This window comes from Pseudomonas sp. NPDC089406, from assembly GCF_044900265.1.
Classification (GTDB): Bacteria; Pseudomonadota; Gammaproteobacteria; order Pseudomonadales; family Pseudomonadaceae; genus Aquipseudomonas; species Aquipseudomonas fakonensis.
Window position 1 is genome coordinate 115,344 of sequence record NZ_JBJDNC010000006.1, and the last position, 55,257, is coordinate 170,600.

51 protein-coding genes (2 of these 51 running past the window's edge) are annotated in these 55,257 nt (G+C 66.5%); 26 read left to right on the forward strand and 25 right to left on the reverse strand.

The window, feature by feature from the left end; all coding sequences use genetic code 11:
- The 3 genes from ACI2KK_RS06320 to ACI2KK_RS06330 all read right to left on the reverse strand — a co-directional run.
- Positions 1 to 771: the 5' portion of a LysR family transcriptional regulator gene (locus ACI2KK_RS06320; protein WP_404668283.1), read on the reverse strand. 126 nt of this gene lie to the left of the window's left edge; 771 of the gene's 897 nt are visible here — the first part of the coding sequence; the start codon lies at positions 769 to 771; its stop codon lies beyond the left edge, outside the window.
- 153 nt (positions 772 to 924) lie between these two features.
- Complete coding sequence (locus ACI2KK_RS06325; RefSeq protein WP_217841669.1) at positions 925 to 2,268, reverse strand: MFS transporter; 1,344 nt, start codon at positions 2,266 to 2,268, stop codon at positions 925 to 927.
- 164 nt (positions 2,269 to 2,432) lie between these two features.
- Positions 2,433 to 3,383, reverse strand: coding sequence for a 2-hydroxyacid dehydrogenase (locus ACI2KK_RS06330; protein ID WP_404668284.1), 951 nt, complete (start codon positions 3,381 to 3,383; stop codon positions 2,433 to 2,435).
- Positions 3,384 to 3,483: 100 nt separating this feature from the next.
- Between ACI2KK_RS06330 and ACI2KK_RS06335 the strand changes: the two genes are divergently transcribed.
- Positions 3,484 to 4,371 (forward strand): LysR substrate-binding domain-containing protein, encoded by an 888-nt coding sequence (locus ACI2KK_RS06335; RefSeq protein ID WP_404668285.1) that lies wholly within the window; start codon positions 3,484 to 3,486, stop codon positions 4,369 to 4,371.
- A gap of 152 nt (positions 4,372 to 4,523) precedes the next feature.
- Here ACI2KK_RS06335 and gudD read toward each other — a convergent pair whose 3' ends face one another.
- Together gudD and ACI2KK_RS06345 are read right to left on the reverse strand one after the other, a co-directional pair.
- Positions 4,524 to 5,879, reverse strand: a complete 1,356-nt coding sequence (gene gudD / locus ACI2KK_RS06340) for a glucarate dehydratase (protein ID WP_404668286.1) — start codon at positions 5,877 to 5,879, stop codon at positions 4,524 to 4,526.
- A 19-nt stretch (positions 5,880 to 5,898) separates the two neighbouring features.
- Entirely contained in the window at positions 5,899 to 7,251 is a 1,353-nt protein-coding gene (locus tag ACI2KK_RS06345; protein WP_404668287.1) for an MFS transporter, read from the reverse strand.
- 259 nt (positions 7,252 to 7,510) lie between these two features.
- Here ACI2KK_RS06345 and ACI2KK_RS06350 point away from each other — a divergent pair, with 259 nt between their 5' ends.
- Positions 7,511 to 8,203 carry a FadR/GntR family transcriptional regulator gene (locus ACI2KK_RS06350; protein ID WP_217841664.1) on the forward strand — a complete coding sequence of 231 codons (693 nt, stop codon included), beginning with the start codon at positions 7,511 to 7,513 and terminating at the stop codon, positions 8,201 to 8,203.
- Positions 8,204 to 8,361: 158 nt separating this feature from the next.
- Here the strand turns inward: ACI2KK_RS06350 and ACI2KK_RS06355 are convergent, their stop codons facing one another.
- The 5 genes from ACI2KK_RS06355 to ACI2KK_RS06375 are packed head-to-tail and all read right to left on the reverse strand — an operon-like array spanning position 8,362 to position 14,320.
- On the reverse strand, positions 8,362 to 9,123 hold the full coding sequence (locus tag ACI2KK_RS06355; protein ID WP_404668288.1) for an ABC transporter ATP-binding protein: 762 nt from the start codon (positions 9,121 to 9,123) through the stop codon (positions 8,362 to 8,364).
- Complete coding sequence (locus ACI2KK_RS06360) at positions 9,120 to 10,172, reverse strand: FecCD family ABC transporter permease (protein WP_404668289.1); 1,053 nt, start codon at positions 10,170 to 10,172, stop codon at positions 9,120 to 9,122. Before ACI2KK_RS06360 ends, ACI2KK_RS06355 begins: the two co-directional genes overlap by 4 nt.
- Positions 10,173 to 10,177: 5 nt before the next feature.
- Positions 10,178 to 11,290 carry an ABC transporter substrate-binding protein gene (locus tag ACI2KK_RS06365; protein WP_404668290.1) on the reverse strand — a complete coding sequence of 371 codons (1,113 nt, stop codon included), beginning with the start codon at positions 11,288 to 11,290 and terminating at the stop codon, positions 10,178 to 10,180.
- 16 nt (positions 11,291 to 11,306) lie between these two features.
- On the reverse strand, positions 11,307 to 11,987 hold the full coding sequence (locus ACI2KK_RS06370; RefSeq protein ID WP_404668291.1) for a Fe2+-dependent dioxygenase: 681 nt from the start codon (positions 11,985 to 11,987) through the stop codon (positions 11,307 to 11,309).
- On the reverse strand, positions 11,987 to 14,320 hold the full coding sequence (locus ACI2KK_RS06375; RefSeq protein WP_404668292.1) for a TonB-dependent receptor: 2,334 nt from the start codon (positions 14,318 to 14,320) through the stop codon (positions 11,987 to 11,989). Before ACI2KK_RS06375 ends, ACI2KK_RS06370 begins: the two co-directional genes overlap by 1 nt.
- A 181-nt stretch (positions 14,321 to 14,501) precedes the next feature.
- Between ACI2KK_RS06375 and ACI2KK_RS06380 the strand changes: the two genes are divergently transcribed.
- Both ACI2KK_RS06380 and ACI2KK_RS06385 read left to right on the forward strand, forming a co-directional pair.
- Positions 14,502 to 15,224 (forward strand): response regulator, encoded by a 723-nt coding sequence (locus tag ACI2KK_RS06380; protein WP_404668293.1) that lies wholly within the window; start codon positions 14,502 to 14,504, stop codon positions 15,222 to 15,224.
- Positions 15,221 to 16,591, forward strand: a complete 1,371-nt coding sequence (locus ACI2KK_RS06385; RefSeq protein WP_404668294.1) for a sensor histidine kinase — start codon at positions 15,221 to 15,223, stop codon at positions 16,589 to 16,591. The genes ACI2KK_RS06380 and ACI2KK_RS06385 overlap by 4 nt, the downstream gene beginning before the upstream one ends.
- Before the next feature lie 92 nt (positions 16,592 to 16,683).
- Here ACI2KK_RS06385 and ACI2KK_RS06390 read toward each other — a convergent pair whose 3' ends face one another.
- The 3 genes from ACI2KK_RS06390 to ACI2KK_RS06400 form a co-directional block, all read right to left on the reverse strand.
- On the reverse strand, positions 16,684 to 17,274 hold the full coding sequence (locus ACI2KK_RS06390; protein WP_404668295.1) for an HAD family hydrolase: 591 nt from the start codon (positions 17,272 to 17,274) through the stop codon (positions 16,684 to 16,686).
- Positions 17,271 to 18,140, reverse strand: a complete 870-nt coding sequence (gene tesB / locus ACI2KK_RS06395; protein WP_404668296.1) for an acyl-CoA thioesterase II — start codon at positions 18,138 to 18,140, stop codon at positions 17,271 to 17,273. Before tesB ends, ACI2KK_RS06390 begins: the two co-directional genes overlap by 4 nt.
- Positions 18,141 to 18,227: 87 nt before the next feature.
- Positions 18,228 to 18,797 carry a GNAT family N-acetyltransferase gene (locus tag ACI2KK_RS06400; protein ID WP_404668297.1) on the reverse strand — a complete coding sequence of 190 codons (570 nt, stop codon included), beginning with the start codon at positions 18,795 to 18,797 and terminating at the stop codon, positions 18,228 to 18,230.
- Positions 18,798 to 18,980: 183 nt separating this feature from the next.
- Between ACI2KK_RS06400 and ACI2KK_RS06405 the strand changes: the two genes are divergently transcribed.
- From ACI2KK_RS06405 to ACI2KK_RS06415, 3 genes are all read left to right on the forward strand, one after another.
- Positions 18,981 to 19,664, forward strand: coding sequence for a histidine phosphatase family protein (locus ACI2KK_RS06405; protein WP_404668298.1), 684 nt, complete (start codon positions 18,981 to 18,983; stop codon positions 19,662 to 19,664).
- Positions 19,665 to 19,854: 190 nt separating this feature from the next.
- Positions 19,855 to 20,769, forward strand: a complete 915-nt coding sequence (locus tag ACI2KK_RS06410) for a histone deacetylase (RefSeq protein ID WP_217841656.1) — start codon at positions 19,855 to 19,857, stop codon at positions 20,767 to 20,769.
- Between the two features lie 149 nt (positions 20,770 to 20,918).
- Positions 20,919 to 22,160: a TIGR03862 family flavoprotein gene (locus ACI2KK_RS06415; RefSeq protein ID WP_404668299.1), complete on the forward strand. Its 1,242-nt coding sequence runs from the start codon at positions 20,919 to 20,921 to the stop codon at positions 22,158 to 22,160.
- 125 nt (positions 22,161 to 22,285) lie between these two features.
- Here ACI2KK_RS06415 and ACI2KK_RS06420 read toward each other — a convergent pair whose 3' ends face one another.
- Positions 22,286 to 23,617, reverse strand: coding sequence for a DEAD/DEAH box helicase (locus ACI2KK_RS06420; protein WP_404668300.1), 1,332 nt, complete (start codon positions 23,615 to 23,617; stop codon positions 22,286 to 22,288).
- A 336-nt stretch (positions 23,618 to 23,953) separates the two neighbouring features.
- Positions 23,954 to 24,847, reverse strand: a complete 894-nt coding sequence (gene yedA / locus ACI2KK_RS06425) for a drug/metabolite exporter YedA (RefSeq protein ID WP_404668301.1) — start codon at positions 24,845 to 24,847, stop codon at positions 23,954 to 23,956.
- Positions 24,848 to 25,002: 155 nt separating this feature from the next.
- Between yedA and ACI2KK_RS06430 the strand changes: the two genes are divergently transcribed.
- A complete protein-coding gene (locus ACI2KK_RS06430) occupies positions 25,003 to 25,464 on the forward strand; it encodes an Lrp/AsnC family transcriptional regulator (RefSeq protein WP_404668302.1) in 462 nt (153 codons plus the stop codon).
- A 172-nt stretch (positions 25,465 to 25,636) separates the two neighbouring features.
- Here the strand turns inward: ACI2KK_RS06430 and ACI2KK_RS06435 are convergent, their stop codons facing one another.
- Together ACI2KK_RS06435 and ACI2KK_RS06440 are read right to left on the reverse strand one after the other, a co-directional pair.
- Positions 25,637 to 26,116 carry an NYN domain-containing protein gene (locus tag ACI2KK_RS06435; RefSeq protein WP_217841651.1) on the reverse strand — a complete coding sequence of 160 codons (480 nt, stop codon included), beginning with the start codon at positions 26,114 to 26,116 and terminating at the stop codon, positions 25,637 to 25,639.
- 213 nt (positions 26,117 to 26,329) lie between these two features.
- Positions 26,330 to 27,073, reverse strand: coding sequence for a DUF2076 domain-containing protein (locus ACI2KK_RS06440; RefSeq protein WP_404668303.1), 744 nt, complete (start codon positions 27,071 to 27,073; stop codon positions 26,330 to 26,332).
- A 155-nt stretch (positions 27,074 to 27,228) separates the two neighbouring features.
- Between ACI2KK_RS06440 and ACI2KK_RS06445 the strand changes: the two genes are divergently transcribed.
- From ACI2KK_RS06445 to ACI2KK_RS06455, 3 genes are all read left to right on the forward strand, one after another.
- The gene (locus ACI2KK_RS06445; RefSeq protein WP_404668304.1) at positions 27,229 to 27,885 is read left to right on the forward strand and encodes a YciC family protein; all 657 of its coding nucleotides are present in this window, start codon (positions 27,229 to 27,231) and stop codon (positions 27,883 to 27,885) included.
- 174 nt (positions 27,886 to 28,059) lie between these two features.
- Positions 28,060 to 28,545, forward strand: a complete 486-nt coding sequence (locus tag ACI2KK_RS06450) for a hypothetical protein (protein ID WP_404668305.1) — start codon at positions 28,060 to 28,062, stop codon at positions 28,543 to 28,545.
- Positions 28,546 to 28,636: 91 nt separating this feature from the next.
- A complete protein-coding gene (locus ACI2KK_RS06455) occupies positions 28,637 to 29,731 on the forward strand; it encodes an endonuclease/exonuclease/phosphatase family protein (protein ID WP_404668306.1) in 1,095 nt (364 codons plus the stop codon).
- A 249-nt stretch (positions 29,732 to 29,980) separates the two neighbouring features.
- Here ACI2KK_RS06455 and hrpB read toward each other — a convergent pair whose 3' ends face one another.
- Positions 29,981 to 32,509 (reverse strand): ATP-dependent helicase HrpB, encoded by a 2,529-nt coding sequence (gene hrpB / locus ACI2KK_RS06460; protein WP_404668307.1) that lies wholly within the window; start codon positions 32,507 to 32,509, stop codon positions 29,981 to 29,983.
- Between the two features lie 117 nt (positions 32,510 to 32,626).
- Here hrpB and ACI2KK_RS06465 point away from each other — a divergent pair, with 117 nt between their 5' ends.
- Together ACI2KK_RS06465 and ACI2KK_RS06470 are read left to right on the forward strand one after the other, a co-directional pair.
- Positions 32,627 to 33,046 (forward strand): polyribonucleotide nucleotidyltransferase, encoded by a 420-nt coding sequence (locus ACI2KK_RS06465; protein WP_404668308.1) that lies wholly within the window; start codon positions 32,627 to 32,629, stop codon positions 33,044 to 33,046.
- A 25-nt stretch (positions 33,047 to 33,071) separates the two neighbouring features.
- Complete coding sequence (locus ACI2KK_RS06470; protein ID WP_404668309.1) at positions 33,072 to 33,941, forward strand: cation diffusion facilitator family transporter; 870 nt, start codon at positions 33,072 to 33,074, stop codon at positions 33,939 to 33,941.
- Between the two features lie 60 nt (positions 33,942 to 34,001).
- Here ACI2KK_RS06470 and ACI2KK_RS06475 read toward each other — a convergent pair whose 3' ends face one another.
- Positions 34,002 to 34,832, reverse strand: coding sequence for a DUF6515 family protein (locus tag ACI2KK_RS06475; RefSeq protein WP_404668310.1), 831 nt, complete (start codon positions 34,830 to 34,832; stop codon positions 34,002 to 34,004).
- Between the two features lie 379 nt (positions 34,833 to 35,211).
- Here ACI2KK_RS06475 and ACI2KK_RS06480 point away from each other — a divergent pair, with 379 nt between their 5' ends.
- Together ACI2KK_RS06480 and ACI2KK_RS06485 are read left to right on the forward strand one after the other, a co-directional pair.
- Entirely contained in the window at positions 35,212 to 35,688 is a 477-nt protein-coding gene (locus ACI2KK_RS06480; RefSeq protein WP_003249795.1) for an Lrp/AsnC family transcriptional regulator, read from the forward strand.
- Positions 35,689 to 35,741: 53 nt separating this feature from the next.
- Positions 35,742 to 35,945 carry a DUF2788 domain-containing protein gene (locus tag ACI2KK_RS06485; protein ID WP_013974331.1) on the forward strand — a complete coding sequence of 68 codons (204 nt, stop codon included), beginning with the start codon at positions 35,742 to 35,744 and terminating at the stop codon, positions 35,943 to 35,945.
- A 73-nt stretch (positions 35,946 to 36,018) separates the two neighbouring features.
- On the opposite strand, the gene ACI2KK_RS06490 is transcribed toward ACI2KK_RS06485, so the two are convergent.
- From ACI2KK_RS06490 to ACI2KK_RS06505, 4 genes are all read right to left on the reverse strand, one after another.
- Positions 36,019 to 36,648 (reverse strand): pseudouridine synthase, encoded by a 630-nt coding sequence (locus tag ACI2KK_RS06490; protein WP_404668311.1) that lies wholly within the window; start codon positions 36,646 to 36,648, stop codon positions 36,019 to 36,021.
- 6 nt (positions 36,649 to 36,654) lie between these two features.
- A complete protein-coding gene (gene amn / locus ACI2KK_RS06495; protein ID WP_404668312.1) occupies positions 36,655 to 38,142 on the reverse strand; it encodes an AMP nucleosidase in 1,488 nt (495 codons plus the stop codon).
- Between the two features lie 102 nt (positions 38,143 to 38,244).
- The gene (locus ACI2KK_RS06500) at positions 38,245 to 39,897 is read right to left on the reverse strand and encodes an acyl-CoA dehydrogenase family protein (RefSeq protein WP_404668313.1); all 1,653 of its coding nucleotides are present in this window, start codon (positions 39,895 to 39,897) and stop codon (positions 38,245 to 38,247) included.
- A gap of 217 nt (positions 39,898 to 40,114) precedes the next feature.
- Positions 40,115 to 42,106: a 7TM diverse intracellular signaling domain-containing protein gene (locus ACI2KK_RS06505; protein ID WP_404668314.1), complete on the reverse strand. Its 1,992-nt coding sequence runs from the start codon at positions 42,104 to 42,106 to the stop codon at positions 40,115 to 40,117.
- Between the two features lie 264 nt (positions 42,107 to 42,370).
- Between ACI2KK_RS06505 and ACI2KK_RS06510 the strand changes: the two genes are divergently transcribed.
- The 8 genes from ACI2KK_RS06510 to lnt all read left to right on the forward strand — a co-directional run bounded on the left by ACI2KK_RS06510 (position 42,371) and on the right by lnt (position 49,985).
- The gene (locus tag ACI2KK_RS06510; RefSeq protein WP_404668315.1) at positions 42,371 to 43,168 is read left to right on the forward strand and encodes a hydroxymethylpyrimidine/phosphomethylpyrimidine kinase; all 798 of its coding nucleotides are present in this window, start codon (positions 42,371 to 42,373) and stop codon (positions 43,166 to 43,168) included.
- Positions 43,169 to 43,182: 14 nt separating this feature from the next.
- The gene (gene thiE / locus ACI2KK_RS06515) at positions 43,183 to 43,806 is read left to right on the forward strand and encodes a thiamine phosphate synthase (protein WP_404668316.1); all 624 of its coding nucleotides are present in this window, start codon (positions 43,183 to 43,185) and stop codon (positions 43,804 to 43,806) included.
- A gap of 19 nt (positions 43,807 to 43,825) precedes the next feature.
- A complete protein-coding gene (hemL, locus tag ACI2KK_RS06520) occupies positions 43,826 to 45,109 on the forward strand; it encodes a glutamate-1-semialdehyde 2,1-aminomutase (protein ID WP_404668317.1) in 1,284 nt (427 codons plus the stop codon).
- A gap of 235 nt (positions 45,110 to 45,344) precedes the next feature.
- Complete coding sequence (locus ACI2KK_RS06525) at positions 45,345 to 45,890, forward strand: tetratricopeptide repeat protein (RefSeq protein WP_217887594.1); 546 nt, start codon at positions 45,345 to 45,347, stop codon at positions 45,888 to 45,890.
- Between the two features lie 238 nt (positions 45,891 to 46,128).
- On the forward strand, positions 46,129 to 47,127 hold the full coding sequence (locus ACI2KK_RS06530; RefSeq protein ID WP_404668318.1) for a PhoH family protein: 999 nt from the start codon (positions 46,129 to 46,131) through the stop codon (positions 47,125 to 47,127).
- Positions 47,120 to 47,593, forward strand: coding sequence for an rRNA maturation RNase YbeY (gene ybeY, locus ACI2KK_RS06535; protein WP_404668319.1), 474 nt, complete (start codon positions 47,120 to 47,122; stop codon positions 47,591 to 47,593). Before ACI2KK_RS06530 ends, ybeY begins: the two co-directional genes overlap by 8 nt.
- 26 nt (positions 47,594 to 47,619) lie before the next feature.
- The gene (locus ACI2KK_RS06540) at positions 47,620 to 48,459 is read left to right on the forward strand and encodes an HlyC/CorC family transporter (RefSeq protein ID WP_054892824.1); all 840 of its coding nucleotides are present in this window, start codon (positions 47,620 to 47,622) and stop codon (positions 48,457 to 48,459) included.
- Positions 48,460 to 48,467: 8 nt separating this feature from the next.
- Positions 48,468 to 49,985: an apolipoprotein N-acyltransferase gene (gene lnt, locus ACI2KK_RS06545; RefSeq protein ID WP_404668320.1), complete on the forward strand. Its 1,518-nt coding sequence runs from the start codon at positions 48,468 to 48,470 to the stop codon at positions 49,983 to 49,985.
- Positions 49,986 to 50,058: 73 nt separating this feature from the next.
- On the opposite strand, the gene ACI2KK_RS06550 is transcribed toward lnt, so the two are convergent.
- Positions 50,059 to 50,820, reverse strand: coding sequence for a YdcF family protein (locus tag ACI2KK_RS06550; protein WP_404668321.1), 762 nt, complete (start codon positions 50,818 to 50,820; stop codon positions 50,059 to 50,061).
- A 125-nt stretch (positions 50,821 to 50,945) separates the two neighbouring features.
- A complete protein-coding gene (locus ACI2KK_RS06555) occupies positions 50,946 to 51,260 on the reverse strand; it encodes a hypothetical protein (RefSeq protein WP_217841630.1) in 315 nt (104 codons plus the stop codon).
- Positions 51,261 to 51,500: 240 nt separating this feature from the next.
- Between ACI2KK_RS06555 and leuS the strand changes: the two genes are divergently transcribed.
- The 3 genes in view from leuS to holA are tightly spaced (at most 58 nt apart) and all read left to right on the forward strand, a layout consistent with a single transcriptional unit that may run on beyond the window.
- The gene (leuS, locus tag ACI2KK_RS06560; RefSeq protein WP_404668322.1) at positions 51,501 to 54,107 is read left to right on the forward strand and encodes a leucine--tRNA ligase; all 2,607 of its coding nucleotides are present in this window, start codon (positions 51,501 to 51,503) and stop codon (positions 54,105 to 54,107) included.
- A gap of 58 nt (positions 54,108 to 54,165) precedes the next feature.
- Positions 54,166 to 54,771 (forward strand): LPS assembly lipoprotein LptE, encoded by a 606-nt coding sequence (gene lptE / locus ACI2KK_RS06565; protein ID WP_404668323.1) that lies wholly within the window; start codon positions 54,166 to 54,168, stop codon positions 54,769 to 54,771.
- A gap of 37 nt (positions 54,772 to 54,808) precedes the next feature.
- Positions 54,809 to 55,257 carry the beginning of a DNA polymerase III subunit delta gene (holA, locus tag ACI2KK_RS06570; RefSeq protein ID WP_404668324.1) on the forward strand. It continues 589 nt past the right edge of the window, so the window shows 449 of its 1,038 coding nt (coding positions 1–449); the start codon lies at positions 54,809 to 54,811; its stop codon lies off the right edge, out of view.

Consider the following 55,257-nt stretch of genomic DNA (forward strand, 5'->3'; position numbering starts at 1 on the left):
CGGCACCAGCAGCCGCGCCGCCAATGGCCCGTCCACCTGGCACAACACGCTGTGCGGCAAGATGCTGTACAACCCAGCATGGCGCACATGGGCGCACAGCGCCGTCAGCGAATCAGTCTCCACCCGCGGCTGCACCGCCAGCCCCAGGCGCTGGAACATCGCATCGATGCCCTGGCGGCACTGCATCTTCTTCGCCAGCAGGCATAGCGGCAGTTGCGCCGCCTCTTCCCAGCCGATCGGCCCGGTCTGCTCACCCTCGCTACCGCTCACCAGCACATAACGCTCGCGAAACACCGTGCGCACCGAACAGGCCGCCAACGGCTGGTCATCGAGGTAGCTCAGGCCCACATCCAGCTCGAAGGCATCCAGGCGCTGGAGAATTTCCTGGGCCGACAAGGTCTGGATTTCATGGCGCATGCGCGGGTAGCGCTCAAGGCAACGCTGGGTCAGCAGCGGCACCAGCGGCAAGGCCGCCGGGATCACGCCGATGCGCAAGGTGCCCACCGGGTCGCCTTCATCGGCGCGGGCATCCTGGCGCAACCCTTCGCAGTCGGCCAGCACCCGCCGGGCCCAGGCCAGTACCCGCTCGCCGTCCTGGGTAAAACCCTCGAAACGCCGGCCGCGCTGGACGATGACGATGCCCAGTTCTTCTTCGATGCTGCGAATCGCGCCAGACAAAGCCGGCTGCGAAACATGGCAGGCCTGAGCGGCGCGGCCGAAGTGTTTTTCCCGGGCCAGGGCGACCAGGTAATTGAGCTGGCGAATGAACATGGCAGCAAGCACTCCTGCCAGGCACTCCGGCGCATCCGTGGGCCTGGTCGTGTTGTTGTGGCGCGGCGCACAAGGGCACCGCGCTGGCAGTATCACGTGTGCAGCGCCCATAAAAAAGCCCCGGTTTCCCGGGGCCCTGTTGCCGGCGTCTGCCTACGCCTGCCCGGTACGCTCGAAGCGACGGGCCAGCAACAGGTAAGCGAAGATCCCCAGCACGCCATGGGCGGCCACGAACCAGAGTGCGTTGTGGAACGAGCCGGTGCTGGCCACCACGTAGCCGATCACCAGCGGGGTAACGATGCCGGCGATGTTGCCGATGCCGTTGAACACGCCGCCGCACAGGCCGACCATCTTCTTCGGCGCCACATCCGACAGCACCGCCCAGCCCACCGCCGCCAGGCCCTTGCCGAAAAAGGCCAGGGTCATCAGCGCGATCACCGCGGCGTTGCCGTCCACATAGTTGGCCAGCACCAGGCTGGTAGACAACGCCATGCCGATCACGAACGGGGTCTTGCGCGCCTTGGACGGGTGCACGCCGCGGCGGATCAGGCAGTCGGAGACGAAGCCGCCGAGAATGCCGCCGGTAAACCCGCAAATCGCCGGCAGCGCCGCCACCCAGCCGGCCTCCATGATGGTCATGCCGCGGCCCTTGATCAGGTAGATCGGGAACCAGGTAATGAAGAAGTAAGTCAGCGCGGTGATGCAGTACTGCCCCAGGTACACCGCCCACAGGTTGCGGCTGGTAAACAGCTGGGCAAGCTCGGCGCGGGTGGGTTTGCTTTTGGTGGTCTTGCGTTCTTTCTCAAGGTCCACCAGCGCGCCGCCTTCGCGCATGTAGTCGAGCTCTTCGCGGCTCAGGCCGGGGGCGCTGTGCGGCTCGTGGTACAACCTGAACCACACCACCGCCAGCACCAGGCCGAGCACACCCATCCAGATGAACACCTGCTCCCAGCTCAGGCTGTGGGTCATCCACGCCATCAGCGGGGCGAACACCACCACGGCCATGTACTGCGCCGAGTTGAACAGCGCCGAGGCGGTGCCGCGCTCACGGGTGGGGAACCAGCAACTGACGATGCGCGAGTTGGCCGGGAACGCCGGCGACTCCACCAGACCCAGCATGAAGCGCAGTGAGAACAGCGCCACCGCCGCCGACACCCCGGCCAGGCCCATCCAGCCCACGGTGCCCTGCAGCAGGGTGAACAGCGACCAGAGGATCAGGCTGATGCCATACACCCGGCGCGCGCCGAAGCGGTCGAGCAGCCAGCCGCCGGGCACCTGGCCCAGGGCGTAGGCCCAGGCAAAGGCCGAGAAGATCATGCCCAGCATCACCGGGTCCAGGCCCAGGTCGCTGAGCACCTGGGTGCCGGTGATCGACAGGGTGGCGCGGTCGGCGTAGTTGATCACGGTGATGACGAAGATCAGTGCCAGAACCAGAAAACGATGGCGGCCGATAGCGGCCACGGTCGACGCGGGGGCGACGGCGGATTTGCTGTGCATGTGGACCCTCTTGCTTCTCGACGGAAGCGATTGTTCTTGTGGAAAGAAGGTGTGGCCCTTGGGCCTTGTGTTGCCTGTTCTGGCCCTATCGCCGGCAAGCCGGCTCCTACAGTGGTCGGTGCGCATGCAGTACCTGTGGGAGCGGGTTTACCCGCGAAGAGGCCCTAAAGGTCGATCACCCCGTTCGGCGGCACCTCACCGGCAAAACAGGCCTTGAGGTTGTTCAATACCATCGCGCCCATCTCCAGCCGGGTCTGCAGGGTGGCGCTGCCGCGGTGCGGCTGCAGGCTGACCTGGTTCAGGTCACGCAGCGCCGGCGGCACATACGGCTCGTCAACGAACACATCCAGGCCGGCACCGGCAATGCGCCCATCGCGCAAGGCTTCGACCAAGGCGTCTTCATCCACCAGCTTGCCGCGCGCCACGTTGACCAGATAACCGTCCGGCCCCAGCGCTTCGAGCACCTCGCGGGTCACCAGCACCTGCCCGCCATCGGCGGAGGCGGCCAGCACCAGCACGTCCACCGAGCGCGCCAGCGCCACCAGGTCGGCCTCATAGCGGTAACCGCTGCCTGGCTGCTCACGCCGCCCGTTGTAGGCAATGCGCATGTCGAATGCCGCAGCACGTTTGGCAATCGCCTTGCCCACCGCACCCAGCCCGACAATGCCCAGCTCGATACCACTGACCTTGCGCGCCAGCCCCAGGTTGACCGTGCCCCACAGCCCGTCGCGCACCAGCCGCTCACCCTCGCCCAGGCGGCGCAGGGTGCTGATGATCAGGCCCATGGCCAGGTCCGCCACATCGGCGGTGAGCACGCCCGGCGTGGTGGTCACCTGGATGCCGCGGCTGGCGGCGTGGCGCAGGTCTACCGCGTCGGTGCCGATGCCGCTGATGGCGATGATCTCGAGCGCCGGCAACTGGTCCATCAAGGCGTTGGAAAGGCCCTTGGCGCCACCGGTGACCACGCCGCGAATGCGCGGGCCCACCTCGTCCAGCAACTGTTGCGGGTGGTCGTGCTGGTACAGCCGATGCACCTGATAAGCCGCCACCAGCTCGGCATCGATGGCCTCGGGCACAGGCTGGGTCAGCAGTAGGTCGATGGTGTTCTGGTTCATCTCAAGTACCCGGCAGTTCGAAGTTCATGCATCGATCCTAGGCCGGCATTCGATACAGGTCTAATATAGATACAGCATCGAATAATCCAGGAATTGAATCATGGAGCTGCACCAGTTGCGCTGTTTCGTGGCCGTGGCCGAAGAGCTGCATTTCGGCCGCGCCGCCACCCGCCTGCACATGACCCAACCGCCGTTGAGCCGGCAAATCCAGCTGCTGGAGCATTCCCTCGGGGTACTGCTGCTGGAGCGCAACAACCGCCAGGCACGCCTGACCCTGGCCGGGCAGAGCTTTCTGGAAGATGCCCGGCGCATCCTGCAGATCAGCGAGTCGGCCAGCCATTCGGCGCGGCGCATCGCCCACGGCGAGGCCGGCCGGCTGACCCTGGGTTTTACTGCGGTGGGCGCCTACAGCATGATCCCGCGCCTGCTGGTGCACGCCGGGCAAACCTTGCCAGATATCGAGTTGGTGCTCAGCGAGCGCATCTCTGCCACCCAGGTGCACGACCTGGAAGCCGGGCTGATCGACGTCGGCCTGGTGCGCCAGGTGCTGCCCAGCGCGCGGGTGGAGTACCTGCCGATCCACCGCGAGCCGTTCGTCGCCGCCCTGCCCGCTGGCCACCCGCTGGCCACCCGTGAACGGGTGCGCCCGGGCGACTTCGACGGCCAGCCGTTCGTGATGTACAGCGCCAACGAGGGGCGTTACTTCCACGACCGCATCGCCAACCTGTTCGCCCGTCATCAGGTGCAGCCGCGCTACCAACATCAATTGGGGCAGACCCATTCGATTCTCGGGTTGGTCAATGTCGGCTTGGGTTGCGCGGTAGTGCCGGCCTCGGCCCAGGCGTTGCGCCTGGAGCAGGTGGTGTTCAGGCCGATGCAGGGCATGGAGCAGCAGGCGGAGATCTTCCTGGCCTACTGCCGCGACAACCCCAACCCGGTGCTGGGCGCATTCGTGGCCATGGCCCGGGCGTTTTTCGAAGCCGGGTGAGGCACGCACCTGTAGGAGCGGCCTTGTGTCGCGAAAGGGCCGCATAGCGGCCCCGACGATTTTGCATGATTCGCAAATCCTGGGCCGCTGCGCGGCCCTTTCGCGGCACAAGGCCGCTCCTACAGGGATCGCATAACCTTCAGGCCTTTATCTCACCGCACCAGGCAAGGCTTCTTGTTATCGAACGTCCACCCCGGAATCAGGAACTGCATCGCCACGCTGTCATCCCGCGCCCCCAGCCCCATGTTGCGGTAGCACTCATGGGCCTTGGCCAACTGGTCTTCATCCAGCTCCACCCCCAGCCCCGGGCGCTGCGGCACGCGCACATGGCCGTCGACGATGCGCAGCGGGTCGCGGGTCAGGCGCTGGCCGTCCTGCCAGATCCAGTGGGTATCGATGGCGGTGATCTCACCCGGCGCGGCGGCTGCCACCTGGGTGAACATCGCCAGTGAAATATCGAAGTGGTTGTTGGAGTGCGAACCCCAGGTCAGGCCCCAGTCGTTGCACATCTGCGCCACCCGCACCGAGCCCTGCAAGGTCCAGAAGTGCGGGTCGGCCAGCGGAATGTCCACCGACTGCAACTGGATCGCATGGCCCATCTGCCGCCAGTCGGTGGCAATCATGTTGGTGGCGGTGGGCAGCCCGGTGGCACGCCGAAACTCAGCCATCACCTCGCGGCCCGAGTAGCCGTTCTCGGCGCCGCACGGGTCTTCGGCGTAGGCCAGCACATCGTGTTTGTCGCGGCACAGGGCGATGGCTTCTTTCAGCGACCAGGCGCCATTCGGGTCGAGCGTGATACGCGCCTCGGGGAAGCGCTCGGCCAGGGCCGTCACCGCTTCCATTTCCTCTTCGCCGCGCAGCACGCCGCCCTTGAGCTTGAAGTCGCTGAAGCCGTAACGCTGCTTGGCCGCCTCGGCCAGGCGCACCACGGCGTCGGCGGTCAGGGCCTTTTCGTGGCGCAGGCGGAACCAGTCGTCATCGGCGTCGGCTTCGTTGCGGTAGGCAAGGTCAGTCTGCCGACGGTCACCAATGTAGAACAGATAGCCGAGCATCTTCACCGCCTCGCGCTGCTGGCCCTCGCCCAGCAATGCGGCCATCGGCACGTTGAGGTGCTGGCCGAGCAAGTCGAGCAGCGCCGCTTCGATGGCGGTCACGGCATGCACGGTGATGCGCAGGTCGAAGGTTTGCAGGCCGCGCCCGGCGCTGTCGCGGTTGGCGAAGGTCTGGCGCATGGCGTTGAGCACGCGCTGGTAGTGGCCGATGGGCTGGCCGACCACCAGGCTGCGGGCGTCTTCCAGGGTTTGGCGAATCTTCTCGCCGCCGGGCACCTCGCCCAGCCCGGTGTTGCCGGCGCTGTCGCGCAGCACCACCACGTTGCGGGTGAAGTACGGGCCATGGGCGCCACTGAGGTTGAGCAGCATGCTGTCGTGGCCGGCCACGGGGATTACCCGCAGGTCGGTGACCACCGGGGTGCTGGCGTGAACGGCTGGGGTCGTCTGCATAGTCATGATTGTTTTCTCGCAGTGGTCAGTGGGTCTGGCCCAGGGCCGAGGGGGCCTTGGGTGCATCAGTAGTGGCGCCCTTGGGGCGGGTGCGCACGAAGAAGATGGCGATGGCCGCCAGCACCGAGGTCACGGCCAGGCCGTACAGGCCGCCCTGGATCGACCCGGTCTGCTGCTCCAGCAGGCCGAAGGTGGTGGGCGCAACAAAACCGCCGAGGTTGCCCACCGAGTTGATCAGCGCAATAACCGCCGCAGCGATGCGTGCATCCAGGTAGCCCTGGGGGATCGGCCAGAACAGCGATGAGGCCGACTTGAAGCCGATGGCCGCAAAGCAGATGGCGACGAAGGCGAACACCGGCCCGCCGGTGGTGGACATGAACATGCCGATGGCGGCGATCACCAGCGCACCGGCCACCCAGGCCTGCTGGAACTTGAAGCGCGCCGAGCCTGCTGCGAAGGCGTACATGGCGATGATCGAGATCAGCCAGGGGATGGAGTTGAAGAAGCCCACCTGGATTTCGCTCAAATCGCCCATGCGCTTGATGATGCTCGGCAGCCAGAAGGTCGCCGCGTAGATGGTCAGCTGGATGCAGAAGTAGATCAGGCAGAACAATACGATCTGGCGGTCCTTGAGCAGGCTCCAGGCCGAGGGTTTCACCGCGCCCGAGGCCTCGCGCTCACGCTGCTCGCGGTCGATGGTCTGCACCAGCGCGTCCTGCTCGGCCTGGCTCAGCCACTTGGCATCCTGGGGCTTGGAGTCGAGCCAGAAGAACACGAAGAAGCACAGGGTCACCGAGGCCATGCCTTCGATGAACAGCATCCACTGCCAGCCGTGCATGCCCAGGCCCTGGATCTGCATCAGCGCCCCGGCCAGCGGGCCGGAAATCAACGACGCCAGCGCCGAGCCGCTGAGGAAGATGGCAATCGCCTTGCCGCGCTCGGCCGCCGGCAGCCAGCGGGTGAAGTAGTAGATCACCCCGGGGAAGAACCCGGCTTCGGCCACGCCCAGCAGAAAGCGCAGCACGTAGAACTGGGTTTCGTTCTGCACGAAGGCCATGGCGGTGGCCACCAGGCCCCAGGTGAACATGATGCGGGTCAGCCACAGCCGTGCGCCGACCCGTTGCAGCAGCATGTTGGAGGGCACTTCGAACAGCGCGTAGCCGATGAAGAACAGGCCGGCGCCAAAGCCGTAGGCCGCCGCGCTGATGCCCAGGTCGCTTTCCAGGTGCGGGCGCACGAAGCCGATGTTGACGCGGTCGAGGTAGTTGACGATGAACATGATGACGAACAGCGGCAGCACATGGCGCTTGACCTTGGCCACGGCACTGGCCAGTGCGTCGCCAGCGCTTGCGGCGGACGGATCGAGGGTGCGGTTCACAGGTGAATCTCCCACTAATTGTTTTTGTGCGGGTCGGTTGTCTGACAGGGCAGTGGGACGGAGCATAGGCCTGGCGAAGTTGTACGACAAGAGTGCAACTGGCCGTTAAAAAGCAAAATACAAGCAGATAAAACGCACAAAAACCGCGATCACTCCATTAATGTGCGAATGATGAATATCCGCCGCAGAGAAATCACGGGCAAAAAAAAGTTTTATCGATTAACTTGTCATACAAGTTGACGCAGCCGGGTGCCGCCCCATGACCGAACGCAAACGCAGCCACAGCCGTGCCCACGACCTGGTCTCCAGCCTGACCCAGCAGATCCTGCTGGGCACCTTCAAGACCGGGGACCGGTTGCCGTCGGAGAACACCCTGGTGCGCGAGCACGGGGTCAGCCGCACCGTGGTGCGCGAGGCGTTGTCGAAGTTGCAGGCCTCGGGGCTGGTGGAGCCGCGCCACGGCATCGGCACCTTCGTCATCGAGCGCCAGGCCCAGGCCGGCCTGCGGGTGGGGGCCGAGAACGCCGCCAGCGTGCGCGACCTGCTGGAGCTGCGCATCGGCCTTGAAGGCCAGGCCGCCGCCCTGGCCGCGCTGCGCCGCAGCGACGAGCACCTGGCGCGCATGCGCCAGGCGCTGGACGACTACCAGGACCTGGCCGCCGCCGGTGACAGCTGCATCGAAGCGGACCGGCGCTTTCACCTGTTGATCGCCGAGGCCACCGGCAACCTGTATTTCAGCGAAATGATGGGCCAGTTGGGCAACGGCCTGATCCCACGCAACCGCCTGGCCCTGGCCGAGCGCGAAGGCGCAAGGCTCGCGCGTCAGGCGTACCTGGCCAACCTGGAGCACGAGGCGATCCTCAACGCCATCCGCCGCCAGGACCCGGACGCCGCCCGCGCCGCGATCTGCCTGCACCTGTCCAACAGCCGCGACCGGCTGGTGCCGGACTGAACCCCCACCGAAAAACGCCCCCTCTGTAGGAGCGGCCTTGTGTCGCGAAAGGGCCGCATAGCGGCCCCGACGATTTTGCATGATGCGCACATCCCGGGGCCGCTGCGCAGCCCTTTCGCGACACAAGGCCGCTCCTACAGAGGGGGCGTGACTGGGCTTCAGGCCAGCGCGCTATCCACCAACACCTGCAACCTCCCCCGCGAACAGCGCTCCACCCGCGCCGCCACGCCATACACCTTGGCCAGCAACTCGGGCTCCAGCACCTGCTCCGGCGCGCCACTGGCCACCACCCTGCCCTCGCTCAGCACCACCAGCCAGTCGGCATGGCTGGCGGCCAGGTTGATGTCGTGCAGCACCGCCACCGCCAGCAAGCGGTGGGCCAGCACCCGCTCGCGCACCGCATCCATCACCCGCAGCTGGTAATGCAAGTCCAGCGCACTGGTGGGCTCGTCCAGCAGCAGCACCCGCGGGTTGCGCGCAAGCAGCTGGGCCAAGGCCACCAACTGCCGCTGGCCACCCGACAGGCTGCCCAGCGGGTACTCGGCCAGGTGCTCGATGCCCAACCGGCGCAACGCCTCGAACGCCACCTCCAGGGGTTTCTCGACTCCGGCCACACGCAGCCCGGCGAGGATGCTCTCCAGCACCCCAAGGGCAATGCCAGGCGGCAGTTGCTGGGGCATGTAGGCCAGGCGCCGGGAACGCTCGGCGAAGCCCAGCCGGGTGACGTCCTCGCCGTCCAGGCTCAGCGAGCCTTTCATGCGCTCCAGCCCGGCCAGCGCCCGCAGCAGGGTCGACTTGCCGGCGCCATTGGGCCCCACCAGCGCCACCAGGCTGCCGGCCGGCAACGCCGGCAAACTCACCCCGTGCAGGATCTGCCGGCTGCCATAGGCCACCGACAGTTGATCGATCAGCAAACTCACAGGTTTCTCCCCCGGCGGAACACCAACGCCACGAACACCGGCACCCCCACCAACGCGGTGACGATGCCCACCGGCACGATCACCCCGGGCAAAATCAGCTTGCTGGCAATCGACGACAGCGACAGCAGCAACGCACCGACCAAGGCACTGGCCGGCAGCAGAAAGCGCTGGTCTTCACCCACCAGCAAGCGGGCGATATGCGGCCCCACCAGGCCGACGAAACCGATGGTGCCGACAAAGGCCACCGCCGTGGCCGACAGCAGGCTGATGCGCAGCAACGAGGCTAGGCGCAGGCGCCGGGTATCCACGCCAAAGCTGCGCGCGCGCTCCTCGCCCATGCGCAGCAGGGTCATGGCCGGCGCTGCGCGCAGCGAGAACGGCAGCACCACCGCCAGCACCCCGGCGAGCAGGGTCAGCTTGTTCCAGTCGGCCCGGGCCAGGCTGCCCAGGGTCCAGAACACCAGTTGCTGCAACACATCCTCGGTGGCCAGCAATTGCAGCAGCGACACCACCGCATTACAGCTGAACACCAGGGCGATGCCGAACAGCACCAGGCTTTCTACCCCGGCCCCGCGCAAGCGCGCCATGGCCTGCAGCAGCACCACCGACAGGCAGGCGAAGACGAACGCCATCAGCGTCACCTGCACGCTGGGCGCCAGCCACGCCACGCTCACCGGGTAGGCGATGGCCAGCGAGGCGCCCAGCGCTGCCGACGACGACACCCCCAGGGTGAAGGGGCTGGCCAGCGGGTTGTCGAGGATCGCCTGCATCTCGGCACCGGCCAGCGCCAGCGCCGCGCCCACCAGCACCGCCATCAGCGCATAGGGCAGGCGCACGTTCCAGATGATCACCCGCTCGGTGGCGCTGAGCGCGGCAGGGTCGAACACCCCGTGCAGCAACTGACCCAGGCCCATGCCCGAGGCGCCGCTGGCCAGGTCGCCGAGCACCGACAGCAGCAACAGCGCCGCCAGCACCGCCACCAGCAGCGCCCGCCGCCAGAGCAGCCGGCGGTAGCGCCAGGCCGCCAGGGCTACGCCTTCCCGGGCCATTGCGGTCACTTGGCGGTAACCCAGTACTGGCCGTCCAGGCCGACTTTCAGCAGTTGGTTGATTTCGGCCATGGTCGCGCCGGGGTCAAGGTCCTTGAAGCGCTCGGGGTGCACCCAGCGGGCCATGGCCTCGATGGCCAGGATGTTGAACGGCGAGTTGTAGAAGTCATGCCACAGGCCGTGGGCCTGGCCGGCCTGGATCGGCCGCAGCGGCGCGAACTCGGGGCGCGCGGTGATCTTCGCCAGGCTCTGCCGGGCGGTGTCCTCGGACACACCCGCACCCAGCAGCACGCCCGGGGCGCGGTTGCCAGTGGCGATGTACACGTCCGGGTCGGCCTGCAGCACGTACTCCACACTCACATCACCCAGCGCCCCCGGCACCACGTCGGCGCCGATGTTGTGCCCGCCCACGGCCTGGACCACGCTGCCCAGGCCGCTCTTGCCGGTGGTATGCCCCGGGGCCTGCCACACGCCGGCCAGCAGCTCGAGGAAGACCTTCGGCCGCTGGCTGTCGGGCAGCCCGGCCACCTGGTCGGTGACGCGTTTGAGGTGCTGGTCGTACAGGCTCAGGTACTGCTGCGCCTGTTGCTCGCGGCCCAGCAGCTTGCCCAGCGCCTGCATGCTCACCCGGGTGTTGTCGATCGGGTGCACGCGAAAATCGATGAACAGCACCGGTACCCCGGCCTTGGCCAAAAGGTCTGCCACCGGGCTGTGCTGGGTCGGGCCTTCGCCGGCGATGCTGAAGATCGCCAGGTCCGGTTTCAACGCCAGAATCTGCTCGGCGCTGACGCTCTGCTCGGAGGCCTGGCCGATCAGCGGCAGCTTGGCCACCTGCGGGTACAGCTTGGCGTAGACGTCATAGGTGTGCGGGTCGAGCAGGCGCATGTCGTTCTGCCAGCCGACCACCCGCTGGAACGGGTTGTCGCGGTCAAGCAGGGCCAGGGCGAAGAACAAGCGGCCTTCGCCAAGCACGATGCGCTGCGGCACGTGGTCGATCTGCACCTTGCGCCCGAGCACATCGGTGGCCTCGACGGCGCTGGCCGCTTGGGCCAGGCAGAAGCTGCCGGCCAGCGCCAGCAGTACAGGCAGCAGGCGCCGCCAGGAACGGGTGAGGGTCATGCGTGAACTCCCATGGTCAGGTGTCGCCCCAGCGACGGAGCAGGTTGTGGTAAACGCCGGTCAGTTCCAGCAGCGAGCCGGCATCGGCCTGTTGCGCGGTGAGGCGCTGAATGGCCACGTCCATGTCCAGCAGCAGGCTGCGCTGGCTGTCTTCGCGCACCAGGCTTTCGATCCAGAAGAACGCCGCCAGGCGCTCGCCGCGGGTCACCGGCTGCACCCGGTGCAGGCTGCTGCCCGGGTACAACACCAGGTGCCCGGCCGGCAGCTTCACCTCACGCTCACCGAAGGTGTCGCGGATTACCAGTTCGCCGCCGTCGTAGCTGCCCGGCTCGGCCAGGAACAGGGTCGCCGACAGGTCAGTGCGCACCCGCTCGCGCACGCCCTGGATGCCGCGTATGGCGTTGTCGATGTGAAAGCCGAAGCCTTCGCCTTCGGCGTAGCGGTTGAACAGCGGCGGGTAGATGCGCTTGGGCAGTGCGGCAGACATGAACAGCGGGTTGTCCGACAGGCGCTGCAAGATCACCCCGCCCAGCTGGCGGGCGACCGGGTCATCCTCGCTCAGCTGGCGGTTGTGCTTGGCCTGGGCCGACTGCACACCGGCAGTGGCCTTGCCGTCGACCCAGGGTTGCGCCAGCAGTTGCTGGCGCATCGCATCCAGTTCGTCGGCACTGAACAGCCGGTCGATTTGCACCAGCATCAGAAGGTGTAATCCACGCTGGCGGTCAGGGTGCGCCCGGCGCCCGGGATGCCATACAGCTGGAAGCCATCGAGCGAGGCGCCGATGCGGCTGTAGTAGAACTTGTTGAACAGGTTGGACACGTTCAGGTTGACCGTGGTCTGGCTGTCGACCTTGTAGCGCGCGGCCAGGCTGTGCAGCCAGTACGACGGCGCCTTCTCGTGGTCGCGGGTGTAGATGGTGTACACCCCGGACGGGCCGTCGGCGTAGCTGCTGTTGTTGTTCAGCCCGCCGACGTACTTGTTGTCGCTGTAGCGGCGCCGGCCCACGTAGTCGGCACCGTAGCTGACGCTGAGCTGGTCGGTGAGGTCGTAGGTGGTCCACAGGTTGGCGGTCAGGTCGGGGACGTTCTTGGCCTCCTCGCCCTTGTTCTCGCCCTTGGTCTGGCGGCTCTTCATCGCGGCGAAACCGGCATACGCCGACCAGCGCTCGGTGAGCTGCCCTTGCAGGCCCAGCTCGATGCCGTCCACCCGCTTGGCCGGCAATGCACGCACCGGCGAGGTTTCGCCTTCGCTGTATTCCCAGCTGTCTTCAAGCTCGGTGCGGAACAGCGCAGCGGTCAGGTTGACGCGCTCGTCGAACAGCTCCCACTTGGTGCCCAGCTCGTAGGTTTTCGACACCGCCGGCTTGTAGTCCTCGGTGCTCGACGCGCCGTAGATCTGGTTGTTGGTACTGGCGCCCACTGCCGAGGGCTGCGCCGCCTGGCTGTAGGACACATAGATGCTGCCGTTGGGCAGCGGCTTGTAGACCAGCCCCAGGCGCCCGCCAAAGGCGTCGTCGCGGCTGCTGCTGTCACCGGTGGAGCGCTCGCTGTCGACCTGCCAGTGGTCGTAGCGCAGGGCGGTCAGCAACTGCCATTGCGGGCTCAGGGTCATGGTGTCGGACACATACAGCGCCGCATCCTTGACCACGCTGCGCGGGTCGCCGTAGCCCTTGTCGGTGTAGGTCGAGGCGAAGTGGTGCGACGGGTTGCTCAGGTCGAAGAACATCGAGCCGTCGGGCACTTCCATGCTTTTGTGCAAGCCGCCGTAGGTTTCGCGGTACAGCTCGATGCCGGTCACCGCCTCGTGGTGGATGGGGCCGGTGTCGAGGTTGAAGCGCAGGTCGGTCTGGTTGTCGACGATCTGGTAGCGCTTGGACAGGCCGAAATCACTGCCGCGCAGGTAGCCGTAGCCGCTGCTGCTGTTGGCGTAGTCAGTGTAGGCGTTGACGCCGTTGATCGAGCTCAGCGGGCCGACGCCGACGTAGCCCAGGCTTGCGCAGCGGGTGCCGGTGCAGGTGCGGTTGCCATTGGCATCGGCCGCAACGAAGCGCGCCGGCGACAGCACCGCCCAGTTGTCGGTCTGCTGCCATTTGAGCTGGTTGCGCAGGGTCAGGTCGTCGTTGAAGTCGTGCTCGAACAGGCCGGTCAGCGAGCGGGTTTCGCTCTGCTGGGTGTACAGGCTGGAATCACCGTACCAGGCATCGCGGGATACGCCCGGCATGCGCTTGCCGTTGGTGCCGCGCTGAATCGGCACGCCGCCGTCGGGGGTGTTCTTGTCTTTCTGGTAAAAGGCATCCAGCCACAGCCGGGTGTCGGTGCCCAGGCCAAAGCCGAACGAGGTGGCGAAGCCCCAGCGGTCGTAATCCACCTCGTCGCGCTCGGCCACGCCGTTGTAGTGCTTCATCAGGTTGATACGCACCGCCGTGGTGTCGTTGAGCTGGCGGTTGATGTCGGCGCTCAGGCGCTTGTAGTTGTCGGTGCCGATCCCGGCCGACAGCTTGCCGGCATCGCCCAGGTGGGCGCGCTTGCTCACCAGGTTGACGCTGCCGCCCACGGCAGACACCCCCGATTCCACGGAACCGGTGCCCTTGTACACCTCGGCCTGCTCCAGGTTGAAGGTGTCGTTGCGGCTGGCCATGCCGGCGTCGCGCACGCCGTCCACGGTCATGCTCTGCTCGGCGGCGAAACCGCGAATCGAGAACAGGTCGCCCCAGCCCAGGTTGCCCTCGCCAGACATGAAGGTGATGCCCGGCACGTTGCGCAGCACGTCCTGCAGGCTCTGCGCGTTCTGCTCCTCGAGCACCGCGCGCGGCACCACGCTGATGCTCTGCGGCGCATCCAGCAGCGGCGTGGTGATCTTGCTCGAGGTCACCGTGTCGACCTTGTAGCGGTCCTGCTTGCCGGTCACCTGGGTGGCGGGCAGGTCGAGCGCCTGGGTGTCGGCCTGGGCCGGCAGCATGCAGGCGCCGAGCATCAGGCCGAACGCCGGGGCCAGAGTGGCCGGCAGGCGCGAGGAGCAGACGTGGGGCATGTGAAATCCTTAAAGAAAATCAGTCGCATTCGTGTGGCGGCGATTTTACTGACGGCCCCACGCCGCCTTGTGTGCGCAAATGTACGGCCGCGCAGGCCGATCGTCAGGCAACACATTCCGTTACATTCGCCGCTCCGGGCGGGGTGTAAGGTGCCCCCGGTTCCCCCCACAGGCTGCCGCCATGTCCAAGCCCGACCACATCCTGATCGTCGATGACGACCCTGAAATCCGCCAGTTGCTGTCCACCTACCTGGAAGAAGCCGGCCTGCGCACCTCGGTGGCCGCCCATGGCCGCGACATGCGCCGCTGCCTGGAGGAGCGCCTGGTCGACCTGGTGGTGCTGGACCTGATGCTGCCCGGCGAGGACGGCCTGACCCTGTGCCGCGAGCTGCGCGTGCGCAGCAACATCCCGGTGATCATGCTGACCGCCCGCGGCACCCTGGTGGACCGCATCGTCGGCCTTGAGATGGGCGCCGACGACTACCTGGCCAAGCCGTTCGACCCGCGCGAACTGCTGGCGCGCATCAAGGTGGTGCTGCGCCGCACCCAGAGCTTCCCCGAACGCGCCCGGGTAGATGACGCCACGCGCCTGGCCTTCGCCGGCTGGTGCCTGGACACCGCCAGCCGCCAGCTGCGCTCGCCGGCCGGGCTGGTGATCAGCCTGGGCAACTCCGACTACCGCCTGCTGCGCCTGTTGTTGCAACACCCCAACCGCGCCCTGAGCCGCGACTTCTTGCTCAACCACGTGTTCGACCGCGAGCGCGAGCCTTTCGACCGCAGCATCGATGTGTGCGTCAGCCGCCTGCGCCAGCACCTGGGCGACGACCCGCGCAACCCGGCGCTGATCCGCACCGTGCGCAACGAGGGTTACATGCTCACCGTCGATGAGGTGGGCCAGCCATGAAGCGCTGGTGGCCGCGCTCGCTGCACGGCCGGCTGGTGCTGATTCTGGTGGGCGGCATGCTGGCCTCGCAGTTGATGACCAGCAGCATCTGGTATGACGTGCGCCAGACCCAGGTGCAGGAAATCCCCCTGCGCCTGCTGGCCGGGCGCCTGGCCGATGTGTTGCAGGTAGCCAAGGATCGGCCGGCGCAATTGCCGGCCCTGCTCGACGGCATGGAATCGCCCCATTGGCACCGGCTGCCAGCGCCGCCCGCCGAAGCCCCCTCGCCCGACCACGAAACCCTGCTGCGCCAACTGGTGAGCGAACGCACCGGCCAACCCGCGCCGCTACGCCTGCTGCAGCTGCAACTGCTGGCCCCGGATGGCCAGCCCGGCGGTGCGGCCATGTTGCTGCGCGGCGCGCCTGCCAGTGTGCGCAGCGTGGTCGAGCTGACCCTGCCCGACGGCCAGGCGTTGTACCTGCAAGCCACCGAGGACCAGGGCTGGCGCAGTGGCTCGATCGGGTCGCTGGTGTTCGACTTCATCTTCCGCATCTACCTGCTGCGCAGCGTGGTGGTGGTATTGCTGGCCCTGCTGGCAGTGCGCCTGGCGCTGCGCCCGCTGAAACAAATGGCCGCCGCCGCCCAGGCCCTGGGCCAGGATATCCACCGCCCGCCGCTGAGCCTGGACGGCCCGCAGGAGGTGCGCCAGGCGGCCCAGGCGTTCAATGCCATGCAGCAGCGCCTGATCGCCAGCATTGCCGAGCGCACACGCTTTTTTGCCGCGGTGTCCCACGACCTGCGCACGCCCATCACCCGCCTGCGCCTGCGTGCCGAGCTGCTGCCCGAAGAAAGCCAGCGCCAGCGTTTTCGCGATGACCTGCAGCATATGGAAGACATGGTTGCCGCCAGCCTGGACTTCTTGCGCAGCGGCGAGCTGGACGAAGCCCGGGAGCCGGTGGACATCGACGCCCTGCTGCTGGCGCTGCAAGCCGACTTCGAAGACCTCGGCGGCAAACTGCACGTACATGGCCACGCCCTGCCGCTGCACGCCCACGCCAGCGGCCTGCGCCGCTGCTTGCAGAACCTGCTGGACAACGCCCGCAAGCATGCGCCGGGGCCGGTGGAGATCGAGGTGTACGACACCCCGGACCGCTTGCGCATTCAGCTCGGTGATCGTGGCCCGGGTATCGACAATGAGCACCTGGCCCAGGTGCTGGAGCCGTTCTACCAGGCCGACCCGTCGCGCAGTGGCGGCGGGCATGGGCTGGGGCTGAGCATTGCCGCCGGCATAGCCAAGGCCCATGGCGGCAGCCTGGTGCTGGGGGCGAGGATGGGCGGCGGGTTGCTGGTGACCCTGGATTTGCCCAGGCCCTACGGCAAGGTTTGAGCGGTTGCTGATGGCCTCATCGCGGGGCAAGCCCGCTCCCACGCTGGGTCAAATTCCTGGCGTGGGAGCGGGCTTGCCCCGCGATGAGGCCATCAGCCCAACATCAGCTTCAGCGCCCGGCAGTCCGCCGCATGCCAGTCAGCCAGCGCCGGCCAGGGGTTGTCCGGCAGGTTCACCAGCACCGTGCGGGTGCCGGCGGCGCGGCCGCAGTCGAGGTCGAAGCGGTAGTCGCCGACCATTACCATCTCGGCCGGTGCAACACCCCAGGCCTGGGCGATCTGTAGCAGGCCATCCGGGTCAGGCTTGGGCGCCGCTTCGTCGCGACCGAGAACCTGCTCGACCGGGAAGCAATCAGCCAAACCGATGGCCTCGAGGGTGACATGCGCCAGCTCCCGGGCATTGCGGGTGAGGATCGCCAGGCGGCACCCCCGCGCAGCCAGCTCGCGCACCAGCTCCACCGCCCCTTCGGCCGCCTTGGAGGCAACTGCCAGGTCACGCTCGTGCTCCAGCAGCCAGGCATGCTTGGCCGCAGCCTCCTGTGCCGGCAATGCGGCCAGGTGGGTGAGGATATCGTGTTCGGCCGGGATCTCGAGGGCTTCGCGAATGGCGGCAAAATCGTGCACCGCCACGGTCAGGGTGCCGTCCATGTCGAACACCCAATGGCGAATCGCCGCCAGGTTCATGCCCAGTCCTTGCGGTGGCGAATCAGCCCTTCCTGACTCGACGAGGCCACCAGCTGGCCGGCGCGGTTGTAGATGTTGCCACGGCAGAAACCACGGGCATTGCCGGCCCACGGGCTGTCGGTGGCGTACAGCAGCCACTCGTCGGCACGCAGGTTCTGGTGGAACCACAGCGAATGGTCGAGGCTGGCGATCTGCATATCCTTTTGCCACACCGACTTGCCATGGGGCAGCAGCGAGGTGGTCAACAGGCCAAAGTCCGAGGCGTAGGCCAGCAGGTACTTGTGCAGCGCGGGGATGTCCGGAAGGCTGCCGTCGGCGCGGAACCAGGCGTACTTGACCGGGTCGCCCGGCTTGGGGTCGAACGGGTCGCGCTCAGTCACCGGGCGGATCTCGATGGGCTTGGCGCACAGCACCTTGTCGCGAATGCGCTCGGGCAGGCGGTCGGCCATGTTGCGCGCCAGCTCCACCTCGCTGGGCAGGTTTTCCGGGCCGACCACGTCGGGCATCTGCGCCTGGTGCTCGAAGCCCTCTTCGTCGTACTGGAACGACGCGCTGCAGGTGAAGATCGGCTGGCCCTTCTGGATCGCCGTCACCCGCCGGGTGCTGAAGCTGCCGCCATCACGCACGCGGTCCACCGAGTACACCACCGGCATGCTGGCATCGCCTGGGCGCAGGAAGTAGCCGTGCAGCGAATGCACGTGGCGCGCGTCCTCGACCGTCTGGCTGGCCGCCGACAACGACTGGCCAAGCACCTGGCCGCCGTACAGCTGGCGGAAACCCAGGTCCTGGCTGCGGCCGCGGAACAGGTTCTCTTCGATGGATTCGAGGCTCAACAGGTCGACGAGGTCGTCCAGCACGTGACTCATTAAAGTTCTCCTGGCAAGGCAATACGGCGCGGTAATGGCTGCAAATGATACAGGTTTTGTCAGCAATTCCGTCGAGGGGCAAACCGGTCAGCCTCGCAGGGTACTTTCCCAGCGTGCACGGTCGATGCGGTACAGCACATGGGGGCGCAGCGGGTCACCCGCGGGCAGGCGCGGGTGCTCGAAGCTGCCGTCGAGGTCCTGGACCATGCCGATGGCCTGCATCACCTTCTGCGACGGCAGGTTGCCCTCGGTGGTGAACGACACCACCTCCTCCAGGCGCAGCTGGGCGAAGGCGCAGCGCAGGCAGGTCCAGGCCGCTTCGCTGGCAAAGCCCAGCCCCCAGTGGCGCCGGGCCAGGCGCCAGCCGATCTCCACCGCCGGGCCGAACGGCGCCTCGAAGTTGACGTTGAGCAGGCCGGTCATGCCGATGAACGCGCCGCTGTCCTTGCGCTCCAGCGCCCACAGGCCATAGCCGTATTCGTTGAAATGGCCACGGATGCGGCCCATCAGCGCGGCGGTTTCCAGGCGCGTCATGGGCGCGGGGAAGTAGCGCATCACCTGGGGGTCGGCGCACATCGCGGCGAACTCGCGCAGGTCGTCGTCGTGCCATTGGCGCAGCACCAGGCGGGCGCTCTCCAGCATGAGGATGGGGGTCATCGGGCGGCTCCGGAATGGCGGCTTGCCAGTGTACAGCGTAGGCCGATGAACGAAGTTTCACCGCTGTGCCGGCTGCCGATGTTTTTTTCACATCGGCTTCACCGGGTGCGCACAGGCCACTGCCGAGAATGCCGGCAAATACAGCGGCCACACGTCGACGCCGCAATGCCATCGGAGTGACAGATGCTTTCCAATACCCTGGACAACCCGGCCAGCCAGGCCCGCCCGCGCCGCCCGCTTGCGCGCCTGGCGCTGGGCAGCGCCATCGGCGTGCTCGTGGTGCTGACCGCGTTGGCCGCCTGGCTAGCGACGAGGACTCACATCGTGGACCTTGGCAACGAGCAACACCTGAGCAACAGCGGCCTGTTGCAGGCCTGGCAGGACGGTGCGGTGCTGGTGATGATCCGCCACGCCGAACGCTGCGACAGCGCCCCCGGGCCCTGCCTGAACGACAGCACCGGCATCACCGTGGCCGGCAGCGAGGCGGCCACCCGGGTGGGCCAAGGCCTGCAGCGCCTGGGCCTGGCCGAGGCGGACCTGCTGGTAAGCCCGAAACTGCGCACCCGCCAGACCGCGCACTACCTGCTCGGCCAGGAAGTGGCCACGGCAGACTGGCTGGAAACCTGCGACAAGCAGTTTGCCGGCGAAGCCCTTGCGCGCAAGCGCCCCGGGCACAACCTGGTGCTGGTAACCCACAACGGCTGCATCGACCATTTCCAGCGCCAGCAGCATGTGCCGGGGGGTGAACGCGAGAGCGGTTATGCCAGTGCGTTGTTCGTGTCGGTGGACGGCAACGGCAAGGCGCGCATCCTTGGGCGCATGAACGAGCCGGAGTGGCAAAGAGTGCTGGCATCGACCGGCAGGTAACAGATTGCTAGCGGACCACTGTGGGAGCGGGCTTGCCCGCGAACACCGGCAAAGCCGGTGCCATCCACCGCGTCGCCTGCTTCGCGGCTAAAGCCGCTCCCACAGGTTGGGCACTTGCGCCCCAGGTAATCCGCAGAACATGCACAAAAACTGGCAAGATCAGCCCAGGCCCCCACCACGACACCGCCCCATGCCCCTGCCGCTGATCTACCACGACGACTACAGCCCCGAGTTCCCCGCCGACCACCGCTTCCCGATGGACAAGTTCCGCCTGCTGCGCGACCACCTGGTGCAAAGCGGCCTGACCACCGACGCCGCCTTGCTGCGCCCGGAAATCTGCCCCAACGACATCCTCGCCCTGGCCCACGAGCGCAGCTACATCGAGCGCTACATGAACGGCGACCTGTCCCGCGAGGACCAGCGCCGCCTCGGCCTGCCGTGGAGCGAGGCCCTGGCCCGGCGTACCGTGCGCGCGGTGGGCGGCTCGCTGCTCTGCGCCGAAATGGCCCTGCAGCACGGCATCGCCTGCCACCTGGCCGGCGGCACCCACCACGCCCACTACGACCACCCGGCGGGCTTTTGCATCTTCAACGACCTGGCGGTGATCAGCCGCTACCTGCTGGAGGCCGGCCGGGTGCACCGGGTGCTGATCTTCGACTGCGACGTGCACCAGGGCGACGGCACCGCGCGCATCCTCCACGACACCCCCGAGGCCATCACCGTATCCTTGCACTGCGAGCAGAACTTCCCCGCGCGCAAGGCCCAGAGCGACTGGGACATCCCCCTGCCGCGCGGCATGAACGACAGCGCCTACCTGAAGGTGGTGGACGATGCCCTCAACTACCTGCTGCCGCTGTACCAGCCAGACCTGGTGCTGTATGACGCCGGCGTGGATGTGCACAAGGACGACGCCCTGGGCTACCTGAACCTGACCGACCAGGGCCTGGCAGAGCGCGATGAACGGGTGATGCGCCAGTGCCTGGGCCGGGACATCCCGGTGGTGGGGGTGATCGGCGGCGGCTACAGCAAGGACCGGCAAGCCCTGGCCCGGCGCCACGGGATCCTCCACCACAGCGCGGCGCGTGTCATCGGTTGTTCACAATGACTGTGGAACCGCCTGTGGATAACCTGCGGGAAAGCGGCGCCAGCCCTTTGCCTGCGTGGGCTGCAGAAACATGATCATTTTTTGACCAGTGGTTGTGCACAGCCCCCTGGGGTAGAATGCGCGACCTTTTCCACAGCCCGTCGCCCGCCATGTCCGAATCCCGCAACACCGCCCGCCCCCTCGTCGCCGTCATCGGTGGTGGCCCTGCCGGCCTGATGGCCGCCGAGGCCCTGGCCCGGCGCGGCGTGGCCGTGCAGGTGTTCGACGCCATGCCGTCGGTGGGCCGCAAGTTCCTGCTGGCCGGGGTCGGCGGCATGAACATCACCCATTCCGAACCCTACCCGGCGTTCGTCGGCCGCTATGGCGCACGCCAGGGCGAGGTCGAAGCGCTGTTGCAGGGCTTTGACGCCGACGCCCTGCGCCAGTGGATTCACGGCCTGGGCATCGAAACCTTCGTCGGCACCTCGGGCCGGGTATTCCCCCGCGACATGAAGGCCGCGCCACTGCTGCGCGCCTGGCTCAAGCGCCTGCGCGACAGCGGCGTAGTTATCCACACCCGCCACCGCTGGTTGGGCTGGAATGCCGATGGCAGCTTGCAGATCAGTTATCCACAAGGCGAACTGAGCGTGCAGGCCGATGCCGTGGTGCTGGCCCTGGGCGGCGGCAGTTGGGCACGCCTGGGCTCGGACGGCGCCTGGGTGCCTTTGTTGAACCAGCGGGGTGTGGATATCTCGCCCTTGCAGGCGAGCAACTGCGGTTTCGAAGTGCAGGGCTGGAGCGCGGTGCTCACCGACAAGTTCGCCGGCGCGCCGCTGAAGAACATCGCCCTGGCCATGCCCGGCGCGGCCATGCGCAAAGGCGAGTTCATCCTCACCGCGCAAGGGGTCGAGGGTAGTCTGGTTTACGCCTGGTCGGCGGCGCTGCGTGAAGCGATCAACCGCGATGGCCGCGCCACCTTGCTGCTCGACCTGTTGCCCGACAAGCCTGTGGACAAGATTGCCCAGGCCCTGGCCAAGCCACGCGGTTCACGGTCGATGGCCAAGCACCTGCACAGCCAGCTGGGCCTCGACGGAGTCAAGGCGGCGCTGCTGCGCGAGCTGACCGACCAAGCCACCTTCGCCGAACCTGCGCGCCTGGCGGCGGCGATCAAGGCCTTGCCGATCGAGCTGGTACGCACCCGGCCGCTGGACGAAGCGATCAGCAGCGCCGGTGGCGTGCGCTTCGAGGGGCTGGACGAGGGGCTGATGGTGCGCGGGCTGCCGGGGGTGTTCTGTGCCGGCGAGATGCTCGACTGGGAGGCGCCGACCGGGGGGTATCTGCTGACGGCGTGTTTTGCCAGCGGGTTGAAGGCAGGGCTGGCGGCGGCGGATTGGTTGGCGAGTAAAGCCTGAAGGATTGCCGGGGCTGCTACGCAGCCCATCGCGACACAAGGCCGCTTCCCACAGGGAGCGCACGCGGTTCTTCTGTAGGAGCGGCCTTGTGTCGCGAAAGGGCCGCAAAGCGGCCCCCTACAATCTCAAGGCTTGCGCCTGGCCGGCTTGCCACCAAAGCTCGGCACCTTGCGCACGGCCTTGATCGCTGGCGTTGCCGGGCCCGAGTCGGCGCTGTCCATCCACCGGCCCAGGCCGCGCTTGGCGCTGTTCTCCTTAGGTTTTTTCGGCTTCTTCGGCTTTTTCACCACCTGCCCGCTGGCATCGATCTGCGGCACCCGGTGGTCGGGGATGAAGTCCGGCTCTTCGTGGCGCGGCAGTTGCTGGCGAATCAGCGTCTCGATTGATGCCAGCAGGTTCACCTCATCGGCGCACACCAGCGAAATCGCCTCGCCCTTGTTACCGGCCCGGCCAGTGCGGCCGATGCGGTGCACGTAGTCTTCGGCGACGATCGGCAGGTCGAGGTTGACCACCAGCGGCAGATCGTCGATGTCCAGGCCGCGGGCGGCCACATCGGTGGCCACCAGCACCTGGATTTCACGCGCCTTGAAGGTGTCCAGCGCGCGCTGGCGGGTGGCCTGCGGGCGGTCGCCGTGGATGCCGTCGGCGTTGATGCCCTCGCTGAGCAGGCGCTCGACCAGCTCGTCCACGCCCTTGCGGGTCTTGGCGAACACCAGCACCTGCTGCCAGCGCTGCTTGCGCAGCAGGTGGCAGAACAGGTCGGCCTTGCGCTTCTTGTCCACCGGCACCAGCCACTGCTTGACGGTGCTGGCGGTGGCGTTGCGCGGGCTGACCTCGATGCTCAGCGGGTCGTTCAGGGCCAGGCCTGCAAGCATGCGGATCTGCTCGGAGAAGGTGGCCGAGAACAGCAGCGTCTGGCGCTTGCGCGGCAGCGCGGCGTATACCGACTGCAGCTCTTCGGCAAAGCCCAGGTCGAGCATGCGGTCGGCTTCATCGAGCACCAGGGTCTGTACCTGGCCGAACTTGATGGCGTTCTGGCGGAACAGGTCGAGCAACCGGCCCGGGGTGGCCACCAGCAGGTCGACGCCACGGCGCAGGCGCATCATCTGCGGGTTGATGCTGACCCCGCCGTACACCGCGTAGGTGGACAGCGGCAGGTCTTCGGCATATTCGCGCACGTTGGCGTGCACCTGCTCGGCCAGCTCCCGGGTGGGTACCAGCACCAGGGCGCGCACCGAGTTGGCGGCCACCTTTTCGCCCTCCAGGGCCAGGCGCTGCAACACCGGCAGGGCAAAGCCTGCGGTCTTGCCGGTGCCGGTCTGGGCGGCGGCCATCAGGTCACGGCCGGCGAGCACGGCGGGGATGGCCTTGGCCTGGACCGGAGTTGGGGTGCTGTAGTCGAGCTTCTGCAAGGTGCGCAGCAGCGGTTCGATCAGGCCGAGTTTGGCGAAATTCATGGTGGTACCGTCAGGGGGTTCAGCGAAGGCGGCAAGTTTAACGCAATGGGTTGCAGGGCGAGCGGGGTTTTGTAGGAGATCACACAGCCCTTTGGGCTGCGCTGTCGCGCAAAGAACAGAATTCGCAAGCGCGCCACGTACCCTGTGGGAGCGGGTTTACCCGCGAAGCAAGCGACGCGGAGTCTGGCACCGGCTTCGCCGGTGTTCGCGGGTAAACCCGCTCCCACAGGACCCCGCTAAATCAATAAGTTAGGTGTTGTTCTATGAGAGCCGGCTTGCCGGCGATGAGGCCATCACCGGCAACACAATAAAATCGCCCCCACGCCTGTTGCGCCATCAGGTCGCCGCAGGCGCCTTGCGCCACTGCGGCAAACCGATCAGCACCACCGCGCCGATGATCACCGCCATGGCCATGCACTCCTCGGCGCCAATGCTCTCGCCGGCGAACACGATACCCAGCAGCACCGCCACCGCCGGGTTGACGTAGGCGTAGCTGGTGGCCGCCGCCGGGCGCACGTGCTTGAGCAGGTACAGGTACGAGCTGAACGCCAGGATCGAGCCGAAGAACACCAGGTAGGCCAGCGCCCCCCAGCCTGCCGCCGTGGGCATCTGGGTCATGCGCTCACCGCTGACGGCGCTGCCGATCAACAGCGCGGCGCCACCGGCGAGCATCTCGGCGGCGCTGGCCATGGCGCCCTGGGGCAACGGCAGGGTCTTGCTCCACACCGAACCGAACGACCAGGCGGCGGCCGCGAACAAAATCAATGCCGCGCCCATGGGGCTGGCCTGCAGGTTGGAGCCGAGGTTGAGCAGGCCGATGCCGGCCAGGCCCAGAAAGATGCCTGCCCATTCCAGGCGCGAGTTGCGGTGGCCGAACAGCAGCCCGAACACCAGGGTGAACAACGGCACGGTGGCCACCGCCAGCGCCGCTACGCCCGAGGCGACGCCTGCGTGCTCGGCCAGGGTCACCCCGCCGTTACCGCAGCTGAGCAGCAAAAAGCCGATCGCCGCCGCCGAGCGCCATTGCGGCCAGGTCGGTGCCGGCGCCCCGCGCCAGCGCAAAAAGCCATACAACAGGCTGCCGGCAATCATGAAGCGCACCCCGGCCATCAGCATCGGCGGCCAGGATTCCACGCCGATGCGGATGAACAGGTAGGTAGACCCCCACACCAGGTACAGGGCAAGAAAGGCGCCGATAAGCAGCAACGGGAAGCGACGGGAGGCAGGCATGGCAGAAGGGCTCGAAATCCGTTTACGGGTGGCTTAGTTTAGAAAGGCCATTGCGCAAACTTAAGTTACAAAGCGACTTTAAATCACCGAAACACTTTGCAAAAAATGGTTATTCAGCGAGTTTGCCATGCTTTGCAAAGTCACCAGGAATCGCCATGGACAAGTACGACCGCATGCTCCTTGCCGCCCTGCTGGAAAACGGCCGGGCCACCTACGCGCAACTGGCGCGCCAGGTCAACCTTTCGGCCCCGGCGGTGGCCGAGCGGGTGGCCAAGCTTGAGGCCAGCGGGGTGATTACAGGGTATACCGCCAAGGTCGACCTGGAGAAAATCGGCCTGCCGGTGCAGTGCATCATCGAACTGCGCCTGGCCAGCCATGGCAGCCATGACACCCACCATGCCTACACCCAACTGGCAGCCATCCCGCAAATCACCGAATGCCACCGGGTGACCGGCGACCCCTGCGTGATCATCCATGGGGCCGTGGTATCGATGGTTGAACTGGAGGCACTGATCAACCGCATCGCGCAGTTGGGCTTCACCAAGACCTCGATCGTGCTGTCCAGCGCGGTGGAGCGGCGGGTGCCATTGGGGCATCTGGAGGGCAGGAAGGGGTGAGGCTGACTGTACCGGCCCTATCGCCGGCAAGCCGGCTCTCATAGAACTGCACACAACTCATTGATTTAGCAGGCACCTGTGGGCTCGTGCCCAGTTCTCTGCGCGACAGCGCAGCCCTAGAGGGCTGTGTGATCTCCTACAGGGATCAGCGCAGCAGCCGGCAATAGGGCCCTCAGTGCTTCAGCAGCAACTTGCCCTCGATCGGCACATAGCGGCTGGCGGCGCGGATCACTGACAACGCAGTCAACCCCGGCACGCCATACACCACGGTCTCCACGCCATGGCGCTGCATCGCCCGCTCCAGCAGCAGGTCGAAGTCGCCATCGCCGGAGGCCAGTACCACCTGGTCGACCCGCGCTGCGGCCTCGATCACATCCAGGGTGATGCCCACGTCCCAGTCGCCCTTGGCCGAGCCGTCGGCGCGCTGGATGTAGGGTTTCAGGCGCACCTCGAAACCGAGGTTGCGCAGGATCTGCTGGAACTGTTGCTGCTTGCTGTCGCCGCGGTCGATTGCATAGGCAAGCGCCTCGACGATCTGCCCTTCACGGCTGACATCGGCCCACAGCGCGGCATAGTTGAAATGGCAGCCGTGGCCCTGGCGAACCGTGTAGTAGAGGTTCTGCACGTCGGCGAACAGTGCGATTTTCTTCACCTGGGGCACCTGTAAGGTCTGGGCAAATGATCGCGGGGCAAGCCCGCTCCCACGAGATTGCGCGAGGCCGGAATCAAGCGCTGTACCTGTAGGAGCCGGCTTGCCGGCGATGAGGCCGGTTCAGGCAGCACAAGACAGTTGCTCCCACGTGATTACCGTGGGAGCGGGCTTGCCCCGCGATGGGCGTGTCAGGCAGCGAGTATGCCAGAGCCCTCAGACGTAGTCGTCGTCGGAGAAGAAGCCGCCGTCATCACCGCTGTAGTCGGTATCGGCAAAGCCACCCTGATCATTGCCCCAGCCACCGTTGTCGGCTACCTGCTGCTGGCCGCCCTGGTCGTTCCAGCCACCTGGGTCGCTGGCCGGTGATGGCTCTTCCTTGATCACCTCGACCACCTCTTCAGGCTGCGAATGGTGGTTGAACAGGCTGCTGATGCCCTGGGCCAGCAGCACGCCACCGGCCACGCCCGCAGCAGTTTGCATGGCGCCGCCAAGGAAGCTGCTGGCGCCGCTGCGCGCGGGCGCGGCGCCAAAGCCTTGTTGCTGCTGCGGCTGTGGCGCTGCATAAGCCTGGGGCGCCGAATCACGCCAGCCACCGCCATTCGAAGGCGGGGGCGCCACCGAGCGTTGCGGCTCGGGTGCCGGGCTGCGGGCACCGCCACCGAACAGGCCGGAGAGAAAACCACCGCCGCTGTTGCCGGCAGCCGGGCGGGCGGCATCTTGCTGGGCGCGGGCCTGCTTGAGCTGCTCTTCAAGCTGCTTGTTCTGCTCGTCCAGGCGCTTGAGCGCCGCTTCCTGCACCAGGATCGCCTGGGCCATGTAGTAAGGCGCCGCCGGCTGCTGGCGCAGGTGCTCCTCGATACGCGCCTGGGCCTGGGCATCACGCGGCTGGGCCGGGTCCTCGGCTTGCTTGATACGGCCGAACAGGCCGTCGATCAGGGTTTGTTCTTCAGTGTTCATCGGGGCAACCTCGTGCGCTGAACAGGGCATCGGACAGCGTCAAAGATGGGGGGCCGGCAGTGCTGATTCAACATTCTGGCCATGAAACATTTTTCAGCATGTGTGTGCTCTGGGCTAAAGTGATGCCCTGCTTTTTTGCCATGCGATGTTGACCGATGAATCCGCTGAGCGTTCTGCGCGACTCCCTGTACTTCTTCCGCCGCCACCTGGCGAACATCCTGCAGCTGTGCCTGCCACTGGTGGTGCTCGAGGCCCTGGCCAGCCAGTTGCTGTACAACCAGCTCGGCGAGCAGGCCTCGCCGGCCTACGGCATGCTGGTCAGCCTGCTGTTCTATCCGCTGTACAGCGCAGCGTTGATCCTTTACCTCGACACCCGCAGCAACGGCGAGCCGGTGGCCAAGCGCAACCTGTTCGCCCGTGCCGTGCAGCTGTGGCCGGCGCTGGCCCTTTTGATACTCATCAGTTCGCTGCTGATCATGGCGGGCCTGGCGCTGTTCATCTTCCCGGGGGTGTGGATCATGGTGAACCTGGTGTTCGCCGAATACCTGCTGGTGCTGCGCGGGCTGCCGGTGGTCGAGGCCATGCGCAGCAGCGCGCGCATGACCACCGGGCATTTTCTGCGGATCATGGTGTGCATGCTTTCGGTGCTGGCGCCGCTGTGGCTGATCGACGGGCTGCTGCTGAGCGCCTTCCCCGACCCGCAGCCGGGCGTGCAACTGGCACTGGACAGCCTCAACGGCTTTTTGCAGCTGTTCAGCACGGTGGTGCTGTACCGGCTGTTCATGCTGCTGGAGAGCGAAGCAGGCGCTTGAGCTGCGCTTTGTGCTCAAGCAGGCCTAGCAAGGCTGATACCCGCTACTGGTTGCGACGGCAATGTTGCATGCGCAGGAAGCGTATCGGCCTGAAACCCGACAGGCGAAACCGGCAAAGTGACTCGGCACGGCCAACGCGCAGTTGCCAAGGCCACCGATCACGAGGAAGCATTCATGATGACGCCAACCCAAGCGCCGAGCTGGGCCACGCAAGCATTCTCAGCCACGCTGTTCTTGCTCAACGGCAGCAGCAAAGTCCCGGTCACCCACCTTGACACGCTCTATGCCCCCTCCTCGCCCAGTGGGGGCAGCGAGCAAAGCACGCTGGACGACGGCTGGTTGCGGGTGAAGGGCACGGCAGATGCCATCAAGCTGCACTTTCACTACCTTTCGAGCACCGCCGACCGGCTGCATTACGAATTGGCGCTGGGCAACGACCGTGACCGAAAACTGGGGGCCAGCCGCAATGGCTACCTGGGGCTGTACAAGCATGCGAGCGTCGAGGGTTTCTGGAAGGTCGAGCCCCTGGCCTGCCAGGGCAACGAACTGCGCTGCCGGATACGCGACCACCTGGGGCAACTGGTCAAGGTAGAAACCGGCAGTGGTTACCTGACAGTGGGTAACGGTGCAGAGCAGCAGTGGCTGATCGTAAGGGCCTGAAGCGTTGGCGACCTGGCTGTGCGCCAGCCGACTGGCACGCCGACGAACGGCTCGGTTATGCTGCCCCGACCTGCCTGCACAAGCCGAACCGATGATCCGCTTACTGCGCAATACCCTGTTGTTCCTGCTTCTGTTGCTGATTGCACTGTGGCTGCTGGCCGAGCACCTCGGCTGGCAACCCGCGCCGCGCGAGGCTGCCACAGTGGTCTGCCAAGGCAGCCCCGCGCCGCTGGCGCCCGGGCAGTCACTCAAGGTAATGACCTGGAACGTGCAGTACCTGGCCGGCAAGCGCTACGTGTTCTGGTACGACCAGGGCCACGGTAGCGACACCCGCCCCAGCACCGAAGACCTGGCCTTCAACCTCGATGAGGTGGCCCGGGTGATCCGCGCCGAACAGCCAGATATCGTCCTGCTGCAGGAGCTGGACCGCGATGCCAAGGCCAGCGGCTACCAGGACCAGCTGGCGCTGCTGCGCGAGCGCCTGGCCGACCTCTACCCGTGCAGCGTGCAGGCCTATGACTGGAAGGCCGGCTTCGTGCCGGACCGGCACATACTCGGCAGCGTCGGCCGCACCCTGGCCACCCTCAGCCGCTACCCCATCGACAAAGCCGAGCGCCTGCAATTGCCCAACCAGGCCAGCAATGCCCTGGCCCGGCTGCGCGAGCGCCAGCCGGCGGTGCTGGTTAGTTACCTGCCGGTGAGCGACGGCAGCCGCCTGGCAGTGCTCAATACGCAAATTTCGCCCTACCATGCCGGCAGCGACCTGCAACTGCGCCAGGTACGGCATGTGGCCAAGGTGCTCGACCGCCTGGAAACCCAGGGCACGCCGTGGCTGATCGGCGGCGACTTCAACCTGCTGCCGCTAGGCCAGTACCGCCGCCTGCCACCGGCGCAGCGCGGCAGCTACCCGGCCGACAGCGACCTGCACCTGCTATGGGACAAGTACCCGATGATCCCCAGCAATGCCGAGGCCGGTGGTGCCGAACGCAGTGCCTGGCTGACCCACTTCCCCAACGACCCGGCCGTCACCGGGCCCGACCGCACTCTCGACTACCTGCTGCACAGCCCGCGCCTGTTGCGTGAGCAGGGGCAGGTGCTGCAGGACGACACGCTGCAGATTTCCGATCATCTGCCGGTGATGGCGACGTTGCGGATGCCGCAGCCGGGTGTGTCGCGACGGCCGTGAGGTGATGCCGCTCCAGTTTTTTGCTGGTGGCACCGGCTCTGCCGGTGATCGCCGGCAAGCCGGCTCCTACAGGGACCTCGCTGGGGTTGGGCTTGACCGCGAAGCAGGCAGCGCGGTGGATGGCAACGGCTCTGCCGGTAATCGCGGGGCAAGCCCGCTCCTACAGGGATCGCGTAGCCTTCGAACCTGCGCCGTACCTGTAGGAGCCGGCTTGCCGGCGATGAGGCCGGCACAGATTGAATGGGCCTCCTAGGTCCCCCTTGGCTTCGCCCGCGCGGTCGCCTCGGCCACCAGCGGATCGTCCGGCCAGTAGTGCTTGGGGTAGCGGCCCTTGAGGTCTTTCTTCACCTCGGCATAAGTGGTGCGCCAGAAGTTGGCCAGGTCTTGAGTCACCTGCACCGGCCGGCGCGCCGGCGACAGCAGGTGCAGCTTGACCTGCTGACGGCCGCCGGCGATGCGCGGGGTGTCGGCCAGGCCGAACAGCTCCTGCAGGCGCACGGCGAGGATCGGCGGCTGCTCGCTGTAGTCCAGGCGGATGTTCGAGCCCGAAGGTACGTTCAGGTGCGATGGCGCCAGCTCGTCCAGACGCTGGGGCAGTGGCCAGGGCAACAGGTTGCGCAGCATCGATGGCAGGTCCAAGGCCGAGAAGTGGCTCAGCCGCGAGACCTTGCCCAGGTACGGCTGCAGCCAGTCTTCGAGGCTGCCCAGCAGGGCTGCGTCGGCAAGGTCGGGCCACTCGCTGTGGCCGTCCCTGGCCAGGTCGAGCTGGCGCAACAGCGCCACCCGCGCCTGCCACTGGCGCAGCTCCGGGGTCCAGTTCAACAGGTTCAGGCCCTTGCGCCGCACCAGGCCGAGCAGTGCCTGGGCGCGGGCGTCATCATCCAGGCCGGGCAAGGGCTCGCGACTTAGCACCAGCTCGCCGACCTTGCGCTGGCGCTCGGCGCGCAGCACCTGTTCGCGCTCATCCCAGTCCAGCAGGTCGAGGGTTTCGACCTGCTCGGCCAGCACTCCCTCGAACAGCACCGGGTCGAACTCGGCAGCCAGGTAGATGCGCTCTTCGCGCTGGCCCTGGCGGCTGCCCAGGTCGGCGATCACCAGCCAGGGTTGCTTCATCAGTGCGTCGGCTTCGCTGAACAGCGCCGCCCGGCCATTGGCCAGGCGATACTCGGCGCCACCTTCACGGCGCTGCTGCGCCACCCGGTCGGGGTAGGCCAGCGCCAGCAGGGCGCCGAGCCAGCGTGGGTGGTCAGGGTCGGCCACCGCTGCGCCAGGCTTGCCGCGCAGTTGCCCGCGGTACTGCCGGGCCAGCTGGCGGGCGCGCTGCACACCGCCCTGGCCGCCGCGGGCGGCCTTGCTTTCGCCACTGAGCAGCGCCAGGCGCGAATGCAGGTCGGCGCCACCACCGCGCAGGATATCGCGTTCGCCCAGCAGCGCGGCGACATCGCAGGCCATGTGGCCCAGGCCCAGGTCCTGGCCACGCAGCAACAGGTGAGCGATGCGCGGGTGGGCGGGTAGTTCGGCCATGGCCTGGCCATGGGCGCTGAGGTTGTCGCGGCTGCCGGGCTTGAAGGCGCCAAGCCGGGCCAGCAGGTCCTGGGCCTGACCGTAGGCCGCTGCCGGCGGCTGGTCGAGCCAGCTCAACTGCTCTGGCGGCACACCCCAGCGCGCCAGTTGCAGGGCCAGGCCGGCCAGGTCCGCCTGGAGGATTTCGGCGCTGCCGTGGGCCGCCAACTGGTCGTGCTGGGCCTCGGACCACAGCCGGTAGCACACCCCCGGCTCCAGGCGCCCGGCGCGGCCGGCACGCTGGGTGGCGCTGGCGCGGGAGATGCGCTGGGTGTCGAGGCGGGTCATGCCGCTGCCGGGGTCAAAACGCGGCACCCGCGCAAGGCCTGCGTCGATCACCACGCGCACGCCATCGATGGTCAGGCTGGTCTCGGCAATGTTGGTGGCCAGTACCACCTTGCGCTGGCCCTTGGGCGCAGGCTCGATGGCGGCGCGCTGGGCACTGAGCTCAAGCTCGCCGTGCAGCGGGCACAAGAGCACGCCCGGGCGCTCGCCGATGGCCTCCTGCAACGCCTGGTGCACGCGGCGGATCTCGGCCTGGCCGGGGAGAAACACCAGCAGGCTGCCGGTTTCGTCGGCCAGGGCTTGCAGCACGCAATCCACGACACGAGGCTCAATGAACTCACCGGGCTGGAACGGCCGGCCCCAGCGGATATCCACCGGGTGCATGCGGCCCTGGCTGCTGACCACCGGCGCGTCATCCAGCAGCCGGGACAGGCGCTCGCCCTCGAGCGTTGCCGACATCAGCAGGATTTTAAGCGCCGGCGTATCACGCAGCAGCGCCCGGCCGTTGAGGCTCAGGGCCAGGGCCAGGTCGGCGTCGAGGCTGCGTTCGTGGAATTCGTCGAAAATCAGCAGGCCCACGCCGTCGAGCGCCGGGTCACTCTGCAGGCGGCGGGCGAGGATGCCTTCGGTGACCACTTCGATGCGGGTGTTCGGGCCGACCTTGCTGTCCAGGCGGATGCGGTAGCCCACGGTTTCACCAACCTTTTCACCCAGCTCCGAGGCCAGCCGCTCGGCTGCCGCGCGGGCAGCCAGGCGGCGCGGTTCGAGCATCAGGATGGTCTGCCCGGCCAGCCAGGGCTCATCGAGCAGCGCCAGCGGCACGCGGGTGGTCTTGCCGGCGCCGGGGGGCGCCTCGAGCACGGCTTCGTGGCGCTCGCTCAAGGCGTGGCGCAGTTGGGCCAATACGGCATCGATCGGTAATGAAATCATGGTGGTCCTCGAACAATCGTCCGAGTATAACGGCGAACCGAGGCAGCCCAATCATGGTCTGAGCTTCAGGCGAGACGAATTGCCTTGCCCTTGTAGTGCTACTTTCCGGAGAGACACATGCGTATCCCTTCCCGCGTCATCGGCGGTGCCTTGATCGCCACCCTGCTGACCCAAATGACGGCCTGCGGCACGATTTTCTACCCTGACCGCCGCGGTCAGATCGAAGGTAAGATCGACCCCGTCGTTGTGGCAATGGACGCCATCGGTATTCTGTTTTATGTGATCCCCGGCCTGATCGCCTTCGGCATCGACTTCGCCACCGGCGCCATCTACTACCCCGGCGGCGAGTCCGCGCAAATCGACCCGGCCAAGCTCAAGCCGGCGATCAATGCCGACGGCCAGGTCGACAAGGCCAAGCTGCAGGCTATCCTCGAAAGCGAACTGGGCCAGCGCCTGCCGCTGGACGACCCACGGCTGATCCAGCACCGCGGCAGCGTCGAGCAACTGGCCGCCTTCGGCCTGGTACCGGCTGCCTGACTCCCCCTTCTGCCAGGCCTGCAGCATGACCGTGAGCGCCGAACACCAACGCCTGCTGCGCCTGGCCACCCGCGCCTCGCTGTGCGTGGCCAGCATCCTGGTGCTGAGCAAGGCCGTGGCCTGGTGGCTGAGCGGCTCGGTGAGCCTGCTGGCCGGGCTCACCGACTCGGCGCTGGATGCGGTGGCCTCCTTCCTCAACCTGCTGGCGGTGCACTACGCGCTGCGCCCGGCCGACGACGACCACCGCTTTGGCCATGGCAAGGCCGAGGCCCTGGCCGGCATGGCCCAGGCGCTGTTCATCGGGGTCAGTGCGGTGCTGATCGCGGTGCAGGCGGTGCAACGGCTGCAGGCGCCGCAACCCCTTGTGGATACTGCGGCCGGCATCGTTGTGATGGTGTTGTCGCTGGTGCTGACCCTGGGTTTGCTGGCGTTCCAGCGCAAGGTCGTGCGGCTCACAGGCTCCACCGCCGTGCGCGCCGATTCGCTGCACTATCGCTCCGACCTGCTGCTCAACGGCAGTATTTTGCTGGCCTTGCTTCTCGCGCGGTTCGGCTGGCCGCAGCTGGATGCGCTGTTCGGCCTGGGCATTGCCTTGTACATCCTGTGGAGCGCGGTGCAGATCGCCCGTGAGAGCACGGCGATCTTGATGGACCAGGAACTGCCTGCCGACATCGGCGAGCGCATGCTCGAGGTGGTGCTGGCGATTCCCGGAGTGAAAGGCGCGCATGATTTGCGCACACGGGTGTCGGGCAGCCAGTGGTTCGTGCAGGTGCACCTGGAATTACCGGGGGCGTTGCCGCTGGATCAGGCCCATGCGTTGTGCGTGCAGGCATCGGCGGCGATACGTGAACGTTACCCGCGGGCCGATGTGATGGTGCACGCCGACCCGGTTTAGGGTTGCCTGTCAGGGCCTCATCGCCGGCAAGCCGGCTCCTACAGGCGATTGGGGCAAACCTCAGTTGGTGCTGTAACCCCGCCCGCTCAGGCAGGCCCCCAGCGCCCGGCGGTAGCTGTCGGCCACCTGCAGCGGCGGTGCGGCAGTGGCGGTGGCCGGGTCGAAGCCGGATTGGCTCACGGCCCAGCGATGGCACTGGTAACGGTCCTGTTCCTGCTGTTCGGGCCCCTGGCCGTACAGCGGGTAGGCGACCACGTCGTAGGCCGTGCCCTGCTGCTGCACCGGCATCGGCGCGGGCGCTGCCACCGGCGGGTTGACCACCACGTACTGCTGGCTGTCGCCCATGTACTGGTAGTAAGTGTCGGCCACCAGGAAATACAGCGCGCCGCCCGCCCACACCTCACGGGCATAGGATGGCAGGTAGCCGACACTCACCCCGTAGGGCGGCGTCACCACCACGTAGCTGCCGCCATGGGGGCGGTACCAGTAGCCACCGGAATAGAAGTAGTCCTGCCCACGGTATGGCACCTTCCAGGAGCGGTCCGGGAAGCGGTCGATGCTGTGCCCCGGGCGATACTGCGGCCCCGGCCCCCAGCCATTGCCATGCCCGTCCGGGCGCCCGGCCCAGTCGCCACCCGGGCGCTGCCCTGGGCCGCCGGCCTGCCAGTGGCGGTTGTCGCCCTGGCGGCGCGGGATATCCTGGTAGTAACCCTGGCGCGGCTGCTGGGTTTGGCGCACCTCATCGCGGGAATTGAGCGGCGAACCGCGCCCGCCATTGCCGTTGCCATTGGGGTCCTGCGGGCCATCCCCCGGCCCCTGGGCCAGTGCCCCCAGGCTGATGACCATGCCCAGCAAACCAACACCTGCCAACTGCCAGATGCGCGACCTCATGTTATGCCTCTCGATCAGGGAAACTGCATGGCACCAGTCTACCGCGCGGCTCGAATCGCAAGCATTAAAAAAGGGAGGCCTTGCGGCCTCCCTTCGGGAATTGTTGTCCGTGCTCGGCGCTTGTGACACCGGCTCACCTCGCGCCGTCTTCTGGACAGTGCGTAGCCCGGGGGCTGACGAACCCTGTTGGTTCGCTGGCCGCGACCGCCCGCCTGGGGCGCATCGCCGTGGACTGATGTCCGGGCAGTGATTCTGGTGTTAAAGATAGGCCAGGGCGCGGGGCACAGGATTGCGAAGATTGCTCTGATAAATAGCACTTGCGCAATTTTTCACTCAGGTTCGATAATTCACCGCAATCCGGATAGAAAAGGCCCCTTTCATGAGCAAGCTCGACCGCTACGACCTGAGCATTCTTGCCGAATTGCAGCGCGATGCACGCATCTCCAACCAGGAACTGGCCGAACGTATCGGCTTGTCGCCCTCCCCTTGCTCGCGGCGGGTCAAGCAGCTTGAAGACGACGGCTATATCTCGCGTCAGGTGGCACTGCTGGACCGCAAGAAGCTCGGCCTGAGCCTGACTGCCTACGTGCTGATCGGCATGGACCGCCACACCCCCGAGCGCTTCGAAACCTTCGAGGCAGCCATCCGCAACCTGCCGCAGGTGCTCGAGTGCAGCCTGGTCACCGGCATGGACGCCGACTATCAGCTGAAGGTGGTGGTACCGGACATGGACCACTACCAGAAACTGCTGCTCGGCAGCCTGACCCGTATCGAAGGGGTAACCAGCGTGCGTTCGAGCTTCGTGCTCAACCAGGTGCTGGCCAGTACCGAGCTGCCGTTGACCCACCTCCGTTGAATCGCAGCCAACCCGGCGTATGATCGGGTTTTCAACCTGCCCGGAGTGAGCTGATGGATCCCGCCGTATTCGAAGAGTGGATGATGATCATCCTGGTGACCGTGCTGATCGGTTTCATGGGCTTCATCGTCTGGGACCTGGCGAAAAAGTCCAAGGCCGGGCGCTTTGGTACGCTGATCCTGTTCTTCGTGCTGGGCCTGGGCGTGCTGGCGTTCATCATCAAGAGCGTGGTGGTGGGGTTTCTGGAAGGGGTGTAACAGTTTGCGGCCCGTCGCGGGGCAAGCCCGCTCCTACGGTTACCGTGGGAGCGGGCTTGCCCCGCGATGGCGATTACAGCTTCGCCGCCACTTCGCGCCAGCAACCCTGCTCCAGCCCTTCGATCGACCAGTCGCCAATCTTCACCCGCACCAGGCGCAGGGTCGGCAACCCCACCGCTGCAGTCATGCGCCGTACCTGGCGGTTGCGCCCTTCGCGAATCACCAGCTCCAGCCACGCCGTCGGCACGCTCTTGCGAAAACGTACCGGCGGGTTGCGCGGCCATAGCTCGGGCTCTTCCAGCAAACGCGCCTCGGCCGGCAGCGTCGGGCCATCGTTGAGCTCGACCCCCTCGCGCAAACGCCGCAACTGCTCTTCGCCCGGCTCACCTTCCACCTGCACCCAGTAGGTCTTGGCCAGCTTGTGCTTCGGGTCGGCGATACGCGCCTGCAGGCGCCCGTCGTTGGTCAGAAGCAGCAGGCCTTCGCTGTCGCGGTCCAGGCGCCCGGCCGGGTAAATGCCCGGGATATCGATGAAATCCTTGAGCGTAGCGCGGCCCTCACCGTCGCTGAATTGGGTGAGCACGTCGAACGGCTTATTGAACAGGATCAGGCGCGGCTCGGCCGGCGGCGCCTTGGCCTGGCGCCTGGGGCCGGCAGGGCGCGCCGCCGGGCGGCGCGGGTTGTTGCGGGGTGGCGGGGGCATGGATCCTCAGCGGAACGGCGGCTCATCGAAGCTGCGCAGTTTACGCGAGTGCAGCGAGTTGAGCTCGGTGCGCAGCAGGTCGAGGGCGGCGATGCCGATTTTAAGGTGCTGGCTGACCGCACGGTTGTAGAAGGCGTTGGCCGAGCCGGGCAGCTTGATTTCACTGTGCAGCGGTTTGTCCGACACGCACAGCAAGGTGCCGTAAGGCACTCGCAGGCGATAACCTTGCGCAGCGATGGTGCCGCTCTCCATGTCCACCGCCACGGCGCGGGACAGGTTGATCAGCGGCCGTTCCTGGGCCCAGCGCAGCTCCCAGTTGCGGTCGTCGTAGGTGAGCACGGTGCCGGTGCGCAGGCGCTTCTTCAATTGCTCGCCACGCTCGCCGGTAACCTGCGCTGCCGCCTCCTGCAAGGCCAGTTGCACCTCGGCCAGCGCCGGGATGGGGATGTTCGGCGGCACCACGCGGTCGAGGATGCCGTCGCGGCGCATATAGGCGTGGGCCAGCACGTAGTCGCCGATGGTCTGCGACTGACGCAGGCCGCCGCAGTGGCCGATCATCAGCCAGCAGTGCGGGCGCAATACCGCCAGGTGGTCGGTGATGTTCTTGGCGTTGGACGGGCCGACGCCGATGTTGACCAGAGTGACGCCGTCGCCGTCGGCGGCAATCAGGTGGTAGGCCGGCATCTGGTAACGGTGCCAGACCACCCCGGCCACCAGGGCCTGGGCTTCGCCGTTGTCCATGGCCTTTTCGATGACCACGTTGCCGGGCAGCACCATGCGCACGAAGCGCGGGTCTTCACGCAGCTGTTCAAGGCCGTGAGCAATGAACTGGTCGACGTAGCGGTGGTAGTTGGTCAGCAGGATCCACGGCTGCACGTGGCGCCAGTCGCTGCCGGTGTAGTGCACCAGCCGGCGCAGCGAGAAGTCCACGCGGGCGGCGTCGAACAGCGCCAGCGGCAGCGTTTCGGCGCTTTCCCAGTCGTACAGGCCGTCGGCAATGTTGTCGGTGGCCGCCGACAGGTCGGTGCTGGGGAACACCCGCGCCAGCTGCGCGGCGGTGATGCCGCTGCCGGCCAGCTCGTCGCCCTGGTCGACCACGTAGGGGTACGGGATGCTCTGCTCGCTGACACCCACCTCGACGGTGACGGTGTAGTCGTGCATCAAGGGGCGCAACTGCTCCAGCAGGTAACCGCGAAACGCCGAGGGCTGGGTGACGGTGACGCTGTAGGTGCCGGCCACCTGTACCTTGGCGTAGGCGCGGGTGGTGGCGGCGACTTCGCCCTGGCTGAAGTAGGTCAGGCGCAGCGCCGGGTAGCGGAACAGCCCGCGCTCCTCGTCGCTGGGTTCGGTGCGGTCTTTGAGGTAACGCTTGAGGGCCTGGCTGAGGGCGCCGGTAGCCTGTTCATGCAGGGCCGCCAGACGGTCGACGGCCTGTTCGGGGGTAGCAACGACTTCAAACGCTTGGCTCACGCTGGGGTTCCTGTCTTCAGACATGCATGACGACCATCTTGCCTAGGTTGCCGGGTAAATACATCCCCGGGATGCCGGGTAGCCTGTTCGGGCCCTATCGCCGGCAAGCCGGCTCCTACAGGAGGCTCATGGCATCCAGACGGGTGTGGCCCGGGCCACCAGCGCCTCGGCATCCACCCCGCGCGGCAGCGCGCCGTAGGCCCGTCCGCCGCCGGCCAGGCGGCTGCCGATGAAGGCATCGCTGACCGTCGCATTGCCCGCCTCCAGCAGCAGCTTGGCCTGCAGTGCCAGGGCGATGTCCTCGGTCAGCTGGCGGGCGCGGTACTGGATGTCGCCGGTGTCGGCGAAGGCGCCCTTGAGGTTGCCGATGAACGCCGCCAGGCGCGGGTCGCCATGGCCATCGCCAAGCTCGGCGAACAGCGCATCGAGCACCCCGGGCTCTTTCGACAGCGCGCGCAATACATCCAGGCACTGCACGTTGCCCGAGCCCTCCCAGGTGGAGTTGACCGGCGCCTCACGGTATAGCCGCGGCAGGATGCTGTCTTCGACGTAGCCGGCGCCGCCCAGGCACTCGGCGGCCTCGTTGATCATCCCGGGGGCGCGCTTGCAGATCCAGTACTTGCCCACCGCCGTCACCAGGCGGGCGAAGTGCGCCTGCTGCGGGTCGTCCAGCTGGTCCAGCGCCTGGCCCATGCGCAGGCTCAAGGCCAGGGCCGCCTCGCTTTCCAGGGCCAGGTCGGCGAGCACGTTCTGCATCAACGGCTGCTCGGCCAGCAACCGGCCACCGACCTTGCGGTGGGCACAGTGGTGGGCCGCCTGGGTCAGGGCCTGGCGCATCAGGGCGCTGGAGCCGACCATGCAATCGAAGCGGGTCATGGCCACCATTTCGATGATGGTCGGCACGCCACGGCCCTCCTCGCCCACCATCCAGGCCAGGGCGCCGCGAAACTCCACTTCGCTGGAGGCGTTGGAGCAGTTGCCCAGCTTGTTCTTCAGGCGCTGGATATAGAACTGGTTGCGCCCGTCGTCCGGCCGGTGGCGCGGCAGCAGGAAGCAACTCAGGCCCTTGTCGGTCTGCGCCAGGGTCAGGAAGGCGTCGCACATCGGCGCCGAGCAGAACCACTTGTGCCCCACCAGTTCATAGGGCTGGCCGGGGCCCGGCGCGCCCACCGGGTAGGCGCGGGTGGTGTTGGCCCGCACATCGGTGCCGCCCTGCTTCTCAGTCATGGCCATGCCGATGGTCACCCCGGCCTTGTGCCGGTCACCGATGTTGCGTGGGTCGTATTCGCGGCTGAGCACCTTGGGCAGCCAGTAGCCGGCCAGTTCCGGCTGCAGGCGCAGGGCCGGCACGGCGGCGAAGGTCATGGTCAGCGGGCAGCCACTGCCGGCTTCGGCCTGGCTGTGCAGGTAGGTCATGGCGGCGCGGGCGACGTGGGCGCCGGCGCGCGGCTCGGCCCAGGGCAGCGACGGCAGGCCGTGTTCGACGGCGGTACGCATCAGTTCGTGATAGGCGGGGTGAAAGCTCACCAGGTCGATGCGGTGGCCGTAGCGGTCGTGGCTGGCGAACTCGGGCTTGTGGGCGTTGGCCAGAAACCCTGCAGCCATCAGCGGGCCGCCGGCCAGGGCACCGTAGGCGTCGATCCGCGACTCGGCCCAGCCGGCCCCGCAGCGCCGTGACCATTCTTGCAGGGGCTGGTCGAGGCGATACAGGTTGGCGCCATCGAGGGGCGGCGGCTGGTTGGTGACCTCGTGGGTCTCGGCGAACTGGTGCAGGTTCATCGGGGGCCTCCTGGAACCGCGCTGGGTGAGAGACCCAGTGAAGCACCCTGGGGCGGGGAGTCAAAGTGACAAATCGGACTACCTGGGGGGCGATGTGGGGGCATCTGTCTTGTGCTGCCTGTACCGGCCTCATCGCCGGCAAGCCGGCTCCTACAGGGATCGCGTAGCCTTCAAGCCTGCGCTGTACCTGTAGGAGCCGGCTTGCCGGCGATGAGGCCTACAACCGCGCCGGCCCCTGCACCACCCGGCTCGGCGGCACCTGCACCTGGGTCACGTCCAGCGCCAGGCTCAGCTCGAAGCGGCTGCCAAGGCCTGGCGTCGACTCATGGGCAAGCTTGGCGCCGATCAGCTCACCCAGCTGGCGGCAGATCGACAGGCCGATGCCCAGGCCGCCGTAACGACGGGTCATCGAGCCATCGACCTGGAAGAAGCGCTGGTACAGCACGGCCTGGTCGAGGTCCTCGAAACCGATGCCGCTATCGCTCACGGTGATGCTCAGGGCCAAGGAGTCCGGTGCCACCAGGCGCCCGCGGGCCTGCACGGTAACGCCGCCCTGGTGGGTGAACTTCAGGCCGTTGTCCACCAGGCAGGCCAGGCAGCGGGCGAGCTTTTGCGGGTCGCCGATCAGGCTGTCGGGCAGGTCGGCGGGGATGTCCAGGCTCAGGTACAGGCCCTTGGCCAGGGCTTGCCCGGCGTAGCCTGCGCGCAGCTCCTGCAGCAGCCGGCGCAGGCTGAACGGCACGCCATGCCGGCGCAGGCGCCCAGCTTGCAGTTCGGTGAGGATGAGGATGTCGTCGACCATCGCCATCATGTCCTGGGCCGAGCCCGTGGCAGTGCGGTGATACTGCGCCTGTTCGGCGCTCATGGGCAGGGTGTGCAGCAGCTCCAGCGAACCGATCACGCCGTTCATCGGGGTGCGCAGTTCATGGGTGACAGTGGCCAGGAATTCGTCCTTGAGGCGGTTGCTGTGGGCCAGTTGCTGGTTCAGTTGCTCCAAGGTGCGGCCGGTTTCACGCAAGGTGCGCGCCTGCTCTTCACGCAGGCTGTTGATGCGGTCGGCCAGGGCCAGCGACAGCAATGCCACCTCCAGCGCCGAACCCAGCTGGCTGGCGTACATGGTGATGAACAGGTTGGGCAGGTAACCAAGCACCATCAGGGTGTTGACCAGCCCGCCAAGCAGGAAGGCGCTCCAGGCGATGATGAACCAGCGCGCCACCCGCACCCCGCGCCACCAGGCGTACACCCCGGCGCTGAACACACTCACGGTGAACAGCAGCGCCAGCACCGTGGCCATGCGCAGCGCCACGCCGTAGCGCAGGGTCACCGCCAGTACCATCACCAGCGCGCCGCCGGCCATCAGCGCCAGCAGCAGGCGATCGAAGGCCCGGCTCAGCCGCCCCAGTTGCAGGAAGTGGCGGGCGAACTGGCAGCCGAACAACCCGGCAGCGCCGATGAACAGCGGCGTCGAGGCATTCGCCCACCACGGGCTGTCGGGCCAGAAGTAGGCGATGCCGGCGCCGTTGACCGACACCTGGTACAGGCCGAACGAGGCGATATAGAGGATGTAATAGAGGTAGCTGACATCGCGCACGCTGAGGTAGATGAACAGGTTGTACACCAGCATCACCAGCAGCACGCCATAGATCATGCCCAGCACGTACAGGCGGGTGGGCTGGTCTTCCATGTAGGCTTCGGCCGACCACAGCGTCAGCGGCGCCTGCACCGAGCCCTGGCTGTGCAGGCGCAGGTAGGCGGTGGTCACCTGGCCGGGTTCCAGCGGCAACTCGAACAGGTAGTTGTTCTGGCGGATCTGCCGGCTGGCGTAGGGCAGCGCGTCACCGGTGCGCCCGGCCAGGCGATAGCCGCCCTCGGCATCAGGCAGGTACAGTTCGAGGTGGTCCAGCGGCGGGTAGGCCAGCTCCAGCAGCCACTGGCGCGGCTTGGCGGTGGGGGTGGCGTTGTATTGCAGATCGATGCGCAGCCAGAACACCGAGGTCGAGTAACCGGCGTTGAGCACCTCGTCGGGGTGCGCGTGAAAGCGGCTGGCGAAGGCGGGGGAACTGACCTGGGCGATGCTGGCACTGCCGTCGGTGTCTTCGAAGACCTGCATGTGCCGCCCCAGCGGCAGGCGCCCGGTGGCGTCGTCGAAATCGACCGCCCCGGCGAACATGGGCAAGCAGCCCAGAAGCACAATCAGCAAATAGCGCATACAGCCCCAGCATGGCCTGTCCGGTCGCGTCGCGGTTGCCTCCTTTCCCTTTGAGACGACGTGATCCGGCAGAACCCGTTATCGAGTTATCCGAGCACTCTAGCATAGCTTCCCGGCAGTACCAGAGGCCACATACAATTTGCCTTCGAAGGCTCTAACATAGTGCTTTCAGCCAAACAGAAAGCAACAAACTGACCACTCGATCAATAAAACCCGCCGAGCGAGCGGTCCGCACAAATGGGATTGGTGATAAGCTCGCCGACCATGAATACCTACAGCTCCCGCCCCGTTGTCCTCTGTCTCTCCGGCCACGACCCCAGTGGTGGCGCCGGGCTGCAGGCAGATATCGAAGCCCTGCTGGCCCAAGGCTGTCACGCCGCCCCCGCCGTGACCGCGCTGACTGTGCAGGATACCGTCAATGTTTCCGACTTCCGCGTGCTCGACCGCGAGTGGGTATTGGCCCAGGCCAACGCCGTGCTGGCCGATTCCACCGTGGCCGCGGTCAAGCTGGGCATGCTCGGCTCGATCGCGATGGTCGACACCGTCGCCGAACTGCTCGCCGCCCACCCGCACCTGCCACTGGTCTGCGACCCGGTGCTGCGCGCCGGTGGCGGTGGCCGCCTGGGCAAGGACGAAGTCGGCTACGCGCTGCGCGAACGCCTGCTGCCGTTAGCTACCATCGCCACCCCCAACCTGCCCGAGGCGCGCATCCTGGCCGAACTGCCCGAGGGCAGCGCCGACGAATGCGCCGACAAACTGCTGCCGTTCTGTAGACACCTGCTGATCACCGGCGGTCACGGCGACGAGGTCGAGATTCACAACCGCCTGTATAGCCGCGACGGCCAGCAGCACACCTGGACCTGCCAGCGCCTGCCGGGCAGCTACCATGGTTCGGGCTGCACCCTGGCCAGCGCCCTGGCCGGCCGCCTGGCCCTGGGCGAAGACCTCGCCAGCGCCGTGCGCAGCGCCCTGGACTACACCTGGCGCACCCTGCGTGACGCCGAGCAACTGGGCAAGGGCCAGTACGTGCCGCGCCGCCTGCCCCTGGATTTCTGCTCCTGACACGAGGCCACCCGATGACGCTCCGCGGTTTGTATGCGATCACCGACAGCCAGCTGCTCGCCGGCCGTTTTCTCTCCCACGTGGAAGCGGCGCTGGAAGGCGGCGTGTGCCTTTTGCAGTACCGCGACAAGGGCGACGACGCCGCCCGCCGCCTGCGCGAGGCCGAGGCGCTGCACACATTGTGCGAGCGCTACGGCACGCAGCTGATCATCAACGATGACGCCGAACTGGCCGCACGCCTGGGTGTTGGCGTGCACCTGGGCCAGACCGACGGCCCGCTGACGCCCGCCCGCGCCCTGCTGGGCCGCCAGGCAGTCATCGGCTCCACCTGCCACGCAAGCCTTGAGCTTGCGCAGCAGGCTGCCAGCGAAGGCGCCAGCTACGTCGCCTTCGGCCGCTTTTTCAATTCCGTGACCAAACCGGGTGCCCCGGCCGCCAGCGTCGAACTGCTGGAACAGGCCCGCGCCCAGGTCAAGTTGCCAGTCGCCGTGATCGGCGGCATCACCCTCGACAACGCCGCCCCGCTGGTCGCCCATGGCGCCGACCTGCTGGCGGTGATCCACGGCCTGTTCGGTGCCGACAGCGCGCAGGAAGTGACCCGCCGCGCCCGCGCCTTCAACGCCCTGTTCGCTTCCTGATTTTAAAGAGAAGACCCCCATGTCCCGTTCCGAAGCCCTGTTCGCCCAAGCCCAGAAACACATCCCCGGTGGCGTCAACTCGCCGGTGCGCGCCTTCAAGAGCGTCGGCGGCACGCCGCTGTTCTTCAAGCACGCCGAAGGCGCCTATGTGATCGACGAAGACGACAAGCGCTATGTCGACTACGTCGGTTCCTGGGGCCCGATGATCCTCGGCCACGGCCACCCTGAGGTGCTCGACGCGGTGCGCAACCAGCTGCAGCACGGCCTGTCCTACGGCGCTCCGACCGCCATGGAAACCGAGATGGCCGACCTGGTCTGCTCGATCGTGCCGTCGATGGAAATGGTGCGCATGGTCAGCTCGGGCACCGAAGCCACCATGAGCGCCATCCGCCTGGCCCGTGGCTACACCGGCCGTGACGCCATCATCAAGTTCGAGGGCTGCTACCACGGCCACTCCGACAGCCTGCTGGTCAAGGCCGGCTCCGGCCTGCTGACCCAAGGCGTACCAAGCTCGGCCGGCGTGCCGGCGGACTTCGCCAAGCACACCCTGACCCTGCCGTTCAACGACATCGCCGCAGTCGAGAAAACCCTCGCCGACGTCGGCCAGAGCGTGGCCTGCATCATCGTCGAGCCGGTGGCCGGCAACATGAACTGCGTGCCACCCGCGCCGGGCTTCCTCGAAGGCCTGCGCAGCCTGTGCGACAAGCACGGCGTGGTGCTGATCTTCGATGAAGTGATGACCGGTTTCCGCGTATCGCTGGGCGGCGCCCAGGGCTACTACGGCATCACCCCTGACCTGTCGACCTTCGGCAAGATCGTCGGCGGTGGCATGCCGGTCGGCTGCTTCGGCGGCAAGCGCGAGATCATGGGCTGCATCGCGCCGCTGGGCCCGGTCTACCAGGCCGGTACCCTGTCGGGCAACCCGCTGGCCATGGCCGCCGGCCTGACCACCCTGCGCCTGATCAGCCGCCCGGGCTTCCATGACGAACTGACCGCCTTCACCAGCCGCATGCTCGACGGCCTGCAACAGCGCGCCGATGCCGCCGGCATCCCGTTCGTCACCACGCAGGCAGGCGCCATGTTCGGCCTGTACTTCAGCGGCGCCGACGACATCGTCACCTTCGACGACGTGATGGCCAGCGATGCCGAACGCTTCAAGCGCTTCTTCCACCTGATGCTCGAAGGTGGCGTGTACCTGGCACCAAGCGCCTTCGAAGCCGGCTTCACTTCCATCGCCCATGGCGATAAAGAGCTGCAGATCACCCTGGATGCAGCCGAGCGGGCATTCGCCAAACTCAAGTGATGTTCCGGGCCTCATCGCCGGCAAGCCGGCTCCTACAGGGCATTGCGCTTAGCTGTAGGAGCCAGCTTGCCGGCGATAAGGCCAGCGCTGGCAACCTTGTGACGCAGGTCACACCCCGGGCCGGATCCTCACCGAGACAGAAATCTGAGTAAAACTTTGTAAGGTAGGCGCTGCTTATCCCATAATGTGCCACCAGAGACATTGGTCGCAGTTTTGCAGAGGTAAGTCGATCCCCATGAACCGCACCGGCCGCGCCCTGACTATGGGCTGCCTGTTGCTTCTTCAGCCCCTGCTGGCCCTGGCGGAGGGCGGTAACTCGTTGCTGATTCCGGCGACGGGCCGCTGCACGCTGAACACGGCGCCGGAAGACCTGGAGAACGCCCTCAAGGCCTGCGAGCGGACGGCACAGACCGGGGACGCCCAGGCGCAGTACGAGCTTGGCGAGTTCTACTACAGCGCATCGCCGCGCAATCTCGAAAAAGCCCTCAAGTGGTTCGAACAAGCCTCCCTGCAAGGCAACGCCCAGGCGCAGTACCGCCTTGGCTCGATGTTCTATCGCGGTGAGGGGGTCAAGGCCAACAATGTGCAGGCCTACATCCTGCTGAAGATGGCCGCGGTCAACGGCGCCGAAGATGCCCTGGACCTGGCCGACGAAGTCACCGAACAAATGCCCCGCGACGAACTGGAGCACGCCACCCAGGTGCTGGGCCAGATCTTCCGCAAGTACCTGCTCGAGCTGCAAAGCGCCGAAGGCCGCTCGCCGTTCTCGCCCCTGCCTTAAGCCTCTTCTGCGGCCATCACATCCGTGTAAGACAAGCCATGCATACTGCCTTTGATGGCCCTATCGCCGGCAAGCCGGCTCCTACAGTGGAGCACGGTCGCCTGTAGGAGCCGGCTTGCCGGCGATAGGGCCGGTGAGGCCTGCACAAAACCCTTGATCGTTTCAGTGCTTTCGCCACTGCCCATCAAGGGTTATTCTTGAGTTCACATTCATTGCCGTCGAGCGGCTAAAAACGACCTTGAACGCACCCATACAACCCCATCGTTTCACCCTCGAACCTTTCGAGGCCCACCGTTTCGCCAACTTGTGCGGCCAGTTCGACGAGCACCTGCGCCTGATCGAGCAACGCCTGGCCATCGAGATCCGCAACCGCGGCAATCAGTTCGAACTGATTGGCGAACCCCGGACCACCTCCGCTGCCGAACAGCTGCTGCGCCGCCTCTATCGCGAGACCAAGGCCACTGACCTGTCGCCGGAAACCGTCCATCTCTATCTGCAAGAATCGGCAGTCGAGAACATCGACAACCCGGCGGTCAACGAAGTCAGCGTCTCGCTGCGCACGCGCAAGGGTAACATTCGCCCGCGCGGCGCCAACCAGCAGCGCTACGTCAAGGAAATCCTGGCCAACGACATCAACTTCGGCATCGGCCCGGCCGGTACCGGCAAGACCTACCTTGCCGTCGCCTGCGCTGTCGATGCCCTGGAGCGCGAACAGGTGCGCCGCATCCTGCTGGTGCGCCCGGCGGTCGAAGCTGGCGAGAAGCTCGGCTTCCTGCCCGGCGACCTGGCGCAAAAAATCGACCCGTACCTGCGCCCTCTGTATGACGCGCTGTACGAGATGCTCGGCTTCGAGCACGTGGCCAAGCTGATCGAACGCCAGGTGATCGAGATCGCCCCGCTGGCCTACATGCGCGGCCGCACCCTGAACAACAGCTTCATCATCCTCGACGAAAGCCAGAACACCACGCTGGAACAGATGAAAATGTTCCTCACCCGTATCGGTTTTGGCTCCACCGCAGTGATCACCGGTGACATCACCCAGGTCGACCTGCCGCGTGGCACCAAGTCGGGCCTGGCCCACGTGATCGAGGTGCTGCGCGACGTGCCGGGCATCAGCTTCACCCACTTCCAGCCCAAGGACGTGGTGCGCCACCCGCTGGTGCAGCGCATCGTCGAAGCCTACGACCGCTTCGAAGCCCGTCAGTCCAAGCCCGAGGCGTCCGGCAAAGATGCTTGAACTCGACCTGCAACGGGCCACGGATGCCGCTGCCCCGGATGACGCCGCCTTCCGCCGCTGGTGCGAACTGGCGCTGCGCCAGCGCACGGCCGACTCGGAGATGACCATCCGCCTGGTCGACGAAGCCGAAGGCCGCGAGCTCAACCACACCTACCGGTACAAGGACTACGCCACCAACGTACTGTCCTTCCCAGCCGATGTGCCCGACGACCTGCTCGATATCCCGCTGCTGGGCGATCTGGTGATCTGCGTGGCGGTGGTCGAGCGCGAGGCTGCCGAGCAGGGCAAGTCGCTCGAGGCGCACTGGGCGCACCTGGTGATCCATGGCTGCCTGCACCTGCTCGGCTACGATCACATCGAAGACGACGAAGCCGAAGAAATGGAAGCGCTGGAACGGGAATTGCTGGCAGAACTGGGCCACCCCGACCCTTACGCCGACGACGAAACCGACACAATCACACACTGACACTGCAAGGAACACGAGTAACCGCCATGAGCGAAGACCGATCGAGCAACGGGCAAAAGTCCTGGCTGGGCAAACTGACCCAGGCTTTTGCCCATGAGCCGAAAAACCGCCAGGAGCTCCTCGAGCTGCTGCGCGAAGCCCATCAGAACAAGCTGCTCGACAGCGAAGCGCTGACCATCGTCGAAGGCGCCATTCAGGTCGCCGACCTGCAGGTACGCGACATCATGGTGCCGCGTTCGCAGATGATCAGCATCAAGGCCAGCCAGTCGCCCCGCGAATTCCTGCCGGCGGTGATCGACGCCGCGCACTCGCGCTACCCGGTGATCGGCGAGAGCCATGACGATGTGCTCGGCATCCTGCTCGCCAAGGACCTGCTGCCGCTGATCCTCAAAGAGAACGGCGACAGCTTCAACATCAAGGACCTGCTGCGCCCGGCCACCTTCGTGCCCGAGTCCAAGCGCCTGAACGTGCTGCTGCGCGAATTCCGCGCCAACCACAACCACATGGCCATCGTCATCGACGAGTACGGCGGCGTGGCGGGCCTTGTGACCATCGAGGACGTGCTCGAGCAGATCGTCGGCGACATCGAGGACGAGCACGACGTCGAGGAAGACAGCTACATCAAGCCGCTACCGAGCGGCGACTTCCTGGTCAAGGCCCTGACGCCCATCGAGAACTTCAACGAGTTCTTCGACAGCGAGTTCTCCGATGACGAATTCGACACCGTCGGCGGCCTGGTGATGAGCGCCTTCGGCCACCTGCCCAAGCGCAACGAGACCACCGAAATCGGTGCCTACCGCTTCCGTATCCTCAATGCCGACAGCCGCCGGATACACTTGCTGCGCCTGACCCCGATCACACGTTAAGGAACGACATGCGCTGGATTTCCCGCCCCGGCTGGCCCGGTAACCTGCTGGCCCTGGCGGCCGGCGCCTCCACCCTGCTGGCCCTGGCGCCCTTTGGCATCTGGCCGCTGGCGCTGTTGTCGATCGCCCTGTTCTATGCCGGCCTGCGCACGCTGAGCCCGCGCCAGGCGCTGGCCCGCGGCTGGTGCTTCGGCTTTGGCCTGTACGGCGCCGGCACCTGGTGGATCTACGTCAGCATGAACACCTACGGCGGCGCCTCGCCGCTGTTGGCCATCGTGCTGCTGGTGGCGTTCTTTGCCTGCCTGGCGTTGTTCTTCGCCCTGCCCGCCTGGCTGTGGGCACGCTGGCTGCGCCGCGATGAGGCGCCGCTGGCCGACGCGCTGGGCTTCGCCGCCCTGTGGTTGCTGCAGGAAGCCTTCCGCGGCTGGTTCCTCACCGGTTTCCCCTGGCTTTACGCCGGTTACAGCCAACTGGACGGGCCGCTGGCCGGGCTCGCGCCAATCGGCGGGGTATGGCTGGTGTCGTTCGCCCTCGCGCTGAGCGCCGCGCTGCTGTGCAACCTGGTGCGCCTGCGCGCACGGCCGTCGTTCCTGGCCGTGGCTGCGCTGTTGCTGGTGGCCCCTTGGGTAGTCGGCATGGCGCTCAAGGGCCACGCCTGGACCAAGCCTGCCGGCGATCCACTGAAAGTTGCTGCATTGCAGGGTAACGTCGAGCAGGACCTGAAATGGGACCCGGCCCACGTCAACGCGCAGCTGGCGCTGTACCGCGACATGAGTTTCAGCTCCAAACCCGTCGACCTGCTGATCTGGCCGGAAACCGCCGTACCGGTGCTCAAGGAGCAGGCCCAGGGCTACCTCGACATGATGGGCAGTTTCGCTGCCGAGCGGCATTCGGCGTTGATCACCGGTGTGCCGGTGCGCGAAGAGGTTCATCACCAGCGCCGGTACTACAACGGCATCACCGCCACCGGCGAGGGCGATGGCACCTACCTCAAGCAGAAGCTGGTGCCGTTCGGTGAGTACGTGCCGCTGCAGGACATGCTGCGCGGGCTGATCGAGTTCTTCAACCTGCCGATGTCGGACTTCGCCCGCGGCCCCGAGGACCAGCCGTTGCTGCAGGCCAAGGGCTACCAGGTGGCGCCGTTCATCTGCTACGAAGTGGTCTACCCCGAGTTCGCCGCCAGCCTTGCCGCGCGCAGCGACCTGCTGCTGACCATCAGCAACGACACCTGGTTCGGCAAGTCGATCGGCCCGCTGCAGCACCTGCAGATGGCCCAGATGCGCGCCCTGGAGGCCGGCCGCTGGATGATCCGCGCCACCAACAACGGGGTCACCGCGCTGATCGACCCGTTCGGCCGCATCACCACGCAGATTCCGCAGTTCGAACGTGCAGTGCTGTACGGCGAGGTGGTGCCGATGCAGCAACTGACGCCTTACCTGCAATGGCGCTCGTGGCCACTGGCGATCGTCTGCGTGTTGCTGCTGGGCTGGGCACTGCTGGCGCGCCGCATCGCCAGTACCCTGTGATGCCCATCGCGGGGCAAGCCCGCTCCCACGCCTGTGCGCGAAACGTGGGAGCGGGCTTGCCCCGCGATGGCCGTCAATAGAACACCCGATACCCCACCAACCCCACCGCCTCGTTCAACAACTGCGCGTTCTGCCACACCGCCCGGCTTTCCGGGATCAACCCGGCAAACGGCCGCGCATGGTCGCGCCCGAGAAAGCCCACTGGTGCCGTCACCACCTCGAACCCGGCCCGCTCGAAGCTCCAGCGCGCGCGCTGCATGTGCCAGGCCTGGGTCACCACCACCACCCGGCGAACACCCTGCGGCAACAGCAATGCCGCGCTCATCTCGGCGTTCTCCCAGGTAGTGCGGCTGGCCTGCTCCTTCCACTTCACCGTCACGCCGAAGTCCTGCTGCAGACGGTCGGCCATCAGTTGCCCTTCGCTGGGCGGGGTGCCGTAGTGCAGGCCGCCACTGGTCAACACCGGCAAGCCCGAGGCCTTGGCCAGCGCAGCGGCATAACGCATGCGCTCCAGCGCCATGTAGCTGGGCTGGTCGGCGCCATCCCAGGCCAGGTCGCCGCGCTCACGCCCAGCCCCCAGTACCACGATGGCATCGGCGCGGGTCGCAAGGCTCGCCCAGTCGCCAGCGGCCAGGGCAGGCTCTGTTTCCAGGCGCCGCGCGGCCTGCTCCACCACCAGCGGCAGGCTCATCAGCAGCAACCCGCCAAGCCCCAGGCAAAAGCAGCCAAGGGCCAGGCGCGGATGACGCAGGCGCAGCCACCAGGCAGCCAGCAGCAGCAAGATCAGGATGCCCGGGGGCATCAACCATTGTTTGATGAAAAAACGCAGCGGCATTGCACACCCTCCTGGAAGGCATGCAGCCTATGAGGAACGGCGCCGGGCCTCAAGGGGCGGCCGGCGCCGGACACTGCAGGGTATTGAAAAACCGGCGCGAAACCCGCGCCTGCAAACCTGAACGGCTAACGGGATGGCAGCGTCCTGGCGCTTGCTGGGGCGGTGTTGCGCTTGCGGTCCTTCAGCCAGATGATCCGGGCCGAGGACGGTTCCGGTTGCGGGTAGGCACCGGCGCTGGCATGACGGCCTTCCGGGAGGGTTTCCAGGTAGGCCTTGATCACCTCGAACTCGGCATGGCTCAGGCCACGCAACTCCAGCTCAGCAGGCATCTCGTCGCGCAATCGTACCGAGGTTCTGGCCACTTCCAGTGCCAGGCCCAGGCGGTCGATCAGGCGTTCATAAAGCTCCGGTTTGTTAACGGTAAGTTGCGACTCTCCCATCCGTACACCTCATTGAAGGTCAGAATATCTCCCCCCACAAATGAGCTTAGCGTCGCTGCAAAAAGCAGCCGAACGCCGCGACCAACGGCCCGCGCGCCGGGTGGCGCAATCTAAGGTTTCCCACGATACACGGCGCTCATGTATGCTACGGCGTTCACTCTATCGACACCGCAGTGCCGGTCGCAGCGAGCTTGCCCGGCCTGTGAACAGGGTCTTTTCTCTCTCAGTAAAAAAGTAGCCATGCACGAACAATACACGCCCCGTGATATCGAAGCCGCCGCCCAGTCTTTCTGGGACGAGCAACAGTCGTTCGCTGTTACCGAACAGCCAGGCAAGGACACCTACTACTGCCTGTCGATGTTCCCGTACCCGAGCGGCAAGCTACACATGGGGCACGTGCGCAACTACACCATCGGCGACGTGATTGCCCGCTACCAGCGCATGCTGGGCAAGAACGTCCTGCAGCCGATGGGCTGGGACGCCTTCGGCATGCCGGCAGAAAACGCCGCCATGAAGAACAACGTCGCACCGGCCAAGTGGACGTACGAAAACATCGACTACATGAAGACCCAGCTCAAGAGCCTGGGCCTGGCCATCGATTGGGCGCGTGAAGTCACCACCTGCAAGCCGGACTACTACCGCTGGGAGCAGTGGCTGTTCACCCGCCTGTTCGAGAAAGGCATCATCTACCGCAAGAACGGTACCGTGAACTGGGACCCGGCGGACCAGACCGTGCTGGCCAACGAGCAGGTCATCGACGGCCGCGGCTGGCGTTCGGGCGCGCTGATCGAGAAGCGCGAAATCCCGATGTACTACTTCCGCATCACCGACTACGCCGACGAGTTGCTGGAAAGCCTCGACGAGCTGCCGGGCTGGCCTGAACAGGTCAAGACCATGCAGCGCAACTGGATCGGCAAGTCCCGCGGCATGGAAGTGCAGTTCCCCTACGACGTGGCCAGCATCGGCCACGAGGGCACGCTGAAGGTCTTCACCACCCGCGCCGACACCCTGATGGGCGCCACTTATGTGGCCGTCGCCGCCGAGCACCCGCTGGCTACCCAGGCCGCCCAGGGCGACGCCGCGCTGCAAGCCTTCATCGAAGAATGCAAAGGCGGCAGCGTTGCCGAGGCCGACATGGCCACCCAGGAGAAGAAGGGCATGCCCACTTCCCTGTTCGTGCAGCACCCGCTGACCGGCGAAAAACTGCCGGTGTGGGTCGCCAACTACGTGCTGATGCACTACGGTGATGGCGCCGTGATGGCCGTACCAGCCCACGACGAGCGCGACTTCGAGTTCGCCCACAAGTACCAACTGCCGGTCAAAGCCGTGGTACGCACCAGCGCCGGTGACGAAGTCGGCAGCGAGTGGCAGGACGCTTACGGCGAGCATGGCCAACTGATCAACTCCGGCGAATTCGACGGCCTGGACTTCGCCGGCGCCTTCGACGCCATGGAAGCTGCGCTGATCCGCAAGGAACTCGGCAAGTCGCGCACCCAGTTCCGCCTGCGCGACTGGGGCATCAGCCGCCAGCGCTACTGGGGCTGCCCGATCCCGATCATCCACTGCCCGTCCTGCGGCGACGTACCGGTACCGGAAGACCAGTTGCCGGTCACCCTGCCGGAAAACGTGGTGCCGGACGGCGCCGGCTCGCCACTGGCGCGCATGCCCGAATTCTATGAGTGCACCTGCCCGAAATGCGGCACTGCGGCCAAGCGCGAAACCGACACCATGGACACCTTCGTCGAGTCGTCCTGGTACTTCGCCCGCTACGCCTCGCCCAACTACGAAGGTGGCATGGTCGACCCGAAAGCGGCCAACCACTGGCTGCCGGTAGACCAGTACATCGGTGGTATCGAGCACGCCATCCTGCACCTCTTGTACGCGCGGTTCTTCCACAAGCTGATGCGCGACGAGGGCCTGGTCACCTCGAACGAGCCGTTCAAGAACCTGCTCACCCAGGGCATGGTGGTTGCCGAAACCTACTACCGCGTAGCCAGCAACGGCGGCAAGGACTGGTTCAACCCGGCCGACGTCGAAATCGAGCGTGACGCCAAAGCCAAGATCATCGGCGCGCGCCTGAAGACCGACGGCCTGCCGGTCGAGATCGGCGGCACCGAGAAGATGTCGAAGTCGAAGAACAACGGCGTCGACCCGCAGTCGATGATCGACCAGTACGGTGCCGACACCTGCCGCCTGTTCATGATGTTCGCCTCGCCGCCTGACGCCAGCCTTGAGTGGTCCGACTCCGGCGTCGAAGGTGCCAGCCGCTTCCTGCGCCGTGTCTGGCGCCTGGCCCAGGCCCACGTGGCCCAAGGCCTGCCGGGCCAGCTGGACAGCGCTGCGCTGAGCGATGAGCAGAAGGTCATCCGCCGCGCCATCCACGCCGCGATCAAGCAAGCCAGCACCGATGTGGGCCAGTACCACAAGTTCAACACCGCCATCGCCCAGGTGATGACCGTGATGAACGTGCTGGAAAAGGCCCCGCAAGCCACCGCCCAGGACCGCGCCCTGCTGCAGGAAGGCCTTGAAGCCGTGACCCTGCTGCTGGCCCCGATCACCCCGCACATCTCCCACGAGTTGTGGCAGCAACTGGGCCACGAGCAGGCGGTGATCGACGCCAACTGGCCGAGCGTTGACGAAAGCGCGCTGGTGCAGGACACCGTGACCCTGGTGGTTCAGGTCAACGGCAAGCTGCGTGGCCAGGTAGAAATGCCTGCCGCCGCCAGCCGCGAAGAGATCGAGGCCGCCGCCCGCAACAACGAAAACGTCCTGCGCTTCACCGACGGCCTGGCCATTCGCAAGGTCATCGTCGTGCCAGGCAAACTGGTCAACATCGTCGCCAATTGATGGCAGCGCCCGCCCACGCACCTGGGCGGGCGTATCTGGCCCACGAGGGAGCTACAACATGATCAAACGCAATCTGCTGGTAATGGGCCTGGCCGTGCTGCTCAGCGCCTGCGGTTTCCAGCTGCGCGGCACCGGTGACAACGAAATCTCCATTCCCGAGATAAACCTCACTGCCCGCAACGCTTACGGCGAACTCGTCACCCAGCTGCGCCGCACGCTGGAAAACAGCGGCGTCAAGGTTCACAGCGGCGCGCCGTACACCCTGGTGCTGGCCAATGAGCAGGACGACCAGCGCGCGGCCACCTATGCCCGTGCTTCGCGTTCGGCCGAGTACGAGCTGAGCACCACCCTTGAGTATGTGATCAAGGGCCATAACGACACCGTACTGCTGCAGGACCAGATGGAAATCCGTCGCTACTACGTGCGCGATGGCAACAACGTCACTGCCGGTAGCCAGGAAAGCGAACAGATCCGCCGCGAAATGCGCCGCGACCTGGCCCAGTCGATGATTATCCGCCTGCAGCAGCTCACCCCTGCCCAGCTCGAAGAGCTGCAAGCCAAAGCCGACGAGCGCGCCAAGGCCGAAGCACGCGCCCAGGAAGAAGCCCAGCGCATTCAGGACGAGACGCCTCAGCAGTCGCCACTGGAAATCCCGGCTCAGTGAGCCTGAACGGGGCACCTGAGGTGCCCCGCCTGCCCTTATGAAACTCGCCCCCGCCCAACTCAACAAGCACCTGCAAGGCCCGCTGGCACCGGTCTATATCGTCAGCGGCGACGACCCGCTGCTGTGCCAGGAAGCCGCCGACGCCATACGCGCTGCGGCGCGCCAGCAAGGCTTCGACGAACGCCAGGTGTTCAGCGCCGACGCCAACTTCGACTGGGGCAACCTGCTGCTGGCCGGCGCCAGCCTGTCGCTGTTCGCCCAGCGCCGCTTGCTGGAGCTGCGCCTACCCTCGGGCAAACCCGGCGACAAGGGCGCCGCAGCGCTGATGGAGTACTGCGCCAACCCGGCAGAAGACACCCTGCTGCTGATCAGCCTGCCCAAGCTCGACGGCAGCGCGCAAAAGACCAAATGGGGCAAGGCGCTCATCGAAGGGCCGCAGTGCCAGTTCATCCAGATCTGGCCGGTGGATGCCCAGCAACTGCCACA

What these genes read in the sequence shown, in the direction of transcription:
- ACI2KK_RS06480 (WP_003249795.1), top strand. Translation starts at nt 35,212, where the DNA reads ATGAGCAAGCTCGACCGCTACGACCTGAGCATTCTTGCCGAATTGCAG.
- ACI2KK_RS06450 (WP_404668305.1), top strand. Translation starts at nt 28,060, where the DNA reads ATGATGACGCCAACCCAAGCGCCGAGCTGGGCCACGCAAGCATTCTCA.
- ACI2KK_RS06350 (WP_217841664.1), top strand. Translation starts at nt 7,511, where the DNA reads ATGACCGAACGCAAACGCAGCCACAGCCGTGCCCACGACCTGGTCTCC.
- hrpB (WP_404668307.1), bottom strand. Translation starts at nt 32,509, where the DNA reads ATGATTTCATTACCGATCGATGCCGTATTGGCCCAACTGCGCCACGCC.
- ACI2KK_RS06375 (WP_404668292.1), bottom strand. Translation starts at nt 14,320, where the DNA reads ATGCCCCACGTCTGCTCCTCGCGCCTGCCGGCCACTCTGGCCCCGGCG.
- ACI2KK_RS06550 (WP_404668321.1), bottom strand. Translation starts at nt 50,820, where the DNA reads ATGCCGCTGCGTTTTTTCATCAAACAATGGTTGATGCCCCCGGGCATC.
- ACI2KK_RS06370 (WP_404668291.1), bottom strand. Translation starts at nt 11,987, where the DNA reads ATGCTGGTGCAAATCGACCGGCTGTTCAGTGCCGACGAACTGGATGCG.
- ACI2KK_RS06490 (WP_404668311.1), bottom strand. Translation starts at nt 36,648, where the DNA reads ATGCCCCCGCCACCCCGCAACAACCCGCGCCGCCCGGCGGCGCGCCCT.
- ACI2KK_RS06445 (WP_404668304.1), top strand. Translation starts at nt 27,229, where the DNA reads ATGAATCCGCTGAGCGTTCTGCGCGACTCCCTGTACTTCTTCCGCCGC.
- ACI2KK_RS06500 (WP_404668313.1), bottom strand. Translation starts at nt 39,897, where the DNA reads ATGAACCTGCACCAGTTCGCCGAGACCCACGAGGTCACCAACCAGCCG.
- ACI2KK_RS06325 (WP_217841669.1), bottom strand. Translation starts at nt 2,268, where the DNA reads ATGCACAGCAAATCCGCCGTCGCCCCCGCGTCGACCGTGGCCGCTATC.
- ACI2KK_RS06360 (WP_404668289.1), bottom strand. Translation starts at nt 10,172, where the DNA reads ATGGCCCGGGAAGGCGTAGCCCTGGCGGCCTGGCGCTACCGCCGGCTG.
- ACI2KK_RS06335 (WP_404668285.1), top strand. Translation starts at nt 3,484, where the DNA reads ATGGAGCTGCACCAGTTGCGCTGTTTCGTGGCCGTGGCCGAAGAGCTG.
- leuS (WP_404668322.1), top strand. Translation starts at nt 51,501, where the DNA reads ATGCACGAACAATACACGCCCCGTGATATCGAAGCCGCCGCCCAGTCT.
- ACI2KK_RS06525 (WP_217887594.1), top strand. Translation starts at nt 45,345, where the DNA reads ATGAACCGCACCGGCCGCGCCCTGACTATGGGCTGCCTGTTGCTTCTT.
- ACI2KK_RS06475 (WP_404668310.1), bottom strand. Translation starts at nt 34,832, where the DNA reads ATGAGGTCGCGCATCTGGCAGTTGGCAGGTGTTGGTTTGCTGGGCATG.
- ACI2KK_RS06380 (WP_404668293.1), top strand. Translation starts at nt 14,502, where the DNA reads ATGTCCAAGCCCGACCACATCCTGATCGTCGATGACGACCCTGAAATC.
- amn (WP_404668312.1), bottom strand. Translation starts at nt 38,142, where the DNA reads ATGTCTGAAGACAGGAACCCCAGCGTGAGCCAAGCGTTTGAAGTCGTT.
- lptE (WP_404668323.1), top strand. Translation starts at nt 54,166, where the DNA reads ATGATCAAACGCAATCTGCTGGTAATGGGCCTGGCCGTGCTGCTCAGC.
- ACI2KK_RS06540 (WP_054892824.1), top strand. Translation starts at nt 47,620, where the DNA reads ATGAGCGAAGACCGATCGAGCAACGGGCAAAAGTCCTGGCTGGGCAAA.
- ACI2KK_RS06470 (WP_404668309.1), top strand. Translation starts at nt 33,072, where the DNA reads ATGACCGTGAGCGCCGAACACCAACGCCTGCTGCGCCTGGCCACCCGC.
- ACI2KK_RS06365 (WP_404668290.1), bottom strand. Translation starts at nt 11,290, where the DNA reads ATGACCCTCACCCGTTCCTGGCGGCGCCTGCTGCCTGTACTGCTGGCG.
- ACI2KK_RS06405 (WP_404668298.1), top strand. Translation starts at nt 18,981, where the DNA reads ATGCTTTCCAATACCCTGGACAACCCGGCCAGCCAGGCCCGCCCGCGC.
- ACI2KK_RS06555 (WP_217841630.1), bottom strand. Translation starts at nt 51,260, where the DNA reads ATGGGAGAGTCGCAACTTACCGTTAACAAACCGGAGCTTTATGAACGC.
- yedA (WP_404668301.1), bottom strand. Translation starts at nt 24,847, where the DNA reads ATGCCTGCCTCCCGTCGCTTCCCGTTGCTGCTTATCGGCGCCTTTCTT.
- ACI2KK_RS06455 (WP_404668306.1), top strand. Translation starts at nt 28,637, where the DNA reads ATGATCCGCTTACTGCGCAATACCCTGTTGTTCCTGCTTCTGTTGCTG.
- ybeY (WP_404668319.1), top strand. Translation starts at nt 47,120, where the DNA reads ATGCTTGAACTCGACCTGCAACGGGCCACGGATGCCGCTGCCCCGGAT.
- ACI2KK_RS06390 (WP_404668295.1), bottom strand. Translation starts at nt 17,274, where the DNA reads ATGAACCTGGCGGCGATTCGCCATTGGGTGTTCGACATGGACGGCACC.
- ACI2KK_RS06510 (WP_404668315.1), top strand. Translation starts at nt 42,371, where the DNA reads ATGAATACCTACAGCTCCCGCCCCGTTGTCCTCTGTCTCTCCGGCCAC.
- hemL (WP_404668317.1), top strand. Translation starts at nt 43,826, where the DNA reads ATGTCCCGTTCCGAAGCCCTGTTCGCCCAAGCCCAGAAACACATCCCC.
- gudD (WP_404668286.1), bottom strand. Translation starts at nt 5,879, where the DNA reads ATGACTATGCAGACGACCCCAGCCGTTCACGCCAGCACCCCGGTGGTC.
- ACI2KK_RS06465 (WP_404668308.1), top strand. Translation starts at nt 32,627, where the DNA reads ATGCGTATCCCTTCCCGCGTCATCGGCGGTGCCTTGATCGCCACCCTG.
- tesB (WP_404668296.1), bottom strand. Translation starts at nt 18,140, where the DNA reads ATGAGTCACGTGCTGGACGACCTCGTCGACCTGTTGAGCCTCGAATCC.
- ACI2KK_RS06415 (WP_404668299.1), top strand. Translation starts at nt 20,919, where the DNA reads ATGTCCGAATCCCGCAACACCGCCCGCCCCCTCGTCGCCGTCATCGGT.
- lnt (WP_404668320.1), top strand. Translation starts at nt 48,468, where the DNA reads ATGCGCTGGATTTCCCGCCCCGGCTGGCCCGGTAACCTGCTGGCCCTG.
- ACI2KK_RS06385 (WP_404668294.1), top strand. Translation starts at nt 15,221, where the DNA reads ATGAAGCGCTGGTGGCCGCGCTCGCTGCACGGCCGGCTGGTGCTGATT.
- ACI2KK_RS06440 (WP_404668303.1), bottom strand. Translation starts at nt 27,073, where the DNA reads ATGAACACTGAAGAACAAACCCTGATCGACGGCCTGTTCGGCCGTATC.
- ACI2KK_RS06420 (WP_404668300.1), bottom strand. Translation starts at nt 23,617, where the DNA reads ATGAATTTCGCCAAACTCGGCCTGATCGAACCGCTGCTGCGCACCTTG.
- ACI2KK_RS06400 (WP_404668297.1), bottom strand. Translation starts at nt 18,797, where the DNA reads ATGACCCCCATCCTCATGCTGGAGAGCGCCCGCCTGGTGCTGCGCCAA.
- thiE (WP_404668316.1), top strand. Translation starts at nt 43,183, where the DNA reads ATGACGCTCCGCGGTTTGTATGCGATCACCGACAGCCAGCTGCTCGCC.
- ACI2KK_RS06330 (WP_404668284.1), bottom strand. Translation starts at nt 3,383, where the DNA reads ATGAACCAGAACACCATCGACCTACTGCTGACCCAGCCTGTGCCCGAG.
- ACI2KK_RS06485 (WP_013974331.1), top strand. Translation starts at nt 35,742, where the DNA reads ATGGATCCCGCCGTATTCGAAGAGTGGATGATGATCATCCTGGTGACC.
- ACI2KK_RS06505 (WP_404668314.1), bottom strand. Translation starts at nt 42,106, where the DNA reads ATGCGCTATTTGCTGATTGTGCTTCTGGGCTGCTTGCCCATGTTCGCC.
- ACI2KK_RS06430 (WP_404668302.1), top strand. Translation starts at nt 25,003, where the DNA reads ATGGACAAGTACGACCGCATGCTCCTTGCCGCCCTGCTGGAAAACGGC.
- ACI2KK_RS06410 (WP_217841656.1), top strand. Translation starts at nt 19,855, where the DNA reads ATGCCCCTGCCGCTGATCTACCACGACGACTACAGCCCCGAGTTCCCC.